Source organism: Kitasatospora sp. NPDC049285, from assembly GCF_040678815.1.
GTDB lineage: Bacteria > Actinomycetota > Actinomycetes > Streptomycetales > Streptomycetaceae > Kitasatospora.
This window is the reverse complement of record NZ_JBFAQR010000055.1, coordinates 1-51,243: the sequence shown is the minus strand read 5'-3', so window position 1 is coordinate 51,243 and position 51,243 is coordinate 1. Positions and strand designations below refer to the sequence as shown.

Annotated in this window: 43 protein-coding genes and 1 pseudogene; 20 read left to right on the top strand and 24 right to left on the bottom strand. The window is 72.9% G+C overall.

Features of this window, described 5'->3' with window-relative positions:
* Both AB0K51_RS27505 and AB0K51_RS27500 read left to right on the top strand, forming a co-directional pair.
* Window positions 1-308, top strand: a pseudogene (locus AB0K51_RS27505) (hypothetical protein); the annotation flags it as partial.
* A 123-nt stretch (window positions 309-431) separates the two neighbouring features.
* Window positions 432-1,646 carry an ROK family transcriptional regulator gene (locus tag AB0K51_RS27500; protein ID WP_363459845.1) on the top strand — a complete coding sequence of 405 codons (1,215 nt, stop codon included), beginning with the start codon at window positions 432-434 and terminating at the stop codon, window positions 1,644-1,646.
* A gap of 29 nt (window positions 1,647-1,675) precedes the next feature.
* Here the strand turns inward: AB0K51_RS27500 and AB0K51_RS27495 are convergent, their stop codons facing one another.
* Both AB0K51_RS27495 and AB0K51_RS27490 read right to left on the bottom strand, forming a co-directional pair.
* Window positions 1,676-3,673, bottom strand: coding sequence for an alpha-amylase family protein (locus tag AB0K51_RS27495; protein ID WP_363459844.1), 1,998 nt, complete (start codon window positions 3,671-3,673; stop codon window positions 1,676-1,678).
* 53 nt (window positions 3,674-3,726) lie between these two features.
* Window positions 3,727-4,386: an SDR family oxidoreductase gene (locus tag AB0K51_RS27490; protein WP_363459843.1), complete on the bottom strand. Its 660-nt coding sequence runs from the start codon at window positions 4,384-4,386 to the stop codon at window positions 3,727-3,729.
* Between the two features lie 198 nt (window positions 4,387-4,584).
* Between AB0K51_RS27490 and AB0K51_RS27485 the strand changes: the two genes are divergently transcribed.
* The 10 genes from AB0K51_RS27485 to AB0K51_RS27440 all read left to right on the top strand — a co-directional run bounded on the left by AB0K51_RS27485 (window position 4,585) and on the right by AB0K51_RS27440 (window position 17,057).
* Window positions 4,585-6,963, top strand: coding sequence for a glycoside hydrolase family 95 protein (locus AB0K51_RS27485; protein ID WP_363459842.1), 2,379 nt, complete (start codon window positions 4,585-4,587; stop codon window positions 6,961-6,963).
* A gap of 150 nt (window positions 6,964-7,113) precedes the next feature.
* Window positions 7,114-7,878, top strand: a complete 765-nt coding sequence (locus tag AB0K51_RS27480; protein WP_363459841.1) for a FadR/GntR family transcriptional regulator — start codon at window positions 7,114-7,116, stop codon at window positions 7,876-7,878.
* A gap of 42 nt (window positions 7,879-7,920) precedes the next feature.
* A complete protein-coding gene (locus AB0K51_RS27475; RefSeq protein WP_363459840.1) occupies window positions 7,921-8,799 on the top strand; it encodes an amidohydrolase family protein in 879 nt (292 codons plus the stop codon).
* Window positions 8,796-10,109, top strand: a complete 1,314-nt coding sequence (gene larA / locus AB0K51_RS27470) for a nickel-dependent lactate racemase (protein ID WP_363459839.1) — start codon at window positions 8,796-8,798, stop codon at window positions 10,107-10,109. The genes AB0K51_RS27475 and larA overlap by 4 nt, the downstream gene beginning before the upstream one ends.
* Complete coding sequence (locus AB0K51_RS27465) at window positions 10,106-11,242, top strand: glycerate kinase (protein WP_363459838.1); 1,137 nt, start codon at window positions 10,106-10,108, stop codon at window positions 11,240-11,242. The genes larA and AB0K51_RS27465 overlap by 4 nt, the downstream gene beginning before the upstream one ends.
* Before the next feature lie 71 nt (window positions 11,243-11,313).
* On the top strand, window positions 11,314-11,991 hold the full coding sequence (gene larB, locus AB0K51_RS27460; RefSeq protein ID WP_363459837.1) for a nickel pincer cofactor biosynthesis protein LarB: 678 nt from the start codon (window positions 11,314-11,316) through the stop codon (window positions 11,989-11,991).
* On the top strand, window positions 11,988-13,172 hold the full coding sequence (gene larC / locus AB0K51_RS27455; RefSeq protein WP_363459836.1) for a nickel pincer cofactor biosynthesis protein LarC: 1,185 nt from the start codon (window positions 11,988-11,990) through the stop codon (window positions 13,170-13,172). The genes larB and larC overlap by 4 nt, the downstream gene beginning before the upstream one ends.
* A complete protein-coding gene (gene larE, locus AB0K51_RS27450) occupies window positions 13,159-14,004 on the top strand; it encodes an ATP-dependent sacrificial sulfur transferase LarE (RefSeq protein WP_363459835.1) in 846 nt (281 codons plus the stop codon). Before larC ends, larE begins: the two co-directional genes overlap by 14 nt.
* Window positions 14,005-14,176: 172 nt before the next feature.
* On the top strand, window positions 14,177-15,220 hold the full coding sequence (locus AB0K51_RS27445) for a sugar ABC transporter substrate-binding protein (RefSeq protein ID WP_363459834.1): 1,044 nt from the start codon (window positions 14,177-14,179) through the stop codon (window positions 15,218-15,220).
* 43 nt (window positions 15,221-15,263) lie between these two features.
* A complete protein-coding gene (locus AB0K51_RS27440; protein WP_363459833.1) occupies window positions 15,264-17,057 on the top strand; it encodes an alpha-L-fucosidase in 1,794 nt (597 codons plus the stop codon).
* Between the two features lie 72 nt (window positions 17,058-17,129).
* Here the strand turns inward: AB0K51_RS27440 and AB0K51_RS27435 are convergent, their stop codons facing one another.
* From AB0K51_RS27435 to AB0K51_RS27410, 6 genes are read right to left on the bottom strand one after another with little or no spacing between them, the layout of a single operon-like run.
* Entirely contained in the window at window positions 17,130-17,825 is a 696-nt protein-coding gene (locus AB0K51_RS27435; RefSeq protein ID WP_363459832.1) for a FadR/GntR family transcriptional regulator, read from the bottom strand.
* Window positions 17,826-17,870: 45 nt separating this feature from the next.
* On the bottom strand, window positions 17,871-18,182 hold the full coding sequence (locus AB0K51_RS27430) for an L-rhamnose mutarotase (RefSeq protein WP_363459831.1): 312 nt from the start codon (window positions 18,180-18,182) through the stop codon (window positions 17,871-17,873).
* Between the two features lie 40 nt (window positions 18,183-18,222).
* Window positions 18,223-19,215, bottom strand: coding sequence for an aldo/keto reductase (locus AB0K51_RS27425; protein ID WP_363459830.1), 993 nt, complete (start codon window positions 19,213-19,215; stop codon window positions 18,223-18,225).
* Window positions 19,212-19,973, bottom strand: a complete 762-nt coding sequence (locus AB0K51_RS27420) for an SDR family oxidoreductase (RefSeq protein ID WP_363459829.1) — start codon at window positions 19,971-19,973, stop codon at window positions 19,212-19,214. Before AB0K51_RS27420 ends, AB0K51_RS27425 begins: the two co-directional genes overlap by 4 nt.
* Window positions 19,970-21,301 carry an L-fuconate dehydratase gene (locus tag AB0K51_RS27415; RefSeq protein ID WP_363459828.1) on the bottom strand — a complete coding sequence of 444 codons (1,332 nt, stop codon included), beginning with the start codon at window positions 21,299-21,301 and terminating at the stop codon, window positions 19,970-19,972. The genes AB0K51_RS27420 and AB0K51_RS27415 overlap by 4 nt, the downstream gene beginning before the upstream one ends.
* An 11-nt stretch (window positions 21,302-21,312) precedes the next feature.
* Window positions 21,313-22,164, bottom strand: a complete 852-nt coding sequence (locus AB0K51_RS27410) for a fumarylacetoacetate hydrolase family protein (RefSeq protein ID WP_363459827.1) — start codon at window positions 22,162-22,164, stop codon at window positions 21,313-21,315.
* Between the two features lie 297 nt (window positions 22,165-22,461).
* Between AB0K51_RS27410 and AB0K51_RS27405 the strand changes: the two genes are divergently transcribed.
* From AB0K51_RS27405 to AB0K51_RS27395, 3 genes are all read left to right on the top strand, one after another.
* Entirely contained in the window at window positions 22,462-23,508 is a 1,047-nt protein-coding gene (locus AB0K51_RS27405; protein WP_363459826.1) for a sugar ABC transporter substrate-binding protein, read from the top strand.
* Between the two features lie 77 nt (window positions 23,509-23,585).
* A complete protein-coding gene (locus AB0K51_RS27400) occupies window positions 23,586-25,130 on the top strand; it encodes a sugar ABC transporter ATP-binding protein (protein ID WP_363459825.1) in 1,545 nt (514 codons plus the stop codon).
* Window positions 25,127-26,152: an ABC transporter permease gene (locus AB0K51_RS27395; RefSeq protein WP_363459824.1), complete on the top strand. Its 1,026-nt coding sequence runs from the start codon at window positions 25,127-25,129 to the stop codon at window positions 26,150-26,152. Before AB0K51_RS27400 ends, AB0K51_RS27395 begins: the two co-directional genes overlap by 4 nt.
* Window positions 26,153-26,169: 17 nt before the next feature.
* Here the strand turns inward: AB0K51_RS27395 and AB0K51_RS27390 are convergent, their stop codons facing one another.
* Both AB0K51_RS27390 and AB0K51_RS27385 read right to left on the bottom strand, forming a co-directional pair.
* Window positions 26,170-26,637, bottom strand: a complete 468-nt coding sequence (locus AB0K51_RS27390; protein ID WP_363459823.1) for a universal stress protein — start codon at window positions 26,635-26,637, stop codon at window positions 26,170-26,172.
* A 5-nt stretch (window positions 26,638-26,642) separates the two neighbouring features.
* Window positions 26,643-27,899, bottom strand: coding sequence for an arsenic transporter (locus AB0K51_RS27385; protein WP_363459846.1), 1,257 nt, complete (start codon window positions 27,897-27,899; stop codon window positions 26,643-26,645).
* A 160-nt stretch (window positions 27,900-28,059) separates the two neighbouring features.
* Here AB0K51_RS27385 and AB0K51_RS27380 point away from each other — a divergent pair, with 160 nt between their 5' ends.
* The gene (locus tag AB0K51_RS27380; protein WP_363459822.1) at window positions 28,060-31,092 is read left to right on the top strand and encodes a glycoside hydrolase family 2 TIM barrel-domain containing protein; all 3,033 of its coding nucleotides are present in this window, start codon (window positions 28,060-28,062) and stop codon (window positions 31,090-31,092) included.
* 63 nt (window positions 31,093-31,155) lie between these two features.
* On the opposite strand, the gene AB0K51_RS27375 is transcribed toward AB0K51_RS27380, so the two are convergent.
* Together AB0K51_RS27375 and AB0K51_RS27370 are read right to left on the bottom strand one after the other, a co-directional pair.
* Window positions 31,156-33,495: an RICIN domain-containing protein gene (locus AB0K51_RS27375; protein ID WP_363459821.1), complete on the bottom strand. Its 2,340-nt coding sequence runs from the start codon at window positions 33,493-33,495 to the stop codon at window positions 31,156-31,158.
* Window positions 33,492-33,845, bottom strand: coding sequence for a hypothetical protein (locus AB0K51_RS27370; protein ID WP_363459820.1), 354 nt, complete (start codon window positions 33,843-33,845; stop codon window positions 33,492-33,494). The genes AB0K51_RS27375 and AB0K51_RS27370 overlap by 4 nt, the downstream gene beginning before the upstream one ends.
* 379 nt (window positions 33,846-34,224) lie before the next feature.
* Here AB0K51_RS27370 and AB0K51_RS27365 point away from each other — a divergent pair, with 379 nt between their 5' ends.
* Window positions 34,225-36,642: a SpoIIE family protein phosphatase gene (locus AB0K51_RS27365; RefSeq protein ID WP_363459819.1), complete on the top strand. Its 2,418-nt coding sequence runs from the start codon at window positions 34,225-34,227 to the stop codon at window positions 36,640-36,642.
* Window positions 36,643-36,651: 9 nt separating this feature from the next.
* On the opposite strand, the gene AB0K51_RS27360 is transcribed toward AB0K51_RS27365, so the two are convergent.
* The 9 genes from AB0K51_RS27360 to AB0K51_RS27320 all read right to left on the bottom strand — a co-directional run bounded on the left by AB0K51_RS27360 (window position 36,652) and on the right by AB0K51_RS27320 (window position 46,043).
* On the bottom strand, window positions 36,652-37,647 hold the full coding sequence (locus tag AB0K51_RS27360; RefSeq protein WP_363459818.1) for an aldo/keto reductase: 996 nt from the start codon (window positions 37,645-37,647) through the stop codon (window positions 36,652-36,654).
* Between the two features lie 56 nt (window positions 37,648-37,703).
* Window positions 37,704-38,465, bottom strand: a complete 762-nt coding sequence (locus AB0K51_RS27355) for an SDR family oxidoreductase (protein WP_363459817.1) — start codon at window positions 38,463-38,465, stop codon at window positions 37,704-37,706.
* On the bottom strand, window positions 38,462-39,505 hold the full coding sequence (locus AB0K51_RS27350) for an alcohol dehydrogenase catalytic domain-containing protein (RefSeq protein ID WP_363459816.1): 1,044 nt from the start codon (window positions 39,503-39,505) through the stop codon (window positions 38,462-38,464). Before AB0K51_RS27350 ends, AB0K51_RS27355 begins: the two co-directional genes overlap by 4 nt.
* Window positions 39,506-39,539: 34 nt before the next feature.
* Window positions 39,540-40,430: an amidohydrolase family protein gene (locus AB0K51_RS27345; protein WP_363459815.1), complete on the bottom strand. Its 891-nt coding sequence runs from the start codon at window positions 40,428-40,430 to the stop codon at window positions 39,540-39,542.
* On the bottom strand, window positions 40,427-40,771 hold the full coding sequence (locus tag AB0K51_RS27340; protein ID WP_363459814.1) for an L-rhamnose mutarotase: 345 nt from the start codon (window positions 40,769-40,771) through the stop codon (window positions 40,427-40,429). Before AB0K51_RS27340 ends, AB0K51_RS27345 begins: the two co-directional genes overlap by 4 nt.
* A complete protein-coding gene (locus tag AB0K51_RS27335; RefSeq protein WP_363459813.1) occupies window positions 40,768-42,756 on the bottom strand; it encodes a hypothetical protein in 1,989 nt (662 codons plus the stop codon). Before AB0K51_RS27335 ends, AB0K51_RS27340 begins: the two co-directional genes overlap by 4 nt.
* Window positions 42,757-42,824: 68 nt before the next feature.
* A complete protein-coding gene (locus AB0K51_RS27330; RefSeq protein WP_363459812.1) occupies window positions 42,825-43,712 on the bottom strand; it encodes a carbohydrate ABC transporter permease in 888 nt (295 codons plus the stop codon).
* Between the two features lie 55 nt (window positions 43,713-43,767).
* Window positions 43,768-44,682 carry a sugar ABC transporter permease gene (locus AB0K51_RS27325; protein WP_363459811.1) on the bottom strand — a complete coding sequence of 305 codons (915 nt, stop codon included), beginning with the start codon at window positions 44,680-44,682 and terminating at the stop codon, window positions 43,768-43,770.
* The gene (locus tag AB0K51_RS27320; protein WP_363459810.1) at window positions 44,679-46,043 is read right to left on the bottom strand and encodes an ABC transporter substrate-binding protein; all 1,365 of its coding nucleotides are present in this window, start codon (window positions 46,041-46,043) and stop codon (window positions 44,679-44,681) included. The genes AB0K51_RS27325 and AB0K51_RS27320 overlap by 4 nt, the downstream gene beginning before the upstream one ends.
* Window positions 46,044-46,410: 367 nt before the next feature.
* Between AB0K51_RS27320 and AB0K51_RS27315 the strand changes: the two genes are divergently transcribed.
* Window positions 46,411-47,208: an FCD domain-containing protein gene (locus AB0K51_RS27315; RefSeq protein ID WP_363459809.1), complete on the top strand. Its 798-nt coding sequence runs from the start codon at window positions 46,411-46,413 to the stop codon at window positions 47,206-47,208.
* Between the two features lie 98 nt (window positions 47,209-47,306).
* Here AB0K51_RS27315 and AB0K51_RS27310 read toward each other — a convergent pair whose 3' ends face one another.
* On the bottom strand, window positions 47,307-47,945 hold the full coding sequence (locus AB0K51_RS27310) for a helix-turn-helix domain-containing protein (RefSeq protein WP_363459808.1): 639 nt from the start codon (window positions 47,943-47,945) through the stop codon (window positions 47,307-47,309).
* Window positions 47,946-48,012: 67 nt separating this feature from the next.
* Between AB0K51_RS27310 and AB0K51_RS27305 the strand changes: the two genes are divergently transcribed.
* Window positions 48,013-48,903, top strand: coding sequence for an NAD(P)H-binding protein (locus tag AB0K51_RS27305; protein WP_363459807.1), 891 nt, complete (start codon window positions 48,013-48,015; stop codon window positions 48,901-48,903).
* A gap of 67 nt (window positions 48,904-48,970) precedes the next feature.
* Here the strand turns inward: AB0K51_RS27305 and AB0K51_RS27300 are convergent, their stop codons facing one another.
* Window positions 48,971-49,255: a hypothetical protein gene (locus tag AB0K51_RS27300; protein ID WP_363459805.1), complete on the bottom strand. Its 285-nt coding sequence runs from the start codon at window positions 49,253-49,255 to the stop codon at window positions 48,971-48,973.
* Between the two features lie 250 nt (window positions 49,256-49,505).
* The gene (locus AB0K51_RS27295; protein ID WP_363459804.1) at window positions 49,506-49,730 is read right to left on the bottom strand and encodes an e9imm peptide; all 225 of its coding nucleotides are present in this window, start codon (window positions 49,728-49,730) and stop codon (window positions 49,506-49,508) included.
* A gap of 1,043 nt (window positions 49,731-50,773) precedes the next feature.
* On the opposite strand from AB0K51_RS27295, the gene AB0K51_RS27290 reads away from it, so the two are divergent.
* Window positions 50,774-51,243: endo-1,4-beta-xylanase (locus AB0K51_RS27290; RefSeq protein WP_363459803.1), on the top strand; the 470-nt coding region annotated here is incomplete at its 3' end.

Here is a 51,243-nt window from a genome sequence, read left to right as displayed (position 1 = left end):
TCGCCGCCGACGACTCCCGCCCGGTCTCCGACTGGGCCGACGGCGTCACCCTGCTGGTGCACGCGTTCGCGGACGGCGCGGAGCGCACCGTCGTCATCCCGCGCAGCGACGGCCCCGGCGAGAGCGCCCGCTTCCGCCTGCGCCGCACCGGCGACCGCCTGCACGTCACCACCGACAGCCCCGCCGCGTGGACGCTGCGCCTCGGCGGACCGGACGGGCCGGTGCACGCCCACCCGGCGGGAACGGCGGAGGCCGAGCTGCCCTACCCGGGGGTCCAGACCGACACGCCCGGGAGCGACGGGGGGTGACGACAGGCGGGTAGCGGAGGCGCCGCTCACCGCCCGCGACGGGCCGCGGCCCCGGCCCGTCGCGGCGCAGCGATACGCTGCGGTGGGCGGCGATGCCCGGGATCGGCGGAACGGGGACGGCAGATGGCGGCGGACGGCGCGGCGGTGCGCAAGCGGAGCGGCGAGCCCGTCTCCCAGCAGGACGTCCGCCGGCGCAACCTCGCGCTGGTGCTCGGCTCGGTCGCCGCGCAGCGCCTGCCCTCCCGCTCGGACGTCGCCGGGCACACCGGCCTCACCAAGGCGGCCGTCTCCTCGCTGGTCGACGAGCTGATCGAACGCGGCGCCCTGACCGAGGTGGAGACCGCGCCCGACGGCCGGGTCGGCCGTCCCGGTCGGGCCCTGGCCGTCCGCGACCGGGGCCCGGCCGGCCTCGGCCTGGAGATCGGCGTGGCCCACCTCGCCGCGTGCGTCACCGACCTGCGCGGCGAGGCGCGGGTGTGGCGGCGGGTGGACGGCGCCAACGCGGGCCGCCCCGCCGCCGAAGTGCTCGCCGACGTCGCGGCGCTCGCCGCCGAGGCCGAGGCCGAGGCGGCCGACCTCGGCCTGCACGTCGCCGGCCGGGTGCTCGCGCTGCCCGGCGTGGTGCCGAACGAGCCGCGCGGGCTGGTCGAGAACGCCCCCAACCTCGGCTGGCACGCCGTCCGCCCCGCGGACCACTGGCCCGGGCCGACGCCCGCGCCCACGGTGGAGAACGAGGCCAACCTCGGCGCGCTCGCCGAGTACTGGCACGACGAACGGCAGACCGGCACGCTCGTGCACATCTCCGCCGAAGCGGGCATCGGCGCCGCCCTGGTGGTCGACGGCATCCTGTTCCGGGGCGCGCGCGGCTTCGCGGGCGAACTCGGCCACCTCCCCGTCGACCCGGCGGGCCCGCGCTGCGCCTGCGGGTCGCTCGGCTGCCTGGAGCAGTACGCCGGGCAGGCGGCCGTGCTGCGCGAGGCCGGACTTCCCGCATCGGCCGGGGACCACGTCGCCCTGCTGGCCGAGCGGGCCGCCGCCGGGGACGCCGCCGTGCTGCGGGCCCTGGACCGGGCGGGCCGGGCGCTGGGCCTGGCCCTGGTCTCGGCGGTCAACCTGATCGACCCCGACGGGATCGTGCTGGGCGGCACCTACGCGGAGCTCGCCGACTGGCTGCTGCCGTCCGTCCGGGCCGAGCTCACCGCCCGGATCACCGTCCGTCCCTGGGCCGCGGAGACCCTGCGGGCCTCGGCGCTCGGCCGGCGCGGACCGGTGCTCGGCGCCGCCCTGGTGACGGTCCGTCAGCTGCTGGCCGACCCCACGCTGCTGCCGTCCGGCTGAGGCCGGCAGCAGCGCGGCGGCGCCCGCCGTCAGTCGTGGTCGACGACCAGCATGGCGTGGCCGTCCAGCGAGGTCACCCGGACGTGCAGGTACCCGCCGTCGTGCTCCCAGGCGACGTCCTGCCCGGCGGGCTGCAGCCGCACGGCGCGGGGCGCGGCGGGCAGCCGGAGCGAGAGCGGGACGTCGACCAGCGGGAACGGGTCGTGGACGAGGTCGAGCCCGGGGGTCTCGCGGGAGGGGACGAAGCTGGTGAGGTGGACGACGGTGCCGGCCGGGGTGCGGACGACCGAGGTCTCCAGGTGGGTCGGGCCGCCGGCGCGCAGCAGCGGGTCGGGGAGCAGGCGGTCCAGGACGGCGCCGAGCAGCAGGCGGTAGGCCTCCAGGCCGTGCTCGTGGAAGGCCGACAGCAGCGGCACGGTGATCGCGGCGACGCGGTCGCCGACGGCGGCGGCGACCTCGTCGGTGAGGTCGGCGGGCGGGGTGTAGGAGTGGCCGCAGAAGCGGTCCCAGGTGCGCGGGAAGTAGGGGGCCACCAGCCGGGCGAGGACCTCGGAGCCGGGCCGGGGCCGGGCGGTGAGCCGGGAGCCGTGGCTGATCACGGGGAAGTCCTCGGGGACGCCGGGCACACCGGTGCAGGCGAGGAACACCTCGCCGTCCGGGGCGGGCGCCAGGTCCTCGACGGGCAGGTCCGGGAAGACCGGCGCCGCCTCGTCGGTCAGCAGCGACCGGCCGACCAGCAGCACGGCGCCGCCGGCCGCGCGGTACTCCCGCAGGCACGCGGCGAGTTCGGCGTCGACCGGGGCCGACTCGGGGACCACGACGACCCGGTAGCCGGAGAGGTCCGAGGTCGGGAAGACGATGTCGAACTGGACCCGCAGCTGCTGCAGCGCCCGCACCGCGCCCATGCAGTCGGCGCCGGGGTGGTCGCCGAGCGCGGGATCGGTGAGCAGCGCGACCTCGGTGGCGACCTGCCCGCCGTCCACGAACGGCTCGCACGCGGCGACGTGCCCGTAGACCGAGCCGATCAGGTCGTAGACGGCGGGGGCGAGCGCGCCGCGCGGGTGCAGGACGTCGCCGATGCCGCTGGTCAGGCCGTTGGAGAGCATCTGGCTGGTCTCGTAGAGCAGCGCGGCCCGGGGCTTGAGCGCGGCGTTGTCGCCCCAGCTCTCGTGGAACCGGCCGGTGTGGCTGAGGGTCGGCAGGCCCAGCGGGCGCACGAAACGGGCCACGTACGGGAGGAAGGAGTAGCCCCAGCCGCCGGTGGGCAGGCCCTCGATCTCGGTGTGGCGGACGTACGGGCGCTCCTCGGGCAGGCCCGCCTTCGGGCGGCTGTTGAACCAGGCGCCCTGGGCGGCGCCGTCGGGCAGCGCCTTCTCCACCATCGCGGAGTAGCGGGCCATGTAGCGGCGGGCCACCAGGGTGGCGTAGCGGGCCCGGTGGTCGGCGTCGGCCGGGTCCAGGCCCTCGCGGCGCATGCCGTCGACGGCCCAGCGGCTGACGCTGGGCTGGTCCCAGCACATGTCGATGAAGACGCCGTCGACCGGGGCGAAGCGCCGCAGCACCTCGTCCAACTGGTCGGCGAAGTAGTCGGCGTAGGGGCTGGACATGTCGAGGATGCTCCACGCCGCCTCGAACGCGGAGGCGCTCCAGCGGGCCAGTTTGAGGTCCTCGCCCACGGCGAGCCACTCGGGGTGCTCGCGGGCGGCGTACTCGTCGACCTGGAGGGACAGGTAGATCGGGGCGCGGATGCCGACGGCGTGCAGCGCCCGGACCTGTTCGGCCAGCAGGTCGAGGTCGGGGGACAGGCCGGGGTGGCGCTCGGGGCGGTCGGTGCCGTAGTAGAGGCGGCCGTGGTGGCACTTGGCGAAGACGGTGACGCTGTCGACGTGCGCCTCCTGGAACGTCCGGGCGAACGCCACCGGGTCGAAGTCCCGTCCGACGTCGGGGATCTCGGGGGAGGTGTGGAAGTCCAGGTGCACGGTGCGGCGCGGGAAGCGGCGCGGGTCCGGCGGAGTCTGGTGCGGCATCGTGGTCCCTTGGTGAGCGGGCGCGGGGCCCGGAGTGCGGGGGTGGCCGTCGGTCAGTCGCCGCGGACCCGCGGGCCGCCCGTCCCGCCCTCGGCGACCAGGTCCGTGCCGGTGGCGGCAGCCGCGAGCGGACTGGCCAGGTGGGCGATGGTGGCGGCCACCTGCTCGGCGTCGGCCGTGCCCGGGTTGACGCAGGTGACGCGGATGCCCTCGCCCGCCAGGTCGGCGGCCATCGCGCGGGTCATCGACAGGACGGCGCCCTTGGACGCGGAGTACAGGACGCGCTCGGACACGCCGGTGGTGGCCGCGATCGAGCAGGTGTTGACGACCGCGGGGGCGGCGGAGCGCCGCAGGTAGGGCAGGGCGGCGCGGGTGGAGCGGAGCACGCCGATCACGTTCACCTCGAACACCCGGCGCCAGTCCTCGTCGGGGTCGTCCCCGATACCGCCCTGCGCGTCGACCTCGGCGGCGTTGACCAGCACGTCGATGCCGCCGAGCAGTTCGGCGGCCCACGCCACACTGGCGCGCACCGACTCGTGGTCCGCGACGTCGACGTGCGCCTTGATCAACGGCTCGGGCACGCCGTCCGGCCGCAGGTCCAGGCAGGCGACCCGGGCCCCGCGGGCCGCGAGCAGCCGGGCGGTGGCGAGCCCGATCCCGGAGGCCCCGCCGGTGACGACGGCGGCCAGGCCGGCGAACTCTGGTTCGTTCACGGTCCCTCGCTCGGATCGGATGGATACATGGGATGGATTTATACGGGCGGGCGACAGCCCTCGTCCAGGGGTCGGACCAGAGAGGTTCCAAACAGGCAGGTCAGCTAGGCGAGTTGAGGATCGGTCGATCGACCGCAGTGCTCCCGTTTCCTTCTCAGACATAGGATCACCTGTTAGGTTGGCGGCGTGGAGGACCTCATGCTGACTGACGCTCACCGCAACCCCGACCACCTGCTCTGGTACCGCAGCCCCGCCGCCTCCTTCCTGGAGGCGCTGCCGCTCGGCAACGGCGCGCTCGGCGCCACGGTGTACGGCGGGGTGGACACCGAGCGGCTCGAACTCAACGCGGACACCCTGTGGTCCGGCGGCCCCGGGCCCCGCGACCGGGTCGGCGCCGCCGCCCACCTGCCCGAGCTGCGTGCCGCGGTGCTGGAGCGAAACGACGCCGCCGAGGCGGACCGGCTCGCCGCCGCGCACTTCCAGGGCCCGGACGTCGAGGCGTACCAGCCGCTCGCCGCCCTGGAGTTGGCGTTCGCGCCCGGCGCCGACCAGGGCGCCGACTACCGGCGGGAACTGGACCTCGGGACGGCCGTGCACACCGTGGAGTACGCCGCCGGGGGAGTCCGGTACCGGCGGGAGGGCTTCGTCTCCGCCCCGGCGGGCGTCCTGGCGGTGCGGCTCACCGCCGACACCCCCGGCGCGCTCACCTTCCGGGTCGGGCTCGGCACGCCGCACCACGGGACGCGCACCACCGTGGAAGCCGAGCCCGGCGGTCTGACGATCAGCGGCCGCGCCCCGGTGCGCGTCCCACACGAGCCCGACGTGAACGCCGCCTACACCGAGGGCGAGGGCACCGGCTTCGCCGCCGCGCTCCGGCTGCGGGCCACCGGCGGCCGGATCACCGCGGACGGCGACGGCCTGGCGGTGACCGGCGCCGACGAGGCGGTGCTGCTGCTCGCCGTCGGCACCGGCATCCGGGACTGGCGCGAGAAGCCCGACGGCCCCGAGGCGGCGCTGGCCGCGGCCCGCGGCCGACTGGAGGCCGCCGCCGGCCGGGACTACCACGCGCTGCGCGCCGAGCACCTGACGGACCACCAGCGACTCTTCGACGCCGCCACCCTGGCCCTGCCCGGACCCGCCGCGGCGGCGCACCTGCCCACCGACGAGCGGCTGGCCGCCGCCAACGCGGGCACCTCGGACCCGGGCCTGGCGGCCCTGCTGTTCGCCTACGGCCGCTACCTCCTGATCGCCTCCTCGCGGCCCGGCACCCAGCCCGCCAACCTGCAGGGCATCTGGAACCCGTTCCCGACCCCGCCGTGGAACTCCAACTGGACGTCCAACATCAACGTCCAGATGAACTACTGGCACGCCGAGACCACCGGCCTCGCCGCCTGCCACGAGCCGCTGTTCGACCTGGTCGCCGACCTCGCCGAGGCCGGCCGGAACACCGCCCGCGCCTACTACGACGCCCCCGGCTGGTGCCTGCACCACAACGTCGACGTGTGGCGCGCCACCAACCCCGTCGGCGGCCTCCCGGTCTGGTTCCACTGGCCGATGGGCGGCGCCTGGCTGTCCGCCCACCTGTGGGACCACCACCTGTTCCACGGCGACCGCGCCTTCCTCGCCGACCGCGCCTACCCCGTCATGCGGGAGGCCGCCCGGTTCGTCACCGCCATGCTGGTCGAGGACGGTGACGGCACCCTGGTGACCTGCCCGTCCACCTCCCCCGAGCACCACTTCCGGCTCCCCGACGGCACGCTCGCGGCGGTCGGCGCCGGCACCGCGATGGACCACTGGCTGGCCGCCGAACTGTTCGACACCACCGCGGCCGCGGCCCGCGAGCTGGACGTCGACCACGCCTTCGCGGCCGAACTCGCCGCCCTGCGCGCCCGGTTGAGGCCCCTGGCGATCGCCGCCGACGGACGACTGCTGGAGTGGTCGCAGGACCTCCCCGACGAGGACCCGGGCCACCGGCACCTCTCCCACCTGTACGGCCTCTACCCCGGCAGCGCCGTCGACCCGCTCACCGACCCGACGTACGTCGAGCCGGCCCGCCGCGCCCTGGACCGGCGGCTGGAACACGGCGGAGGCGGCACCGGCTGGAGCCTGGCCTGGGTGGCGGCGCTCGCCGCCCGCCTCGGCGACGGCCCGCTCGCCGGGCACGCCGTCGAGCGGCTGCTCGCCACCTCCATCGCGCCCAACCTGTTCGACCTGCACCCGCCGCAGCTGTTCCAGATCGACGGCAACTTCGGCATCGCCGCCGCAATCGCCGAGACGCTGCTGCAGAGCCACAACGGCATCCTGCGGCTGCTGCCCGCGCTGCCGCCGGGCTGGCCCGACGGCGAGGTGCGCGGCCTGCGTGCCCGCGGCGGGGTCGCCGTCGACCTGACGTGGCATCAAGGCGCTTTGGTGGAAGCCGAGTTGCGTGCCGATCGGGATGCCGACGTCGAGCTGCACCTGCCCGCGGGTGCAGGCCGGCCCGTGGCGTGCGGCGAGGGGGACCTCACCGGGGACGGCCGGCGCCTGCGGCTGCGCCTGACGGCCGGTCAGCACCTGCGGCTGGCCTTCCCCGCGTAGTGTCCTCGGCTGTCGGCCTCTTGAGACATCCGATGTATTGTCAGGTCTTGGGTTGCAGTGACCTGCCTGGAGCGGGAAATGTGCAGGTCGAGATGGCTTGAGCGGAAGCGAGGGCTTCTCAGACATGGGATCACCTGTTAGGTTGTCGCCGTGTCCCTGACTGACAAGGCCATCGCGCGCATCCGGGAGTCGATCCGGGACGGCAGCCTCCCGCCCGGATCGAAACTGCCGCCGGAGCCGGTGCTGGCCGCCGAGCTCGGTCTCTCGCGGAACCTGATGCGCGAGGCCGTCAAGGCACTGGTGGTGGCGCGCGTGCTGGAGATCCGGCGCGGCGACGGCACCTACGTGACCAGCCTGGAGCCGGACGTGCTGCTGGCCGGCCTCGGCGGCGCGGTGGAACTCCTGCAAGGGGACACCGTGCTGGAGCTGACCGAGGTCCGCCGGTTGTTCGAGCCGGCCGCGACGGCGCTGGCCGCCGCCCGGATCACCGACCAGGACCTGGCGCAGGTGGCCGGGCACCTCGCGGCCATGCGCGCCGCGCGCCACGACGTCGCGGAGTTCAACCGCCACGACGCGGCCTTCCACCGCGCGGTGGTGCGCGCCACCGGCAACGCCACGCTGGCGACCCTGCTGGAGCACATCTCGGGGCGCACCCTGCGGGCCAGGATCTGGCGCGGACAGTCGGACACGGACGCGGCCGGGCGGACCCTCGCCGAACACGAGGCGATCCTCGAGGCGCTCACCGCCCGCGACCCGCACCTCGCGCAGGCGGCCGCCCTCCTGCACGTCACCACCACCGAGCGCTGGCTGCGCGCGCACCTGGCCGCGGGGGACCGCGTCCCGGCCGGCACGGGCTCCGGCGGCACGGTCTCCGACGTCGCGCAGCCGCAGCCGCAGCCGCAGCCGGAGTCCTGAGCGCCGACCCGTCGTCACCCACCCACCAAGGAGCGACCGCTCGTGAGAATCGACGCACACCACCACGTGTGGCAGCTGGGCAGGCGCCCACACGCCTGGCTGGACGATCCCGGCCTCGCCGCCCTCCGGCGGGACTTCGGGATGGCCGAGCTCGCCGGGCAGGCGCGGGCGGCGGGCGTGGGGCGGACGGTGCTGGTCCAGGTGCTGCCCGACGTCGAGGAGACCCGGGAGTTCCTCGCCCTCGCCGCCACCGAGCCCATGGTCGCGGGCGTCGTCGGCTGGGTCGACCTGACCTCCCCGGCCGTCGCCGAGACCCTCGCCGAACTGCGGGAAGGGCCCGGCGGCGAGCTGCTCGTCGGCGTGCGCCACCTCGTCCAGGGCGAGGCCGACCCCGGGTGGCTGGCCCGGCCCGAGGTGCGGCGCGGGCTGCGGGCCGTCGCCGGGGCCGGGCTGCGCTACGACCTGCTGACCCTGCCGCGCCAACTCCCCTCCGCCATCGAGACGGTGCGCGCGCTACCGGAGCTGGGGTTCGTGCTCGACCACCTCTCCAAGCCCGGTATCGCCCGCGGCGCCCTGCAGCCCTGGGCCGGGCTGCTGCGGGAACTGGGCCGCGAGTCGAACGTCTCGTGCAAGCTGTCCGGACTGGTCACCGAGGCCGACCACGCCGAATGGACCGTCAACGACCTGCGCCCGTACGCCGGTACGGCACTGGAGGCGTTCGGGCCGGACCGCGTGATGTTCGGCTCCGACTGGCCGGTCTGCCTGCTGGCCGCCGACTACCGGCAAGTCATGGACACCGCCGACGAGTTGACCGAGGGCCTGGCGCCGAGTGAGCGCGCCGAGGTGTTCGGCGGCACCGCCGACCGGGTCTACCGGCTCGGCGTGGCGACCGAGCCCGGCGCCGGTGAGGACACCCCATGAGAATCAGACTCGCCTACGGGGAGACCGGGCTCGACCTCGACGTCGACCCGGCCGTCACCACCGTGGTCGAACCGCTGCACACCGCTGGCGCCGCCGACCCGATGGCCGTGCTCCGCGAGGCGCTGCGCCGCCCCGTCGCCGGGCCGTCGCTGCGCGAACGCGTCCGGCCGGGGCAGACCGTGGCGATCTCGGCGTGCGACGGCACCCGGCCGCAGCCGCGGCACCTGATGATCCCGGCCGTCCTCGCCGAGCTCGACGGGATCGTCCGGGACGAGGACGTGGTGATCCTGGTCGCCACCGGCACGCACCGCGGGAACGACCCCGAGGAGCTGCGCCGGATGTTCGGGGACGAGGTGGTCGACCGGATCAGGATCGTCAACCACGACGCCCGTGACACCGACCAGCTGGCCTGGATGGGGCGTTGGGGCGACGACGTGCCGGTGTGGCTCAACCGCACCTGGGTCGAGGCGGACGTCAGGATCACCACCGGCTTCGTCGAACCGCACTTCTTCGCCGGCTTCTCGGGCGGCCCGAAGCTGGTCGCCCCGGGACTGGCCGGACTGGAGACCGTGCTCGTCCTGCACGACGCGAAGCGGATCGGCGACCCCCGGGCCACCTGGGGCACCACGCACGGCAACCCCGTGCACGACGACGTCCGGGCCATCGCGGACGGCACCGGCGTCACCTTCTCCCTCGACGTGGTGCTCAACCGCGAGCAGCGGATCGTCGCGGCCTTCGGCGGCGACCTGCTGCCCATGCACGCGGCGGCGACCGCCGCCGCCCGGCGGATCGCGATGCGCCCGGTCGACCGGCTCTTCGACGTGGTGGTCACCACCAACGCCGGCCACCCGCTCGACCAGAACCTCTACCAGTCCGTCAAGGGCATGTCGGCCGCACTCACGGTGGTGAAGCCCGGCGGCCTGATCGTCTGCGCGGCGGAGTGCCGCGACGGCTTCCCCGACCACGGCTCCTACCGCGAGGTGCTGGCCTCCGCGCCGTCCCCGCAGGCGCTGCTGGAGTCGATCCGGGCCCGGCCGCGCACCGTGCCCGACCAGTGGCAGGTGCAGGTCCAGGCCCGGATCCAGTCCAGCTCCCGGGTGGTGATGCACACCTCGTACCTGAGCGACGCCGAGCTCGCCACCGCGCACCTGGAGCAGACCGCCGACATCTCCGCGACCGTGGCCGAGGCCCTCGCCGCCGCCGGGCCGGGCGCCCGGCTGTGCGTGCTGCCCGAGGGGCCGATGACCATCCCCTACCTGCGCCGGGACGGCGGGCCGGGCGGCGAGCGGGACGGGGCGGGGACGGCATGACGCGTCGACAGGTCCTGGTGTGCCTGGACAAGTTCCGCGGCTCGGCGACCGCCGTCGAGGCGTGCCGGTGGCTCGCCGAGGGCCTGCGGGCGGCCGATCCCGCGCTGGACGTGCGGGAGGCGCCGGTCGCGGACGGCGGCGAGGGCACCGCGGAGGCGTTCCTGGCGGCCGGGTTCCGGGCCGTGCCGGTCCGGGTGAGCGGGCCCACCGGCGCGCCGGTCGACGCGGTGCTGGCCGTCCGCGGCCGGCGGGCGGTGGTCGAGATGGCCCAGGCGTCCGGGCTGCACCTGCTGCCCGCGGGTCGGCCCGCACCGCTCACCGCCTCCACCCGCGGCACCGGTGAACTGCTGCGCGCCGCACTCGACCTGGGCTGCCGGGACGTGGTGCTCGCGGTCGGCGGAAGCGCCACCACCGACGCCGGGGCCGGTCTGCTGCAGGCGCTCGGGGCCCGGATCACCGACGCCACGGGCGCCGAACTCCCGCCCGGCGGCGCGGCGTTGGCCGATGCCGCGGCGGTCGACCTGACCGGCCTCGACGCGCGGCTGCGGGAGACCCGGCTGGTGCTGGCCTCCGACGTCGACAACCCGCTGCTCGGACCGGACGGTGCCGCCGCCGTCTTCGCCCCGCAGAAGGGCGCCGACGCCGGACAGGTGGCGCTGCTGGACGCCGCGCTCGCCCGGTTCGCGGGGCTCGTCGCCGCGCGGACCGGAGCCGACCTGTCCGGCCGCCCCGGCGCCGGGGCGGCCGGCGGGACGGGCTTCGCGGCCCTGCACCTGGGCGCCCGCCGGGAGCCCGGCGTCGACGTGCTGCTGGCCGAACTCGGCCTGGACACCGCCCTCGCCGCGGCCGACCTGGTCGTGGTGGGCGAAGGCTGCCTCGACGCGCAGAGCCTGCGCGGCAAGGCACCGATCGGCGTGGCCGAGCGGGCCCGCCAGGCCGGCGTCCCGGTCGTGGCGGTCGCCGGGCGGGTGGAGGCCGGGCCCGCCGAGCTGGCCGCCCACGGCATCGGCCGGGCCCACTCGCTCACCGAGCGGGCGGGCAGCGCGGCCACCGCGATGCGCGAGACCCGCCGGCTGCTGCACGAGACCGGCGCCGAGCTCGCCCACCTGACGGTCCGCCAGCCGCCGTCCTGACGGCCGTCAACAGCCCGCCCGACGGCCGCCACCCGTCCCGACCGTCGCAGCCCACCGAGGAGGAGAGCCGCATGCACCCCACCCGAGTCCACGACCTCGACTTCGCCCAGGTCGACATCGGCCGCGAGCAGCGCCAGGGGCTGCCCGAGGTCGTGTACGGCCCCGGCAAGACGTCCGAGCAGATCCGCGCGATCACCGCCGAGCTGCTGCGCCACAACTCCGGCCCGGTGCTGGTCACCCGGGTGGACGCCGAGACCGCCGCCGACGTGCTGCGGCACGTCCCCGGCGGGTCGTACGACGCGCAGGCCCGGCTGCTGGTCTGGCGTCCGGCCGACCGCAACGGCTTCACGCTGACGGTGATCTCCGCCGGGACGGCCGACCTGCCGGTCGCCGCGGAGGCCGCCGCCGTGGCCGCGGCCGTCGGGCTGGAGGTCGACACCGTGCAGGACGCCGGCGTCGCGGGCCTGCACCGCGTGCTCCGCGTCCGGGACCGGCTGCGGTCCTGCGACGCGGTCGTCGTGGTGGCCGGGATGGAGGGCGCGTTGGCCAGCGTGGTCGGCGGGCTGGTGGGCTGCCCGGTGATCGCCGTGCCGGTCTCGACGGGCTACGGCGCGTCGCTGGACGGCGTGACCGCGCTGCTGGCGATGCACGCCTCGTGCGCCGCCGGGATCACCGTGGTCAACATCGACTCCGGTTTCGGCGCGGCGATGGCCGCCCACCGGCTGGCCTGGGTGAGGAGTCGGGCGTGATCTGCTGGATCAACCCGTTCACCGGCCTGGCCGGCGACATGCTGCTCGGTGCGCTGCTCGACGCGGGCGCACCGCTGGACGAGGTCCGGGCGTCGATCGACGCCACCGGCCTCACCGGCTGGGAACTCGACGCCGAGCGCGTCGTCACGCACGGCCTCACCGCGACCAGCGCCCGGGTGCGGGTGACGGACCACGCCACCGAGCGGCGGGCGGCCGAGCTGATCCGGCTGGCCGCCGCTGCCCGGCCCGAGCCGGTGGCCGCCCTGAGCCTCGCCGCGCTGCACGCGATCGCCGACGCCGAGGGCCGCCTGCACGGCACCGACCCCGCCGACGTGCACCTGCACGAACTCGGCGGCCACGACGCCCTGGTGGACATCGTCGGGGTGGCCGCCGCGCTGCACGCGCTGGGCGTGAGCGAGGTGGTCTGCGCGCCGCTGCCGCTGGGCACCGGCGGCGTCGACACCGCGCACGGGCTGCTGCCCTGCCCCGCTCCCGCCACCGTCCGGCTGCTGTCCGGCGCGGTGGTGACCGGCACCGACCTGCGCGGGGAGACCGTCACCCCGACCGGCGCCGCGCTGCTGCGCGCGGCGGGCGCGGGCTACGGCCCGCTGCCGCCGATGACCGTGACGGCGACGGGGTACGGGGCGGGCACCCGGGTGCTGGCCGACCGCCCGAACGTGGTGGCGGTGACGCTGGGCCGGCCGGCGGCCGAGCAGTGGGTGGAGGACGTGGTGACCCTGGAGACCAACCTCGACGACGTCACCGGCGAGACCCTCGCGCACACCGTCGCCCGTGCACTCGCCGAGGGCGCGATCGACGCCTGGACGACTGCCGCGGTGATGAAGAAGGGCCGCCCGGCGCACGTGCTACACGTTCTGACGCTTCCTCAGGACACCGAGCGGCTACGGGAGTTGATTCTCGCCGAGACCCGCACTCTGGGCGTCCGGCAGACCCGGCACACCCGGGTCGTGGCCCCCCGCCGGAGCTGGACGGTCGACCTCGACGGCAGCCCGATCCGGGTCAAGCAGGGCCCGTACGGGATCAAGCCCGAGTACGAGGACACGGCGGCCGCCGCCGCCCGTACGGGTCGGTCGCTGGGCACGGTCGCCGAGCGCGCCCGGCTGCTGGCCGCGGAGAACGCCCCGGCCGGGTGGGAGGAGGACCGGGATGACGCGCGCTGACACGGTCGAGGAGAAGGCCGCCGCGCTGCTGGCCGTGGTGCGGGAGGCGGGGCCGGTCGCGGTGGCGTACTCCGGCGGGGCCGACTCCGCCCTGGTGGTGGCCGCGGGCGTAAGGGCCCACGGGCCGGCCGGGGTGCTGGCGGTGACCGGGGTGTCCGAGAGCCTGGCGGCGGGGGAGCTGGCCGCGGCGCGAGCCGTCGCACTGGACCTCGGCGTGACCCATGTGGCCGCCCGGACCGAGGAGTTGGGCAGCCCGGGCTACCGGGCCAACACCCAGGACCGGTGCTACTTCTGCAAGTCCGAGGTGCTCGACACGATCGCCGCGGTCGCCCGCGAGCACGGCTTCGCCCGGGTCGCCACCGGCACCAACGCCGACGACGCCGCGGACCCGTTCCGTCCCGGCATCCGGGCCGGCCGCGAACGCGCGATCCTGACACCTCTGCGCGACACCGGCCTCAGCAAGGCGGACGTCCGGGCCGTCAGCCGGCTGTGGGGCCTGTCCACCTGGGACAAGCCCGCCACCCCCTGCCTGGCCAGCCGGATCCGCTACGGCATCCCCGTCACCGGCCACCGGCTGGCCCGGATCGACCGGGCGGAGACGGCCGTGCGGGTCGCACTCGACGAAGCGGGGCTGCGCTCGGTCCAGCTGCGGGTGCGCGACCTCGGGGAGAGCGTCCGGGTCGAGCTGGACGCCGAGGCGGTGCCGGCGGCAGCCGAACTGGCGGCGCTGCGGGAGGCCGTGGCGCAGGCCGGGTTCGGTGCGGCGCGGGTCGAGGTCGACGGCTTCGCCTCCGGGCGGCTCAACCACGAGCGACCCCAAGACATGGGATGACTTTGCGTCATAGCTACTCTCGAGTCGCAACTATGGGTGGAAATAACCGAGTTACTTTTCAGATTCATCCGACCTCAACTCTTGTCGGGGAGGTTACAGGCTCATAAGGTCCTCGGTACCGCAGGCCCCCGGGATGTCAGGGCGGCCTTCTGGACCAAGGAGATCCAGCACGATGAGGCTTCGCTCCTCGGGAGTCGCCGCGACCGCAGGCGCCGCCGTCCTGCTCGTCGGCACCACCGGCTGCGGCAGCGGCCAGACCGGAAGACCGGAGACGGCCGGCCGGGGGGTGATCGGCATCGACCTGCCCCGCGACGACTCGGACTTCTGGACGTCGTACGAGCGCTACCTGCGGGCCGAGCTCGCCGACGGGTCCGTCCGCACCCTGCCGATCACCAACTCCCACAACAGCGAGGACGGGCTGCGCGACAGCCTGCACGGCTTCGAGAAGGCCGGCGCCAAGGTGGTGGTGATCGCCCCGCAGGCGACCCAGGACACCGACGGCATCCTCAACGGCCTCTACGGCCACGGGATCAGCACCATCACCGTCGACACCGAACCGGAACACGGCGAGGTGTACATGGTGGTCCGCGCCGACAACGTCGAGTACGGCGTCAAGGCCTGCCGGGTCCTCGGCAAGCAGCTCAAGGGCCGGGGCAAGGTCGCCGAGCTGCAGGGCGCGCTGAGCTCCATCAACGCCTACGACCGCAGCCGGGGGTTCGCCTCCTGCATGAAGAGCGAGTTCCCCGGCATCAAGGTGATCGAGCTGGCCACCGAGTGGAAGGGCGACGTGGCGGCCGCCAAGCTCGAGTCCACCCTGGCCGCCAACCCCGACCTCGGCGGCGTCTACCTGCAGGCCGGCGGCGTCTTCCTGGAACCCACCCTCGCCCTGCTGCGCCGCAAGGGGCTGCTCAGGCCCGCCGGGCAGAGCGGCCACATCGCGATCGTCTCCAACGACGGCATCCCGCAGGAGTTCGACGCGATCCGCCGGGGCGACATCGACGCCACCGTCTCGCAGCCCGCCGACCTGTACGCCAAGTACGCGCTGTTCTACGCGCAGGCCGCCGCCGACGGCAAGACCTTCCAACCCGGCCCGACCGACCACCAGTCCACCATCATCTCGCTGCCCAACGGCCTGGAGGACCAGTTGTCCGCCCCGCTGGTGACCAGGGAGAACGTCGACGACAAGTCCCTGTGGGGCAACACCGTCGGCAAGTAGACCGCAGACCGGTCCGCGCACCACCCCACGCGAGGAGTCACGCATGTCCCCCCACCTGAGCCGCCGTCAACTGATCCGGGCAGCCGCCCTCGCCGGCGGCGCCGTCGCATTCGGGCTGCCGCAGCTCGTGCTCGCGGAGAGCGCCCAGGCGTACACCGTGCCGTCCAAGATGGACTGGTGGTACCAGGCCCGCTTCGGCATGTTCATCCACTTCGGCTCGTACAGCCTCCACGGCACGGGCGAGTGGGTGTTCTCGACCGAGAACTGGACCAAGGCCAACTACCAGACCCAGGTCACGGCGCCGTTCAACCCGACCGCCTTCAACGCCGACACCATCGCCGACCTCGCGCAGAAGGCCGGCATGAAGTACCTGGTGATCACCGCCAAGCACCACGAGGGCTTCGCGATGTACGACTCCGCGGTGGCGAGCTTCACCGACACCACCGGCAACACGCCGTACACCCTGCCCAAGTACACCGCCTACAAGAACGACCTGCTGGCCGCGCTGAAGAGCGCCTGCGACGCCCGGGGCATCAAGTTCGGGCTGTACTACTCGATCATGGACTGGAACCACCGCTCGCAGAACAGCAACCACTCGACGAACTACACCGACATGACGTCGATGGCCGCCCGGTCCGCCTACATCACCGACATGAAGGCGCAGCTGCAGGAACTGCTCACCAGGTACGACCCGGCCATCCTGTGGTTCGACGGCGACTGGTGCGCCAACCCCGCCACGCCCACCCTGACCGACTGGTGGACCCAGGCGGACGGCGTCGACCTCTACAACTGGCTGATCGCCCGCAAGCCCGGCCTGATCGTCAACGAGCGGGTCAAGCGGGACGTCGGGCTCGGTGACTTCGCCTGCCCCGAGCAGACCGTGCCGGCCGAGCCGCTCGGGCGGCCGTGGGAGACCTGCGCCACCATGAACGGGGCCTGGGGCTACACCTCGTGGGCGGAGAACTCGTACCGGTCGGTGGCGACCATCCTGCAGGAGTTCGTCACGGTCGCCTCCCGGGACGGCAACTACCTGCTCAACATCGGGCCCAAGGGGGACGGCACGCCCACCCCGGGTTCCGTCACCGTCCTGCAGGGGCTGGGGAACTGGATGGCCGTCAACGGCGACAGCATCTACGGCACCCAGGGCAGCCCGTTCACCGCCGAGCCGTCCTGGGGCAGGTTCACCCGCAAGCCGGGCAAGCTGTTCGCGCACGTGTTCACCTGGCCGGGCAACGGCGTGCTGCCGATCCCGCTGGTGCAGAACACCATCAGCCGCGTCTACCTGATGAGCAACCCGGGGGCCTCGCTCAACTACAGCGTCAGCGGGGGCACCATCAACGTGTCGGTGCCGAGCACCGCGCCGGACGCCGCCGACTCGGTCGTGGTGGTCGAGGTCTCCGGGACGCCGGCCGTGGTCGCCGACGGCGTCTACCAGCTGGTCTGCGCGCGCAGCGGCAAGGCGCTGGACAACGGCAACACCGCCACCGCCGGGAGCCAGGTCATGCAGTGGACCGTCAACGGCGGCTCGCCGCAGCAGTGGCGGCTCACCGCCCTGGAGGCGGGCCGCTACAAGCTGGTGTCCCAGCGCAGCGGGCTGGCGCTCGACAACGGCGGCAGCTCCGGTGCGGGCAGCGCGCTGACCCAGCAGCCGGACAACGGGAGCAACCAGCAGCAGTGGAGCATCGTCGCGCTCGGCGGCGGCGTGTACCAGCTGACCGACCGGGCCGGCGGGATGGCGCTGGACAACGGGAACGGCACCGCGGACGGCCAGACGGCCATCCAATGGACCGTCAACTGGGGTTCTCAGCAGCAGTGGAGTCTGGTCAAGGTCGGCTGATCCACCGGCGGGAACGCCGGTGCCGCCCGTCCCGAGGGACGGGCGGCACCGGGCGTTCGGACCGAAGCGGGATCAGGCCAGCGCGGAGCCCGCCTCGCCGAGCGTCTCGCGCAGCCACTGCTCGAGGCCGGCGACGTGCACGGTCGCCCAGGCGTGGGCGACCTCAGGGCGGCGGCCCGCGATGGCCTCGAAGATCGCACGGTGCTGCTGGCGGGTGTGCGGGACCGCGCCCTCCTCGGTGAGGCCGCGCCAGATCCGGGCCCGCACGGTCGGGCCGGACAGGCCCTCGATCAGCGAGCAGAGCACGGCGTTGCCCGAGCCGGCCGCGATCCGGCGGTGGAACTCCAGGTCGTTGGCGATCAGGTCGTCCAGCGTGGCGTCCTCGCCCAGGCTGTCCAGCACCGCGCCGAGCGCGGTCACGTCCTCGTCGGACATCACCCGGGCGGCCATCGCGGTCGCGGCGGGCTCCAGGATGCGCCGCATCTCCAGGAACTCCAGCACCGTGCTGTCCTGGTGGAAGTCGACGAGGAAGCCCAGCGTGTCCAGCAGCACCTCGGGCGACAGGCTGGTCACGTACGTGCCGTCGCCCTGGCGCACGTCCAGCACCCGGATCAGGGACAGCGCCTTCACCGCCTCGCGCAGCGAGTTGCGGGAGAGTCCCAGCCGCTCGGCGAGGTCGGCCTCCTTCGGGAGCCGCGCGCCGGGCTGCAGCTCGCCGCTCACGATCATGGCCTTGATCTTCTCGATCGCCTCGTCGGTCACTGGCACGGCTTCGTCCTCCTGGTCATCCGGTGGCATGCAGCATAAGTGGGGTCAGAGCTTCCAGACCACGGGCAGCCCCGCGGCCGCGCCGTCCGCCGAGTAGTCGTGGACCACGTCGAGCAGCTCGCCCATGCGGGCCTGCCAGGCGATGTTCACCGGCAGGTGTTCCAACTCCGCGAGCAGCCGGCCGTAGTCCTCGCACTCGAGCAGGTGGAACAGCTCGCAGCCACTGCGCCAGATCGTCCACTCGGCGACGCCCGCCGCGCTGATGGCGGCGGTCAGCTCGGCGGGCACCGAGCGGTGCGCGTCCTCGTACTCCTCGATCCGGTCCGCTCGGACCCGGGTGTGCAGGGCGATCCTCATGACTGCTCCAATGACGGGGAGGTCGGGGTGGGGCCGCGGCTCAGGCGGCGGGGACGGGGACGTGCGCGGGGAGCAGCCCGCGTTCGCGGAGCTCGGCCCACAGCGCGGCGGGCACCGGGCGGTCGAGCGCGGCCGCGGCGTCGCGGACCTCGGCGGCGCTGCGGGTGCCGACCAGGACGGACGCGACGGCCGGGTGCCCGAACGGGAAGTGCAGCGCGGCGGCGCGCAGCGGGACGCCGTGGCGTTCGCAGACGGCCTTGAGGGCGAGGGCGCGCTCGAGTACCTCGGTGGGGGCGGAGGCGTAGTCGAAGGTGGCGCCGGGGCGCGGATCGGCCAGCAGGCCGGAGTTGAACACGCCGCCGACGACGACGCCGACGCCCCGCTCGTGGGCGAGCGGCAGCAGTTCGGCGAGCCCGCCCTGGTCGAGCAGGGTGTAGCGGCCGGCCAGCAGGACGGTGTCGACGTCGGTCTCGCGGACGAAGCGGGCGAGCAGTCCGGACTGGTTCATCCCGGCGCCGATCGCCCCGATCACGCCCTCGGCGCGCAGCCGCTCCAGCTCCGGGTAGGCCTCGTCGATCGCCTGGTCGGCGTGGTCGTCGGGGTCGTGCAGGAAGACCACGTCGATCCGGTCCAGGTCGAGCCGGTTCAGGCTCTCCTCGATCGACTGCCGGACGCCCTCGGCGCTGAAGTCCCAGCGGCGGCGGTGCGTCGCCGGGACGGCGAAGCCGTCGGCGAGGTCGTCGCCGGCGGCGGCCGGCAGCGGGTCGAGCAGCCGGCCGACCTTGGTGGACAGCACGTACGCGTCCCGGGGCAGGCCGCGCAGCGCCGCGCCGAGGCGGCGCTCGGACAGCCCGAGGCCGTAGTGCGGGGCGGTGTCGAAGTACCGGACCCCGGCCTCCCAGGCGGCGGTGACGGCCCGCTCGGCCTCGGCGTCGCTCACCGCGGTGAACAGGTTGCCGATCGCCGCCGCGCCGAAGGCCAGTTCACTGACCGTCACCGCGCTGCGCCCGAGCGGTAGCTGACGCGGCGTCATGAGGTCGGCACCGGCCGCAGGCGCAGGCCGGCCATGCCGCCGTCCACCGCGAGGGAGGTGCCGGTGGTGGAGCCGGCCGCGGGTGAGGCGAGGTAGGCGACGGCGGCAGCCACCTCCTCGGCGCGGACCAGCCGGCCGGTGGGCTGACGGGCGTTCAGGGCGGCGCGTTCGCCCGCCGGGTCGGCGGCGGAGTCGAGCAGCCGGCCGACCCACGGGGTGTCGACGGTGCCGGGGTTGACGCAGTTGACCCGGATGCCCTCGCGGACGTGGTCGGCGGCCATGGCCAGGGTCAGCGACAGGACGGCGCCCTTGCTGGCCGAGTACAGGGCCCGCTGCGGCAGCCCGGCGGTGGCGGCGATCGAGCAGGTGTTGACCACCGCCGCGTGGGCGGAGTCGCGCAGGTACGGCAGGGCGGCGCGGGTGGTGCGGACCAGGCCGAGCACGTTGACGTCCAGCACGCGGTGCCACTGCTCGTCGGGGTTGTCCGCCACGGTGCCGACCGCGCCGATCCCGGCGTTGTTGACCAGGATGTCGATCCCGCCGAGTGCCTCGGCGGCCGCCTCGACGGCGGCGCGGACCGAGGCGTCGTCGGACACGTCGGCGGTGAAGCCGAGCAGCGGTGCCTGCACCGGGGACGGGTCGAGGTCGAGGACGGCCACCTCGGCGCCCCGCTCGGCGAGCAGCCGCGCGGTGGCGAGGCCGATGCCGGAGGCGCCGCCGGTGACCAGGGCCTTGAGCCCGGCGAGGTCACCGCTCATGCCCGGGTCTCCTGCTCCAGCTCGGCCCGCCAGAAGCCGCCGGTCGGGTAGCGGTAGGTGTCCAGCGACGCCTGGTGCATGGCCGCCGAGAAGCCCGGCGTGGTCGGGGCCCGGTAGTGGCCCGCCTCGATGACCACCGGGTCGAGGAAGTGCTCGTGCAGGTGGTCGACGAACTCGATGACGCGGTCCTCGGTGGTGCCGGTCAGCGCCACGTAGTCGAACATCGACAGGTGCTGGACCAGTTCGCACAGGCCCACGCCGCCGGCGTGCGGGCAGACGGGGACGCCGAACTTCGCGGCGAGCAGCAGGATGGCCAGGTTCTCGTTGACGCCGCCGACCCGGGCGGAGTCCAGCTGGAGGACGTCGATCGCGCCGGCCTGGAGCAGCTGCTTGAAGATGATGCGGTTCTGCACGTGCTCGCCGGTGGCGACCTTGACCGGGTGGACGCCGCGGCGCACGGACGCGTGGCCGAGGACGTCGTCGGGGCTGGTGGGCTCCTCGATCCAGTACGGGTCGAACTCGGCGAGCGCGTTGGTCCACTCGATGGCCTCGCCGACGTTCCAGCGCTGGTTGGCGTCGATGGCCATCCGGATGTCCGGGCCGACGGCGGCGCGGGCGGCGCGGCAGCGGCGGATGTCGTCGTCGAGGTCGGCGCCGACCTTCAGCTTGATCTGGGTGAAGCCGTCGGCGACGGCCTGCTGGGCGAGGCGGGTGAGCTTCTCGTCGGAGTAGCCGAGCCAGCCCGGGGAGGTGGTGTAGGCGGGGTAGCCGGTGCGCAGCAGGTGGGCGGTGCGCTCGGCGTGGCCCTGCTTGCCCTTGGTGAGGAGTTCGAGGGCCTCGTCGGGGGTGAGCGCGTCGGCGATGTAGCGGAAGTCGACCTGGGAGACCAGCCACGCCGGGTCGGCGTCGGCGAGCAGCTGCCACAGCGGCTTGCCCTCGCGCTTGGCGGCGAGGTCCCAGACGGCGTTGACCACGGCGCCGATGGCCATGTGCATCACGCCCTTCTCGGGGCCGAGCCAGCGCAGCTGGCTGTCGCCGATCAGGTCGCGGTAGAGCGAGCCGGGGTCGGCGCACAGCTCGGCGACGGGGCGCCCGAGGACGTGCGGGGCGAGCGCGTCGATCGCGGCGACCTGGACGTCGTTGCCGCGGCCGATGGTGAAGGTGAAGCCGTGGCCCTCGTGGCCGTTGTCCGAGGAGCGCAGCACGACGTAGGCGGCCGAGTAGTCGGGGTCCGGGTTCATCGCGTCGGACCCGTCCAGCTCCCGCGAGGTGGGGAACCGGACGTCGTAGGTGTCGACGGCGGTGATTCGCGCGACGGTGGTGGACAAGTGAGTGCCTTTCACGCGTTCCGGAAGGTCTGGCGCTGGGTGCCGAGTCCGTCGATGGACAGCTCGACGGTGTCGCCCTCGCGCAGGTAGGGCGTGCCGGGCAGGCCGAGGGCCACGCCGGCCGGGGTGCCGGTGTTGACGACGTCGCCGGGGCGCAGCACCAGGTACTGGCTCAGGTACCAGACCAGGTACGCGACGTCGAAGATCATGTTCTTGGTGGTGCCGTCCTGCCGGACCTCGCCGTTGACGGCCAGGTGCAGGCCGAGTGCCTGCGGGTCGCCGGCCTCGTCCGGGGTGACCAGCCAGGGGCCGAGCGGGTTGAAGGTCTCGCAGGACTTGCCGAGGTCCCACTGGCTGGAGTACTCGATCTGGAACTCGCGCTCGGAGACGTCGTTGCTGATCGTGTAGCCGGCGATGCACGCGGCGGCCTCGGCCGGGCTCTCCAGGTAGCGGGCCTCGCGCCCGATGACGACGGCGAGTTCGACCTCCCAGTCGGTCTTCACCGAGTTCCGGGGGATCAGCACCTGGTCGTACGGGCCGACCACGGTGGAGGGGTCCTTCATGAAGACCACCGGCCGCTCGGGGACGGCCGCCCCGGTCTCCGCCGCGTGGTCGCGGTAGTTGAGGCCGATGCAGACCACCTTGCCGGGCCGGGCCACCGGCGCACCGACGCGCAGGCCCGCCACGTCCACGCTCGGCAGCGAGCCCTCCGCCAGCGCCGCCCGGACCCGGTCGATCCCGCCGGAGGCGAGGAACGCCCCGTCCAGGTCGTCGGTCAGGCCGCTGAGGGCGTACGCGCTTCCGTCCTGGTCACGGACGACGGGCGCCTCCGCGCCCGGTTCGCCAACTCGAAGCAGCTTCATGACGGGCTCCCAAACTCATCGGATGAATCAGCGGTGTGCTGACCATACGGCGAAGGGCGGCCCGGTGCAAGAAGTCCTCCGATGTTTGCGGCTGGTCGGAGCCGTGACCCGTCGATGTGTGCAGGTCGGGGCGGGCCTTGGCGGGGCCGGGCCGGGCGGACGGACACGCGGGAGTAACGACCCGGAATTCATCCGAGCTCTTCTCTTGTCAGGGGGATTGCGGACTCGTAAAGTCCTCCGCACCGCAAGCCATCCGATGACTTCCCCGAAGTTGGCCCAGCCAAGGAGACCAGCACCATGAAGCCTCGCTCCTCCAGAATCGCGGCGACCGCCGCTGCCGTGGTCCTCATGGCCGGGTTCGCCACGGCCTGCAACCGCGGCAGCGACTCCGGCGGGTCCGCGTCCGGCAAGCCGGCCATCGGCATCGACCTGCCCCGGGCGGACTCCGACTTCTGGAACTCCTACGCGCAGTACATCAAGCAGGACACCGCCGCCGCGGGCACGAACACGCTGCCGATCAGCAACTCGCAGAACGACGTGACCAAGCTGGTCGCCAACGTCCAGGTGTTCCAGAACACCGGCGCCAAGGCCGTGGTGATGGCCCCGCAGGACACCGGCGCGATCGCCTCCACGCTGGACGCGCTGTCCGCGAAGAAGATCCCGGTGGTCAGCGTCGACACCCGCCCCGACAAGGGCAACGTCTACATGGTGGTCCGCGCCGACAACCGTGCGTACGGCACCAAGGCCTGCGAGTTCCTCGGCAAGCAGCTCGGCGGCAAGGGCAAGGTCGCCGAACTCCAGGGCGCGCTGAGCTCCATCAACGGCCGCGACCGCTCCGAGGCCTTCGCCGCCTGCATGAAGGAGCAGTTCCCCGGCATCCAGGTGATCGAGCTGGCCACCGACTGGAAGGGCGACGTCGCCTCCGCCAAGCTCCAGACCACGCTGGCCGCCAACCCCGACCTCGGCGGCATCTACATGCAGGCCGGCGGCGTCTTCCTGCAGCCGACCCTCGCGCTGCTCCAGCAGAAGGGCCTGCTCAAGCCCGCCGGGCAGCCCGGCCACATCGCCATCATCTCCAACGACGGCATCCCGCAGGAGTTCGACGCCATCCGCAAGGGCGACATCGACGCCACCGTCTCCCAGCCCGCCGACCTGTACGCCAAGTACGCGCTGTTCTACGCGCAGGCCGCCGCCGACGGCAAGACCTTCCAGCCCGGCGCCACCGACCACCAGTCCACCATCATCCAGCTGCCCAACGGCCTGGAGGACCAGCTGTCCGCCCCGCTGGTGACCAAGGACAACGTCGACGACAAGGCCCTGTGGGGCAACAACATCAGCAAGTGACGACCCGTCAGCACCCGGTGCCGCGGCCGGCCGGCGCCGGCCGCGGCACCGGGCCGGTTCCGAAAGGACTCCCCGCCATGGCGGACCCCAGCCCCGTCCGGGGCCCCGTCGTCGAGGCCGACGGGATCTCCAAGCGCTTCGGCGCCACCGTCGCCCTCAGCGACGCCCGCATCTCGGTCGCCCCCGGCGAATCGCACGCCCTGGTCGGGCGCAACGGCGCGGGCAAGTCCACGCTCGTCTCGATCCTGACGGGCCTTCAGCCGGCCGACACCGGCACCCTGCGGTTCGACGGCGAACCCGCCCCCGCCCCGGGGGACACCGACGCCTGGCGGTCCAAGGTCGCCTGCGTCTACCAGCGCTCCACCATCATCCCGGCGCTCACCGTCGCCGAGAACCTGTTCCTGAACCGGCAGTCCCAGGGCCCGCTGCGCCCGATCAGCTGGAAGCAGCTGCGCACCAGGGCGAGCGAGCTGCTCGGCGAGTACGGCGTGGACGTCGACCCCACCGCCCGCGCCGAGGACCTCGGCGTCGAGCAGCGCCAGTTCGTGGAGATCGCCCGGGCGCTGTCCTTCGGCGCCCGCTTCATCATCCTCGACGAGCCGACCGCCAAACTCGACGCCCGCGGCATCGAGCGGCTCTTCGACAAGCTGCGCGAACTCCAGGCGCAGGGCGTCGCCTTCCTGTTCATCTCGCACCACCTGCAGGAGGTCTACGACCTCTGCCGCACCGTCACCGTCTACCGCGACGCGCGGCACATCGTCACCGCTCCGGTCGCCGAACTCGACCAGCAGGCGCTGGTCGAGGCGATGACCGGCGAGCGCTCCAAGGGCACCGAGCCCTCCTGGTCGGTCACCGGCCGGACCGTCGGCGACGGTGCGCCGCTGCTGGAGGTCGCCGGGCTGAGCCTCAAGGGCAGCTACCAGGACGTGTCGCTGAGCGCCCGCCCCGGCGAGGTGGTCGGCCTGGCCGGCTCCGCCGCCAGCGGCAACGTGCAGCTCGGCGAGACCCTGGCCGGTCTGCTCAAGCCCGCCGACGGCACCGTCACCGTCGCCGGCCAGCCCGTCCGCACGGGCAGGGTGCCCGCCGCGCTCGCCGCCGGCATCGGCTTCGTCCCCGAGGACCGCCACCTGCAGGGCCTCGTCCCGCAGCGCAGCGTCGCCGAGAACGCCACCCTGACCGTCACCGACCAGCTCGGCCCGTTCGGCACCGTCCTGCCCTCGCGCACCCGGGAGTTCGCCGAGCGCATGATCGGCGAACTCGACATCAAGACCCCCGGCCCCGGCACCGCGGTCTCCGCACTGTCCGGCGGCAACCAGCAGAAGGTCGTCATCGCCCGCGCGCTCGCCGCGGAGCCGCACGTCCTGGTCGCCATCCGGCCCACCAACGGCGTGGACATCAAGTCCAAGGAATCCCTGCTCGGCACGATCCGCCAGGTCGCCGACCGCGGCCGCAGCGCCCTGATCGTGTCCGACGAACTCGACGACCTGCGGGTCTGCGACCGCGTCCTGGCCATGTTCCACGGCCGGGTGGTCGCCGAATTCGCACCCGGCTGGAGCGACGAACAACTGGTCGCCGCCATGGAGGGCATGGCCGGCCCGAACGACCCGGAGGAAACCCGATGAGCCCCACCACTGAGGCCCGCCCGCGCCCGGCCACCGCCGCCCCCGCAGGCCGCCGCCTCGAACTGGCCCGCTACCGCGACCTGTCCCTGGTCCCGGTCCTGCTGGTCCTCTGCGTCATCGGCTTCGCCGTCTCGCCGGCGTTCCTGACCTCCGCCAACCTGCTCGGCGTCGGCCAGTCGGCCACCGAGCTCAGCGTGCTCGTGCTCGCCGAGGCGCTGATCCTGATCGCCGGCCGGATGGACCTCTCGCTGGAGTCCACCATCGGCGTCGCCCCCGTCATCGCGGTGTGGCTGGTGCTCCCCGACCACGGCGCCCGCTTCAACGGCCTCGGCCTGTTCCCCGCCTGGACGGTCATCCCGCTGTGCCTGGCCGTCGGCGCGGCGATCGGCGCCGTCAACGGCTTCCTGATCCTCAAGCTGCGGCTCAACGGCTTCATCGTCACGCTCGGCGCGCTCACCCTGCTGCGCGGCCTCCAGATCGGCATCTCGCAGGGCCAGTCGATCATCAACCTGCCGTCGTCCTTCACCTACCTGGGCAGCGCGAGCTGGTTCGGCGTGCCCGCCGCGATCTGGATCTGCGCCCTGCTGTTCGCGGCCGGCGGCTGCGCGCTCGCCTGGCTGCGCCACGGCCGCGCGCTGTACGCCATCGGCGGCAACGCCGAGGCCGCCCGCGCCGCCGGCATCCGGGTCGACCGGATCACCTGGACCGTGCTGATCCTCGGCAGCCTGCTGGCCGCCTTCGCCGGCATCCTCTACACCGGCCACTACGGCTCGATCTCCGCCGACCAGGGCAACGGCTGGATCTTCCAGGTCTTCGCCGCCACCGTCATCGGCGGCGTCAGCCTCAACGGCGGCCGCGGCACCCTGTTCGGCGCCCTCACCGGCGTCCTGACGCTCCAACTGGTGCTCAACGTGATGACCCTGGCCGGGGTGCCGCCGCTGTGGAACCAGTGCCTCAACGGCGCGATCATCATCGTCGCGCTGATCATCTCCCGCTTCGCCTCCGGCGAGAAGCAGGAGTAGTCACGACGGGTCCGCGGTCAGGGCCAGACCAGCAGGACGGGACACGGGGCGTGGTCCACCACGTAGCGGCCGGCCGGGCCGAGGCTGTGCGGGCCGCGGTGGGAGCGGGAGCCGTCGCGGGCGAGCAGCAGCAGCTCGGCGCCCTCGGCCGCGGCGACCACCTCGCGCTCCACCCTGCCCTCGCGCAGTACCTGCGTGCAGGCCCGGCCCAGGCGTTCGGCGGCGGCCCGGAGCAGCTCCTCGCCGCCGGCGCTCGCGAGCTGCTCCACCCGGGTCCCCGGATCGGCGCCCCAGCCCTCGGCGGGGCCCCGCGGGTCGGGGTGGCCGCGGCCGAGCAGTCCGGCGAACGCACCGTGGGCGGCGGCGGGGACCGCGGCGGCCGCGACGTACAGCAGGACGACCTCCGCGTCGGCCGGGGCGTGGGCCCGCGCGGCGTCCACGCAGGCCGGCCAGGTCCCCTCGGCGATCCACACGATCACGGCCATGGCGGTCACCCTCCGAACACGTGCAGCGACCCCCAGAGTGCCACCACCGCCGCGGCCAGGGAAGCAGGCACGGTCAGCAGCCCGAGCCGGGTGAACTCCCCGAGGCCGACCTCGGCGTCGTGGGCGTGCACGATGCGCCGCCACAGCAGGGTGGCGAGCGACCCGGCGTACGTCAGGTTCGGGCCGATGTTCACCCCCAGCAGCACCGCGAGGACCGCGCCCGGACCGGTCGGCGCCGCCAGCGGGAGCAGGACCAGGGTGGCCGGCAGGTTGTTGATCACGTTCGCCAGCACCGCCGCCAGCGCGGCCACCCCGAGCAGCGCCGCCAGGCCGCTGCCGGTCGGCACCAGGTGGCCGAGCGCACCGGCGAGGCCGTTGTCCACCACCGCGCGCACCACGATCCCCAACGCCAGGACGAAGGCCAGGAACGGCACGCTCGACGCCTTCACGATCGCCACCGGCGTGGTGCGCCGCCGGGCCAGCGCGCGCACCGCGAGCACCAGGGCACCCGCCAGCGCCGCCCACGCCGGGTCGATCCCGACGGCCGAGGCGACCACGAAGCCGGCCAGCGTGCCCGCGATGGTCAGCAGCGCGAACAGCGGCATCCGCGGCGCCTCCGCGCCGTGCCCGGCGCCCGGGCCCGCGTCCAGGTCGGCCGCGAAGTAACGGCGGAACACCACGTACTCGACGCCGATCGCCACCGCCCACGGCAGCGCCATCAGCGCGGCGAAGCGGACGAAGCCCAGGCCGCTGGCCGCGAACGCCAGCAGGTTGGTCAGGTTGGAGACCGGAAGCAGCAGCGACGCGGTGTTCGACAGGTGCGTGCAGGCGTAGACGTGCGGCTTCGGCCGGGCGCCCAGCCGCGCGGCGGTGGCGAACACCACCGGCGTCAGCAGCACCACCGTGGCGTCCAGGCTGAGCACCGCGGTGACCACCGAGGCGACCGCGAACACCTGCACCAGCAGCCGCCGCGGCCGACCCGCCGAACTGCGGGCCATCCACGCCCCGCAGGCGTGGAACAGGCCCTCCTCGTCGCACAGCTGCGCCAGCACCAGCACCGCGGCGAGGAAGCCGATCACCGGGCCGAGCCGGGCGGCCTCCTGCGCCGCGTCCGCCCACGGGATGGCGCCCGTCACCACGACCAGGCCCGCGGCCGGTACCGCGACCACCGCCTCCGGCCAGCCGAACGGTCGCACCACCGCGCAGACCAGCACCACGGCCAGCAGGACGACGGACAACACCTCGGCGAACGACGAGCTCAGCACCCGATTCCTTCCGGAACATGACGGACAAAACCATCATCGAACCAGACCGGGCGGTCGACGCGGTAACCGCTGACGGAAGATCAGATCGCTTCTTCCCGCAACGGGCCTTCGATAGTACGGTCGCGCGCATCACCCCATCGCGCACGGAGGACTCCGCATGTCCGCACGCTACTTCGAGGACTTCGCCGGCGGCCGCGGCGGGCTGGCGCCGCGCGCGGTCCTGGACTCCGACGCCCCCCGGATCGACCTCAACGGCCCGTGGGCGTTCCGGTTCTCACCCACCCTGCGCACCGAGCCGGACGGCTTCCAGGACCCGCACTTCGACGACGCGTCCTGGGACACCCTCGCCGTCCCCTCGCACTGGCAGCTGCGCGGCCACGGCCGACCGATCTACGTCAACGTCGCCTACCCGATCCCGCTCGACCCGCCGTTCGTCCCGGACGAGAACGAGACCGGCGACTACCGCCGCACGTTCGACCTGCCGGAGTCCTGGACGGGCCTGCCCGCCGTGCTGCGCTTCGAGGGCGTGGACTCCTGCGCCCGGATCTGGCTCAACGGCACCGAGCTCGGCGTGACCTACGGCAGCCGGCTGCCCGCCGAGTTCGACGCGACCGCGGCGCTGCGCCCCGGCCGCAACGTGCTGGCCGTCCGGGTGCACCAGTTCTCGGCCGGCACCTACCTGGAGGACCAGGACACCTGGCGCCTGTCCGGCATCTTCCGCGACGTGTCCCTGCTGGCCCGCCCGGCGGGCGGGATCCGCGACGTGTTCGTCCACGCCGACTACGACGCGGCCACCGGAGCGGGCCGGCTGCGGGTGGAGACCGACGCGGACGCGCCCGTGCGGATCAGCGTCCCCGACCTCGGGATCGACGGCCGGCCGGCCGAGGAGACCTTCGAGTTCCCCGCCGTGCGGCCGTGGAGCGCGGAGCAGCCGCACCTGTATGAGGCCTGGCTGAGCACCGCGAGCGAACGCGTCCGGGTCAGGGTCGGGTTCCGCACGGTGGCCGTCGGCGAGGACGGGGTGCTCCGGGTCAACGGGCGCCGCGTGGTGCTGCGCGGGGTCAACCGGCACGAGTTCGACCCCGACCACGGCCGCACCCTCTCCGCGGAGACCATGCGCCGCGACGTGGAACTGATGAAGCGTCACCACGTCAACGCCGTCCGCACCGCCCACTACCCGCCGCACCCCGCCTTCCTCGACCTGTGCGACGAGCTGGGCCTGTGGGTCGTCCTCGAATGCGACCTGGAGACCCACGGCTTCGAGTACGCCGACGCCGAGCGCTGGCAGCGCAACCCGTCCGACGATCCGCGCTGGCACGACGCCTACCTGGACCGCGCCCGGCGCACCGTGGAGCGCGACAAGAACCGCCCCAGCGTCATCCTCTGGTCGCTGGGCAACGAGGCCGGTGACGGCCGCAACCTGCGCGCCATGGCCGACCTGGTGCGCCGGCGCGACCCCGCCCGGCCGATCCACTACGAGGGCGACCGGCTCAGCGAGTACACCGACGTGCACGGCGAGATGTACCGCCCGCCCGCCGCGGTCGCCCGGATCGGCCGCGGACAGCTGCTCCCCGGCGAGATCTCCTACCCGGCGCAGGCCGGCGCCGGCGACCCCGCGGACGACCCGCGCAACCGCAAGCCCTACCTGCTGACCGAGTTCGCCCACGCGATGGGCAACGGACCGGGCGCCCTGGCCGAGTACGTGCGGCTCTGGGACGAACACCCGCGGCTGCAGGGCGGCTTCGTGTGGGAGTGGACGGACCAGGGCCTGCGCACCCACGACGCCCAGGGACGCGAGTTCTTCGGCTACGGCGGCGACTTCGGCGAGGACCTGCACGACGGCAACTTCATCTGCGACGGCCTGGTCTTCCCCGACCGCACCCCCTCGCCCGGGCTGCTGGAGTACGCCAGGGCCATCGCGCCCGTCCGGATCGGCCCCGGGTCGACGCCGGACACGCTGACCGTCGAGAACCGCTACGAGGTGCTGGACCTCACCCACCTGCGGTTCAGCTGGTCGCTGGCCCGCGAGGGCGTCGAGCTGGCCGCGGGCGAGCTGCCGACGCCGAAGCTGGCCGCGGGGGAGCGGGGCGAACTCCCGCTGCCCGCGCCGGAGCCCGCCGACGGCGCAGGCGAACTCTGGCTCACCGTCCAGGCGGAGCTGGCCGAGGCCACCGACTGGGCGCCCGCCGGCCACCCGGTCGGCTGGGGCCAACTCCCGCTCACCGCAACGGACACGCTTGTGGCACCTGAGCGCGGCCGCCCCGCGGGCACGCCGGTGGCGCCGCGCACCGCGGACGGGCACCTCCTGCTCGGTCCGGGCCGCTTCGACCCTGCCACCGGAACCCTGCTCGGCCTCGGCGAACTGCCGCTCCAGGGACCACGGTTGAACCTGTGGCGGGCTCCCACCGACAACGACCGCGGCTGGTCGAGCAACGACGCCGCCTACTGGCAGGCCCGCGGCCTGGACCGCCTGCGGCACCGCACGGTGTCCGTCACCGCCGACGACCGGGGGCTCATCGTCGTGGTCCGCAGCGCCGCCGCCGCGGTCGGCTGCGGCTACCTGACCACCTATCAGTGGTCCAGCGGCGGCGACGACCTGCGCCTGCGCGTGCACACCGAGCCGGTCGGGCACTGGCCCGAGCGGGCCGAGGACCCCACCGAGCCGATGGCCGACGCCGAGCTGCCGCCCGAGGAGTACCGGGAGCTGCTCCGCCGGAACGCCGCGCGCTCCGTCGCCCGGATCGGCCTCGACTGGCAGCTGCCCGCCGACTGCGCGCAGGTCGAGTGGTTCGGCGCCGGCCCGGGGGAGGCCTACCCGGACTCCCGCCACGCCGTCCGGATCGGCCGCTTCCGTGCCACGGTCGACCAGTTGCAGACCCCGTACGTGCGCCCGCAGGAGAACGGCAACCGGGCCGACGTGCGGTGGTTCGAGATCGGCGACGGCGCCGCCCGCGGCCTGCGGGTGACCGGCGAGCAGCCGTTCCAGCTCGCCGCCCGCCGCTGGACCGACCGTGAACTCGCCGCGGCCGCCCACCCCACCGTGCTGACCCCCGGCCCGGTGGTCCACCTGCACACCGACCACGCCGTCCAGGGCCTGGGCAGCGCCTCCTGCGGCCCCGGCATCCTGCCCCAGCACCGGCTGGAACTCGGCCCCGCGGACTTCGCCCTGGTCCTCACCCCGCTGTACTGACGCACCGAAACGGTGGGGCCGGAGAGCAGATGCTCTCCGGCCCCACCGCGTCGGGTCACGCCACTACTGGATGGTCCACGCCTGGTGGGACTGGTTGACGGCGTTCGACTGGTCGGTGGTGGCACCGTTGGCGGTCGACGCGCCGGTCACCTCCAGGACCTGCCGGCTCTCGTAGTTGCGAAGCAGGTAGCCGCCGCTGGTCGGCTCGAAGTACCACAGCTGGTTGTTGCCGCCGCTGTAGGTGGACTGGTCCGCGGCGGTCGTCCGCCAGTGGCTGTTCCACGGGATCTCGAGGGCCTTGCCGCTGTACCGGTTCACGATCTTGACGAGCTGGCCGCTCACCGGGGTGATGCTCCACTGCTGGTTGTTGCCGCCGGTGCTCGGCCACTGGTTGACGCTCGCGCCGTCGGCGGTGTTGAAGTTGTAGTCGTCCAGCACCTGACCGCTGTTGACGTTCTTGATGGTGTAGAAGGACGACGGGTTGGTGCTCGGGGCGCCGGTTGCGGCAGCCTGCGCTCCGCCGGCCTGCTGGACGCTGAAGTCCGTGATGAAGAAGTACTGGCCGTCGGTCTTGGCGACCCGCACGTAGCGGAAGGCCTGGCGGACGTCGATGTCACCGGTGAGCGTCGAGGCGAACGGCAGGGTGCCGGTCTGGCGTCCCAGGACGGTGTAGCTGCCGAAGTTCGGGTCGTTGGAGCCCCGGACCTCGAAGTTGCCGCGGGTCGAGGACTGGTCCAGGTCCTGACGGGTGGTCAGCGAGAACTGGCCGAGCTGGTAGGACTGGCCGAGGTCGACCTGCCACCAGGCCGAGGTGTCGGTGCCGGTCGGCGACCAACCGGTCGAGCTGTTGTTGTCGACGGCCTTGGAGGCCTCGGTGCCCGTGCCGAAGACCGACGAGGAGGTCGCGGTCCTGTTCCAGGCGAGGTTCGGCCACAGTGTCATCCACTGGTAGCCGGACTCCAGGCCGGAGGCCTTGATCACCGTGTCGCCGGACGAGGCGTTGTTGGTGAGCGTGACGTTGGTGCCGTTGCGGTTCTGGTTGATGGACACGTCGGGGTTCGACAGCACGTTGTTCGAGACGGTCATGTTGTCCGACCCCTCGTCCAGGTAGATGCCGGCGACGGCCGAGGCGCAGGTGGCCGCGGTCCGAATCACGTCGTGGACGTAGTTGTTGTTGATGACCGTGCCGGGGTCGTTCGACAGGTGGTAGATGCCGGCCGAGTCGCACAGCCGGTTCATCACGTTGCCGATCCGGTTGTAGCTGACGCTGTTGCCGCCCTCGGCGTTGGCCGCCGCCTGCCAGCCCCAGCCGAGCGAGATGCCCGCCCACGGGGTGTCGGAGATGTCGTTGTGGTCGATGGTGGTGCTGTTGACGAAGCCCGCGTTGATGCCCGCGGTGCCGAGGTAGTCCTCGCCGACCCGGGTGATCAGGTTGTCCTTCACGGAGACGTTCTTGACCACCTCCCGGGCGTCCTCACCGGCCGGTGTGGTGGGCGGGTTGTAGACCGAGTGGTACTCCACCGTCGGGTCGGAGAACTTGCCGACCATGATGCCGTTGCCGGCGATGTCGTAGATGTAGTTGCCGATGGCGCTGCTGTTGTGGACACCGTGCCAGAGGTCGAGCGCGGTGGAGCCGAGCTGCGTGAAGACGTTGCCCGTGAAGGAGATGTTGTCTGCGTCCTGGACCTGGACGGCGGCCGGCGGTCGACCGACGGTCTGCTGGTTGGAGGTGTTGGCCGTGAGGTTGTAGTTGCCGCCCTGGGCGTTCAGGTAGCCGTTGTTGCCGGCCTCCATCCAGGTGGTCCGGGTGAAGGTGAGCCCGGAGAACCGCAGGTCGTGGGCGGGGCTGTTGAGGCTGGTGCCCTGGACGTTGAAGAGGGTCTGGACCGTCGGCGCCTTCACGGAGGCGTTGGACATGTCCTCGCCGGGGCGGGGCTTGTAGTAGACGGTCTGCGCGGCCGTGTCGACGTAGAACTCGCCCGGCTCGTTGAGGAACTCGTGGGCGTTCTCGAAGTGGAACGGCGAGTTGTCGGAGAGCTGCGGCCACGGGCGCTGGAACAGGATGCCCGCCTCGTGGTCCTGGATCGAGATGTTGGCGGTGCTGCCCGCGGTGCTGATCGACTTCAGTCGCAGGTAGCTCTCGCCCCACTGCGTCTCCAGCATCATCTCGACCTGGTTCAGGTTTCCCCAGTTCGAGGTCTGCGAGGCGAGCACCTTGAGCTGCTTGTTGGTGGTGTCGCTGCCCTGCAGGTTGAAGTCGGTGCCGGCGTCGGGGTAGCGGGCGCGGGTGGCGCGGACCCCGTTGACGTACAGCTGCCGGAAGTTGAGGGACCCGATCGACGCCTTGTACTCGCCGTTGCTCGCCGCGGTCCAGCCGGTGATCGCCTGGCCGCCGCTGATCACCGGGTCTCGCCGTTGTACGCCTGGTAAACGACCGTGTGGCCGTTGGTGCCGGAGTCGCCGGTGCCGAAGGTGATCGGGGCGCTCAGCGGGTAGGTGCCGCCGCGCAGGTTCACCACGATGTCGTCGGACATGTTCGAGTCGATTGCGCGGACCGCGTTCTGGGCCGCCTGGACGGTCCGGAACGCCGAGGCGGTGCTGGTTCCCGAGTTGCTGTCGCTGCCGTTGACCGGGTCGACGTAGAAGTTCGTCGTGGCCGCGTAAGCGGGTTGAACGGGCAGCGCCGCCGCACACACGGCCACTGCCGCCACGAGCGCCTTGACGGTGCCGGCGCCTATCCGTAGGGGTCTCATCTGTGGTGTCCTCCTCCAAGCCCCCGGCCTCTTATGAGTTGCATTTATCAAGCCAACTGACCATCCCTGTCAAGGAGATTGGCATCCCTATTTTTCGCCGGTGCAACACGGACGACATCGACCCGTGCCTGATGCGGGGTCAGCTTCGGGGCTGTACGGAGCAGAGAACTACCAGCTCATAGCCGTCGCGGCGTCGTCCGTCGGCGCGCAGGTCTGGCGCGTTCGACGGCCGCGGTGGCGAAATGAGTACGACTCATGTGGACCAAAATGTGTCGCCATCCGAGCCCACCGGATGGCTGGTGCCGTCGGACGCGACCTAGGCTGGGAGCCGAGCCGGAATCGCGTTCCGGTGTGCCCGGCCCCGGGACGGAGGCAAGGCGTGGAGACGGCTGACAGGCGGGACGCCCCCACGGCTGTCGTCGTGGTGGACCCGGACGGCGTGGTGAGGGGCTGGAGCGACGGCGGGCGGCTGCTGTTGGGCTGGACGGCGCAGGAGACCGTCGGGCGCCCCGCGGCGGACCTGCTGGTCGATCCTCCGCCCGGATTCCCCGCGAGTCGCGACACCGGCCCGGGCCGCGTGCTCACCCTGCGCCACCGGGACGGCTCCACGGTGGACGCCGTGATGACGGTACACGCCCTGCGCGACGCCGACGGCGGGGCGCCGAGCCGCGTGGTGACCTTCCAGCGCTGGGGGCGCCGCCCGGTGATCGCCGACCGGGCCTTCGAGCAGTGCCCCTTCGCCCTGGGGGTCTACGACCCCGAACTGCGGTTCCTGTGGATCAACGCCGTCGCGGGCCGGGTGATCGCGCACACGGAGCAGCAGGTGCTCGGTGAGAGGTACCGCGAGCTGTTTCCCGAGCTCGACGGCCTGGCGTACACCAACAAGCTCGCCGAGGTCGCCAGGACGGGCCGACCCGCGCGGCTGATCACGGTCTTCCGCCCGCTCGGCAGCAACTACGCCAACGCCTGGGCCACCAGCATGTGGCCCGTCCGGGACGACGAGGGCAACGTCCGCGCGGTCGCCAACTGGGGCTTCGACATGAGCGCCGAGTACTGGGCCCGGCAGCGGCTGCTCGTCCTGGGCGAGGCCAGCAGCGGCATCGGCCAGACCCTCGACGTGGTCAGCACCGCCGAGGAACTGGCCAGGACCTCGGTGCCGGGCTTCGCCGACCTGGTCACCGTCGACCTGTTCGAGGAGGTGCTGCGCGGGGACGAACCGCCGCTGTCCGCGGCGTTCACGGTCGACGGGACCGTCGCGCTCAGACGGGTCGGCCGGCACGGCGGGAACGGGGACGCGGACGGGCGTCCCGAGTCCGCGCCGACGGTCCACTACTCCCCGCACTCCCTCGCGGTCCGCTGCATGGCCGCCGGCCGGTCGACGGTGCAGCTCGCCTCCGAACCCGGCCCGGGCGGCGAATGGGGCTTCGGCCCCGGGCTCGCCGCCGACCCGGCCCACTGGCCGCCGGGCAACCCGGTGATCGACGGGACCATCGCCGCGAAGGGGCTGACCGGCCGGATCACCGTGCCGCTCAGGGCGCGCGGCGCGCTGCTCGGCGTCGTCGCCTTCGCCCGCAACGACCGGCCGGAGAGCTTCACCGCCGACGACCTGATCCTCGCCGAGGAGCTGACCGCCAAGGCGGCCGTGGCCATCGACAACGCCCGCCGGTACACCCGCGAGCACACCACCGCGCTGACCCTCCAGCGCAGCCTGCTGCCGCAGGGGCTGCCCAGCCAGGAGGCGATCGAGGTGGCCTGCGGCTACCTGCCCGCCGGAGCCGGCGCGGGAGTCGGCGGCGACTGGTTCGACGTCATTCCGCTGTCCGGCGCCCGGGTCGCCCTGGTCGTCGGCGACGTCGTCGGGCACGGCCTGCACGCCTCGGCCAGCATGGGCCGGCTGCGCACGGCGGTCCGCACGCTGGCCGACGTGGACCTGCCGCCGGACGAGCTGCTGACCCACCTGGACGACCTGGTCATGCACCTCCGCAGCGGCTTCCAGTCCGACGCCGTCTTCGACTCGACCGGCGAGTCCGGCGCGACCTGCCTGTACGCCGTCTACGACCTGGTCTCCCGCCGCTGCTCGCTGGCGAGCGCCGGCCACCCGCTGCCGCTGGTCATCGCACCGGACGGCACCAGGACCCCGGTGGCCGCCCGGCCGGGACCGCCGCTCGGCATCGGCGGACTGCCGTTCGAGGCGGCCGAGTTCGAACTGCCCGAAGGCAGCCTGATCGCCCTGTACACCGACGGGCTGGTGGAGAGCCGCGCGCGCGACTCCGACGAGGGGACCGCCGAACTGCTGCGCGTCCTGAACGAGCCGGCCGGCTCGCTGCAGGCCCTCTGCGACGCGGCGATGACCGCCGTGCTCCCCGACCAGCGCACGGACGACGCCGCCCTGCTGCTCGCGCGGACCCACGCGCTCCCGCCCGACCACGTCGCCGTCCTGGACGTCGAGCCGGACTTCGCGCAGGTGCCGCACGCAAGGCAGTTCGCCGTCGACCGGCTGGAGGCCTGGGGCATGGCGGAGGCGGCGTTCGTCACCGAACTGGTCGTCAGCGAGCTGGTCACCAACGCCATCAAGTACGGCGAGCCGCCGATCAGGCTGCGGCTGATCCGCGACTCCTCGCTGGTCTGCGAGGTCGCCGACGCCAGCGAGACCACCCCGCACCTGCGCCGCGCGCGCACCTTCGACGAGGGCGGCCGGGGACTGATGCTCGTCGCCCAGCTCACCCAGGGCTGGGGCACCCGGCACACCACCCACGGCAAGACCATCTGGTGCGCCCAGACGATCAGCCTGCCGTGACGCCCGGGCTCACCCGGCGGCCGGCCCGCGCGGCACGTCCGGCCTGATCAGCCCCGCGGCGCGCAGGTCGTCCCAGAGGGATTCGGGCACGGCGCTCCGGTACAGCTCCGCGTTGCGTGCCACCTGCTCGGGGCTGCGCATGCCGAGGGTGACGTTGACGACCGCGGGGTGGGTGTACGGGAAGGCGATGGCGGCGGCGGGCAGGGTGGTGCCGTGCGCCTCGCAGACCTCGGCGATCGCCAGGGCCCGCGCGACCAGCTCCGGCGGGGCGTCCCGGTAGTCGTACTTCATCCCGGCGGCGGGCCGGTCGCGGGAGAGCAGGCCCGAGTTGAAGACGCCGACCGCGACGACGCCCTTGCCGTGCTCCTGCGCGGCGGGCAGCACGTCGTCCAGCGCCGACTGGTCCAGCAGCGTGTAGCGGCCGGCCAGCATCACCACGTCGGCGGCGGTCTCGCGCAGGAAGCGGGCGAGCATCGCCGACTGGTTCATGCCGGCGCCGATCGCGCCGATCACGCCTTGGTCGCGCAGCTCCGCGAGCGCGGGCACCGCCTCCTCGGCGGCCGGCTGCCAGTGGTCGTCGGGGTCGTGGACGTAGACGACGTCGAGGCGGTCCAGGCCGGTGCGGGCGAGCGAGTCCTCGATCGACCGCAGGACGCCGTCGCGGCTGAAGTCCCAGCGGCGGCACAGGTCGTCGGGGACGGCGAAGCCCTCGTCGTCGGTGCCGGTGGGCCGGGGGTTGGGCACCAGCAGGCGGCCGACCTTCGAGGACAGGACGTAGGAGTCCCGGGGCCGGTCGCGCAGGGCCTGTCCGAGGCGCTCCTCGGACAGGCCGAGGCCGTAGTGGGGCGCGGTGTCGAAGTAACGGACACCGGCGTCCCAGGCCGCGTCGACGGCGGCGATCGCCTCCTCGGCCGGGGTGGCCTTGTACAGGTTGCCGATGACGGCGGCGCCGAAGCCGAGCCCGGTGAGGGCGACGGGCGTGCCGGGGATCTCGCGTTGCTGCAAGGGGTGCTCCTGGGTCAGCGTTGGCGGGGAGGCGTCGCGGCCGGGTGCGGGGCCGCTCAGCGGCCGAGCCACCCGCCGTCGACGGGCAGGACGACGCCGTGGACGTAGGCGGCGGCGTCCGAGGCGAGGAACACCGTGGCACCCGCCAGGTCGTCGGCGCCGCCCCAGCGGCCGGCCGGGATGCGCTCCAGGATCGCCCTGCTGCGCGCGGGGTCGTCCTGCAGGGCCTGGGTGTTGTCGGTGGCGATGTAGCCGGGAGCGATGGCGTTGACGTTCACCCCGTGCGGCGCCCACTCGTTGGCCAGCGCCTTGGTCAGGCCGGCGACGCCGTGCTTGGCGGCGGTGTAGCCGGGGACGGTGATCCCGCCCTGGAAGCTGAGCAGCGAGGCGGTGAAGACGATCTTCCCCTGCCCGCGGGCGACCATCGCCGCGCCCACCGCACGGGTCAGCGCGAACTGCGCGGTGAGGTTGACCTGGAGGACCAGGTCCCAGTCGGCGTCGGTGTGTTCGGCGGCCGGGGCGCGGCGGATGGTGCCCGCGTTGTTGACCAGGATGTCCACCGGGCGCGCGCGTCCGGCGAGGTCGGCGCCCAGCGCCCGGACGGCCTCGGGGTCGGCGAAGTCGGTCCGGATCGCCTCGAAGGTGCGGCCCGCGGCGAGCACGTCCTTCTCGACGTCGCTGCCGGTCTCCTCCAGGTTGGCGCTGACGCCGATGACGTCCGCGCCGGCCTCGGCGAGGGCGCGGGCCATGGCCCGGCCGATGCCGCGCCGGGCCCCGGTGACGACGGCCAGCCGGCCGGTGAGGTCGAACGCGCTCATGCGGAGGCTCCCTGGGTGTCGTCGGTGCAGTCCACGAGGATCTTCATCACGTCGCCGCCGCCCTCCAGGGCCTCGAACGCGGCGGGCGCCTGCCGCAGCGGGACGACCTTGCTGATCAGCCGCTCGGCCGGAACGGTGCCGTCCGCCACCAGCTCCACCGCCCGCTCGAAGTCGCCGCGGTCGTACAACCGGGCGCCCACCAGGGTCAGTTCGCGCCAGAAGAAGCGGTGCAGGTTCACCTCGCGGGGGCGCGGGTGGATGGCGACCAGGCACAGCCGCCCGCGGACGCCCAGCACCTCCACGGCGGTGTCCACGCCGCCGGCCGCGCCGGAGACCTCGAAGGCGACATCCGCGCCGGCCTCCGCCGTCCACTCCTGCACCAGGGCCGGGACGTCGTCGTCGGCCGGGTTCCACGCCGCCAGCCCCAACTCCTCGGCGAGCAGCCGCCGGTGGGCGCTCAGCTCGACCACCCGCACGTCCGCGCCCGCGGCCCGGGCGACCAGCGCGATCAGGACGCCGACCGGGCCGCCGCCGACCACCACGACCTTCTCGCCGGGCTGCACGGCGGCGCGGCCCACGTCGTGCACGGCGACGGCGGTCGGCTCGACGAGCGCGGCCCGGTCCAGCGGGAGCGACTGCGGCAGGGCGATCAGCGTCGAGGCGGGCACCGTCCAGCGCTGCTGCATCGCGCCGGGGGAGTCGATGCCGATGAAGTCCAGGTGCTGGCAGACGTGTCGGTGGCCGGCCCGGCAGGCCGGGCAGGTGTCGTCCCAGCGCAGCGGCATCACGGTGACCGCGTCGCCGGGCTGCCAGCCCTCGACGCCGGGGCCGACCCGGACGATCCGGCCGGACATCTCGTGTCCGAGGACGGCCGGCGCGGCGACCCGGGCGTCCATGTCGCCGTGGAAGATGTGCAGGTCGGTGCCGCAGATGCCGACGAAGGCGGGGGCCAGCTCCACCTCGCCCGGACCGGGCTCGGGAGCGTCGACCGCCGCGGTGTCCAGCGTGCGGGCGGCCGTGTAACGGACGGCGAGAGTCATCGGGTTCAGGGTCCTTCGGTGGTGGGTGGGACGGTCAGATACCGGGTGCGGCGGGCTGGAGCCGGTAGAAGGCGGTCGCGGTGCCGGCGAGCACCGCGTGGACCTCGGTGGCGGAGAGCCCGTCGAGCAGCTCGTCCACGGCGGCGGCCCAGCGGTTCCAGCCGCCCGCGAGGACGGCGACCGGCCAGTCGGAGCCGAACATCAGGCGGTCGGGACCGAAGGCGGACAGCAGGACGTCCCACACCGGCCGGAGGTCGGCGACGGTCCACCGCTGGTGGTCCGCCTCGGTGATCAGCCCCGACACCTTGCAGACCACCTGCGGGTGCCGGGCCAGCAGGTGCAACTGGCGCTCCCACTCGGCGAGTTCACCGGTGGCGACGGCCGGCTTGCCGGCGTGGTCGAGCACCTGGGGCAGGTCCGGGAACCGCGCGGCCAGGCGGATCGCCTGGCCGAGCTGGTGGTCGCGGACCAGCACGTCGTAGCCGAGCCCGCGGGCCTGGAGCGCCGTCAGGCCGCGTTCGACCTCGGGCCGTTGCAGCCACGCCGGGTCCTCCTCGCCCTGCACCAGGTGGCGCAGGGAGCGCAGGTACCCGCCGCCCGGCCCGGCGAGCAGCGCGTCGAGCTGCTCGCCGACGGCCGGGGAGGTGAGGTCCGCCCAGCCGACCACTGCGGCGATCAGCGGCTCCCGCTCCGCCAGGGCGAGCAGGTCCGCCGTCTCGGGCACGTCCGGGATGCACTGCACGGCGACCGTGCGGTGCAGCCGCCGGCCCGCGATCGGCCGGGTGGCGGCCGTGCGCAGGTCGTCGGGCGTGAAGGTCCGGCGGATCGATGCCAGGGCGGGCTCGTCGAGCCAGGACTGCGGACGCTGTTCGAGGTCCCACAGGTGGTGGTGGGCGTCGACGAGCGGGGCGGTGTCGGGGGTCACGGGCGGTCCGGTTCCGGCGGGGTGAGGTGCCAGATCTCCGGGAGCTCCGTCCACTGGCGGGAGTCGCCGCGGTCGGGCCACGGCTCCTGGCAGGGATCGGTGAGCTTCCACCACTCCTGGGTCACCGGGTCGGCCTCCAGGACGGCCATGTCCGCCTCGAAGTCGTCGCCGTGGTACTCGAAGTAGGAGAACAGCGCCTCGCCGTGCAGGAAGATGCTGAAGTTGCGGATGTTGGCCCGGTGCAGGGCGGCCTCGACGCCGGGCCAGACCGCGGAGTGGAGTTCGAGGTACTCCTCGCGGTGCTCGGGCCGGAGCCTGATGGTCTGGGCGATGCGCTTCACGCGGTCACTCCCTCGGTCGCGTCGAACGGCGAGCGGTAGCTGGGCCGGTCGGCGCGCAGGCGCAGACGCAGCGTCAGCTCGACCCGGCTGGAGGCGGGCAGACGGACCGTCAGGAAGGCGCCGTCGAAGGCGAGCTCCGCCTCGGTGACCACGGGCTGGGTGTGGCCGTAGTCGTACATGTCCCCGATCCAGCCGTCGTCCGTGCAGGTCGTGTACGTCACGCCGGTGATGCGGTGCTCGGCGAAGGCGCCGGCCTGGACGATCACCGTGCGCGCGGATTCGGGGGAGAGGTTGACCAGCTCGACGGTGGTCGCCTCCGGGTCGATCGAGGTGACCAGCGCGGCGACCTCCGGCGGCAGGCCCGCCCGGCGCGCCTCGGCGTCGTGGTACCGCAGTCGGGCCTGCTGCAGGCCGCCGTTGTACAGCACCTGCGGGCCGCCCCAGGTCAGTTGGACGAGGGCCTCGGTGGCGACCGGGTTGCACTGCTGCCAGACGTGGATGTCGGCCTCGGGCACGTCCAGGTCCTTGTAACGCTCGACGCGCCGCAGGCGGTGGCGGATCTGGGCCTGCGCGGTGGCGAGGATCCGCTCCGGGTAGCCGGGGTCGTCGCCGGTCAGGAAGGCGAACCAGGCCTTCTCGTGCGCGGACTCCTCCTTGGCGCGGAACGGCCGCAGGGTGCGCCAGTCGATCCCGTCGGCCTCGCGCAGCCGCTCCAGGCGGGCGCGGTCCGCGTCGGCCGCCGTGTGGTGCCACAGCGCCACCGGGACGGGCGGGGTGGCCGGGTTGTAGTCGAACCAGCCCGAGTCCTTGTACCGGAAGGGCAGGTGGATGGTGGGGGTGGACTCGTCCCCGGCGAGTTCGACCGCCCACTTGCAGGGCAGGCTGGAGTCTGCCTCGGTGTGCGGCATCACCTTGGCCTGGTCGATCATGGCGTCCAGCGTGGTGGCGACCATCGACAGGTAGTCGTCCTCGCCGGTGACGGTGGCCGCCGCGAGCGCCGCGACGGTCGCCGCGTGGCCCACGCTGTGCCAGCCGTGCGGCCAGGACCAGCCGTAGTGCCCGCCGTACCAGCGGCCCTCGTGCAGACCGCCGACCACCCCGTCCGGGCTGACGTTGTCCGGGAGCACACCGCCGTTCGCCTCGGTGCGCTCCCGCCAGGCGCCGACGTAGTCCACGATCCAGTCGCGGTAGCGCTCCTCGTGGGTCAGGATCCAGGCGTTCAGGACCAGCCCGGCCGCGGCCAGGTTGACCGCGGTGTCGCCGACGCCCATCCGCTCGCGCATCTGCGCGCCCAGCCGCGGGTCCGCGTCGAGCGGGAACGAGCCGCCCTGGGCCTCCGGTATCCACTCCAGCGGATAGCCGTAGGTGTCGGCCTCCTTCTGCAGCCACGGGTAGACGTCACCGTCGGACACGCCCGTGCGGTCCGGGTCGCTGCCGTTGTGCGGCCGGGTGATGATCCGGTGCTCCGGGTCGTAGTTGCCGTGGGCCGGGTCGACGTACAGCTCGGCGAAGCGCAGGGCGCGCTCGGACCAGCGGTCGGGGGCGGCCATGCACAGGAAGTACAGCAGCAGCAGGCTCTCGCCCTGGTGGAACCAGTCGTAGCCGCGCTCGTACTCGTCCTTCAGCATGTCGAGCTCGGTGAGCTGCCGGGTCACGCCCTCCCAGTGCTGCTCACTGGCGGCCAGCAGTTCCTCGGAGCCGCCCAGCAGGTACAGCTGCGGCCAGTTGAAGAACACCTCGTAGAAGTCGTCCACGCCGTCACGGGTGGTCAGCTCGCCGGTGTAGTTCAGCCGTCCGTCCGGGCCGGTGAACGCCTCGGCGAAGCGCCGCCACGCGTGGTCGAGCAGGTCGAACAGGGACCGCTGCGCCACGGCCCAGCCGGGCGGTTCGAGCAGCGGCACGCCGGCCTCGAGGTCGACTGGCGGGAGCGGGTCGCCGGGGTGGGCGTCCTCGTCCGCGGGGCGGGCGGCAGGGCTGGAGGGCATGGTTGATCTCCGTTCGGGTGGGCGGCGGGACGGCGCACGCCGGGTACGGCGGCCGGGCGGTGGGGCCGCTACTCCTTGGTGGCGCCGGCGAGCATCCCGCTGACCAGGAAGCGCTGGGCGAAGAGGAAGACGATCAGGACCGGCGTGATGGCCAGCAGCGTCGCCAGGGCGAGCTGCGGGCGCTCGATCGCGAGCGAGCCGACGGCCGGGTTGAAGGACGGCACGTTGCTGAGCAGGGTGCCGACGCCGACCTGGATGGGCATCTGGTCGCTCTCGGGGAGCATGACGTACGGCAGGAAGTAGTTGGTCCAGTTGGCGACGAAGCTGAAGAAGCCCACCAGCGCGATGACCGGCGTCGCCAGCGGCAGCGCGATGTGCCAGAAGACGCGGAACTCCGAGCAGCCGTCGATCCGGGCCGCCGCCAGCAGGTCCTTCGGCACGGCGGTGGTGAAGTAGATGTACGTCAGGTACACGCCGAAGGGGTAGAACGCGTACGGCAGGATGATCGACCACATGGTGCCGATCAGGCGCACCGCGTTGAGCTCCAGGAACAGCGGCACCACCAGGGTGGCGTTCGGCATGAGCATCACGACCAGGGTGGCGATCAGCAGGGTGCGCCGGCCGCGGAACTCGGTCATGGCCAGGGCGTAGCCCGCGGGAATGGCGACCACGAGGGTGATGGCCAGTGAGATCACCGAGTAGAGCGCGGAGTTGCGCAGCCACAGCATGACGGCGTCGTCCTGGAACGACGTGAGCGCGTGCCAGTTGTCCCCGAGCGCCCGGAACGAGCCGAACGACAGCGGGTTGCCGTGCACCAGCTGCTGGTCGGTCTTGGTCGCGGCGAGCAGGAGCCACAGCACCGGCAGCACGAAGAAGACCAGGAACGCGGCCAGGGCGACTCCGACCAGCAGCCGGGAGGTCAGGCGTCGTACGGGACGGCGGGCGGATCGGTTCATGGTGGGGGCTTCCCGTTCCGGGTCCGCCGTGGTGGCGACCCGACGTTCAGGTGTCCTAGTCGGCATCGAAGAACCCCGACCGTGCGACGAAGACGGCGGCGGCCGACACGCTGACGACCAGGAGCTCGACCGAGACCGCGGCGGCGCCGTTGATGTTGTTCATCTGGAAGGCGAAGTCGTACGTCAACTGGTTGAGCGAGTAGTCGCGTCCGGCCACGCCGACGCTGGCCTGGGAGAGCAGCTGCGGCTCGACGAACAGCTGGGCGCCGCCCGCGAAGGCCAGGATCACCATGTAGACGATCCACTTGCGGAGCATCGGGATCTGCACGTGCCAGGCGGTCTGCCAGGGGCCCGCTCCGTCGATGCGCGCGGCCTCCACCACGTCCATGGGGATGTTGTTGAGGGCGCCGTACATGACGACGATCCACCCGCCCGCACCGGTCCAGAACGCGATGATCGTGAACAGGACGGGCAGGTTGCCCGGTGCGATCACCTCGCCGAAGGTGTGGAAGCCCAGCATGCTCAGCAGCGAGTTGACCGGGCTGACCGTCGGGTCGAGCATGAACAGCCACACCAGCACGCTCGCGGCGCCGGCCAGCGCTCCCGGGATGTAGAAGAGGAAGCGCAGCGCCTTGCTGACGGTGCCCGAGGCCAGGCGGTGCAGCAGCAGCGCCAGGGCCACCACGAACACCACCAGGGACAGCAGCCAGCAGGCGAGGTAGAGGGCGACGTGGCCCACGCCGTCCAGGAACCGGAAGTCCTTGGCCGTGGTCACGAAGTTGGCGAAGCCGGTGAACGCGCCCCCGGCGTCGGTGAAGGCGAAGTAGACCGCGTACGCGGTCGGCAGGACGCCGAAGGCCACCAGCAGGATCACGTAGGCGGCGACGAAGGCCGTGCCGGCCCAGCCCTGCGGGGCGGCGCCGCGGGGGCGCCGACCGGCAGAGGTGGCCCTTGAGGGGGTGAGCGTCACGAGGAGACCTTGTATCCGTCCGACTCGGCGTACTTGACGATGGCTTCCTGCCAGGCCGGAAGCATCGAGACGATGGTCTTGCCCTGGGTCATGCCGGGCTTGACGGTGGCGGCCCAGATCGCCTCCTGGCTGTACTGTCCCGAGCCCCAGCCGTTCCAGACCTGGGAGGAGGCGGTCTTCAGGGCGCTCAGGTCGCTGGCGAAGTAGCCGGAGGCGTCCTGCCCCTTCAGCCACGCCTCGGCCGACGGCGCGTGCGCGGGGAAGCCGGGGGCCTTCTCGCCCTGGTAGGCGGTGTCGGTGGTGACCCAGGTCAGGAAGTCGGTGGCGGCCTTGAGGTGCTCGGAGTGCTGCGACAGCAGCCAGGTGCCGCCGCCGACGTTGCCGGTGGACGGCGAGGAGTCGCCCTTCCACTGCGGGAGCGGTGCCGCGCCGATCGTCTTGGCCGGGGTCTTGAGGGTGTCCTTGAACACCGCGCCGCCGTACCACGCCGGGCCGGGCATCAGCAGGACCTTGTCGGCCTGGTTCTTGGCGAAGTCGGTGCTGAAGACGCCGCTGATCGACATCGACTTGTCGGTGATCAGGGTGTCCATGAGCTTGGCCATCTTGGTGCAGGCCTCGCCGGAGGTGTTCACCGAGACGGCCTTGGGGCCGGTGATGTGGTTGGCGCCGCACTTGCTCGCCCACAGGTAGATCTCGGGGGTGTAGGAGTCGCCCGCGTCGCCCACCAGGTAGCCCGGGTGCTCCGCGGCCACCTTCTCGCCGAGCGCCTGGTACTCCTCCCAGGTGGTCGGCAGCTGGTAGCCGAACTGCTTCATCAGCGGCGCGTTGTACCAGAGCACCGCCTGGGACAGGTCGTTGCGCAGGCAGTACACCGTGCCGTCGACCGTGCAGGGGTTGTTGGCGCCCTCGGCGAACTTGCCCAGCGTGTCGGCCGGGACCAGGCCCTTGTTGAGCGGAGCGGCGAAGCCCGCGTCGACGGCCCAGGACGCCTCGTTGTTCTGCGAGCTGAAGACGACGTCCGGCCAGCCCTTGCCGGTCCGGTTGAACAGCTGGACCTTGGTCTGCAGGTAGTTCGAGCCGTTGGCGTCGCCGTCGTAGCTGACGATGTCCAGCTTCACCTCCGGGTGCAGCTGCTGGTACAGCTTCGCGGCGTCCATCCGGGTGGCGTCCACCCAGACGGTCAGCGCACCGTCCTTCTGCGGCGCCTGGGCGAAGCCGTCCTTCGCCGTCGTGCCGGTGCCACCGCCGCTGCTACAGGCGGTGAGGGTCAGCGCCGCGGCGGCCGCGCAGCAGGCGAGCAGCGCGGCGCGCCGCTTGCCGGACGTTCTCTCCCGGCCGGACGAAGGGTTCTTGACGGTCATTGCGACCTCCACTTTCACAGGGCGCCCCGAGCAGGCGGGCAGGTGGCGCGAATTAGGGGCGACTCAGGGTCGTAACCGGTCGGATGCCTGAAGCATGTACGGCCGTCCCGTTCCGTTGCGAAGAAATTAGCCGCCCTATCGAGGGGTGCGTCAAGGGTTTGGACAGGCCTCTTACTAACGACTTGTGCTCGACGACATGGCGGAGCTGGCCCATATGCCGCGGTTGACATAGTTTGACCGCGCGGAGGGCTCGCCTCCCTGGGGAACTGTGACCGCAGGATGAGTACTACTCATCGATGATTGAGATACGATGTGCGTCGTTCCGCAGCGATCAGCCGCCAGCCGCGTCAGCCAGGAGGCAGGACACATGAACGACACGCCCGCGACCCAGGCAGCCCTGCCGACGCAGGCTGCTCCCACCGCTGCGGCGGCGGCGACCGACGTGGGCGCGCAGCGTGACTATCGGCCAGGGTACGAGATCGTCGCGGAGCGGATCCTGGAGTTCATCGCCGAGGCCAGGCTGGTGGCGGGCGATCGGCTGCCCACCGAGAACGACCTGGCCCAGCAGCTGAACACCAGCAGGGCGGTGGTGCGGGAGGCCGTGAAGATCCTCTCGGCGCTCGGCCGGGTCCGGGCGCACAAGGGGCGCGGTCTGTTCGTCGCGGACGACGAGGGCATGCTCATCACCAGCCGCTGGGGCGGGTTCTTCCGTCCCGTCGACCTCGACCACGTGCTGATGCTGTTCGAGTTCCGCAGGGTCCAGGAGGTGGCCGCGAGCAAGCTGGCCGCCACCCGCGCCACCCCCGCCGAGCTGCGGACCATCGAACTCGCCGCGCAGCAGTGCCGGCACGGCTTCACCCAGGGCCAGGTCGACGTCTTCAACACCGCCGACGAGGACTTCCACGCCGCCGTGGCCGCCGCCTCGCACAACACCTTCCTGGTCAGCGCCGTGCGGGACGCGCGCCGACTGCAGCGCCAGTCAAGCTCGATCGGGATCCACGACTCGCTCGGCGAAGGCACCAAGTTCGCGGTCGAGGAGCACGAGGCGATCTACCGCGCCATCCGCGACGGCCGCCCCGACGAGGCGGCCGAGGCCACGGGCATCCACCTCGACCGGACACTCGAGGACTACCGCCGGGAGATCCAGCGCCGGCTCTTCGGCTAGGCGGACGTCCCCGCCGTCGAGGCCTGTGGTGGGTGCTCGCGGTGGGGATGCCGGCGCCGGACGTGTCGCCCTGGGGGCAACCGGCAGAGCCGCTGCGGCTAGGACGCCGGTGCGCCCGGGACGAGTCCTCGGATGCTCGCGGCGATCCGGTCGAGCTCGACGTCGGAGGCGAGGGTGGCCTCGTCGGGGCGCTCGGCGATCGGCTCCCGCACGCCGAGCAGGGCCTGCACCAGTTCGGGGTAGACCGTCCGACCGACGAGGATCTCGGCCACCTCCCGCGCCTCCTCCTGCGTCAGGCCCCAGGTCCGGCGGACGTACGCGCCGATCCGCGCCATCGGGGCCTCGAAAACCGCCTCGTAGTAGCCGGACGCGATCTCGGGCACCCACTCGGCCTCCGCGATCCCCATCCGCAGCGTGCGCAGGGACGAGGACCACAGCAGCAGTTGCAGGAGCCGCCCGCAGTAGCGCACGAGGGCGTCGGCCGGATCGGCCCGCTCCGCGGTGACGTAGTCCTCCGGCGAGCCCAGGCGCTCGAGGTAGAGCTCGCGCACCAGGGAGACCACCCCGGAGAAGAGGGCGGCCTTGCTGGGGAAGTGGGCGTAGAGCGAGCGCTTGGAGGTCTCGGCCCGCTGGGCGACGACGTCCATCGAGGTGCGCTCGAAGCCGGCCTCGAGGAACACGTCCTTCGCGGTCCACAGGATGTGTTCGCGGAGCTTCTCGCCTCGTCGCGCTGGCATGCTGGCCTCTTCCACAAGTAAACGGTACGGTCGAGTCTACATATTGGGTTCGCCCCGGAGGACACTCATGATTGTCGTCACCGCACCCACCGCCAAGATCGGCCGCCACGTCGTCGAGCAGCTCCTCGACGCCGGAGAGCCGGTCCGGGTCATCGTCCGCGACCCTCGGCGACTGTCTCCCACCGTCCGCGACCGTGTCGAGATCGTGCAGGGCTCCCACCGCGACGCCGCGGTGGTCGACAAGGCCTTCGCCCGTGCCGACGCGGTGTTCTGGCTGATGCCCAGCGACCACCGTGCCCCCGACGTGATGACCTCCTACGTCGAGTACAGCAGGCCGGGCGTCGAGGCCGTCGCCGCGCACGGCGTCCGCCACGTCGTCGGGGTCTCGGCGCTCGGCCGCGGAACCGCCGTCGCCGACCGGGCGGGCCACGTCACCGCCTCGCTGGCCATGGACGACCTGTTCGCCACCGTCACGAACTACCGCTCACTCGCCAATCCGACCTTCATGGACAACACGCTGCGCGACCTCCGCACCATCCTGGACGACGGCGTGATCTCCGGGCCCCTCGCCCCCGACCACAAGCTGCCCCTGGTGGCCACCCGCGACATCGGCGGCACCGCCGCCCGCCTGCTGCTCGACCGCACCTGGGCCGGGTTCGCCGAGATCCCGGTGCTCGGCCCGAAGGACCTGTCGGGCAACGACATGGCCGCCGTCATCACCGACGTGCTCGGCATACCGGTGCGCTACGTCCAGGTCGAGGCCGCGTCGCTGGAGGCGGCCATGCTCTCCTTCGGCGCGTCACCCGGCATGGCCCGGGCGATCGCCGACATGGCAACCGCCAAGACCGACGGCCTCGACGAGGGCGTACTCCGCACCACCGAGAACAGCACGCCGACCACCTTCCGCCAGTGGTGCGAGGAGGTCCTGCGACCCGCCGCCGACGCCGCCCGCCACTGACCGCACCGCAGGAGGCCTTTCACGGCTCTGACCGCAGTTCCGTGAAGGGCCCGCTGCGGAGAGGTCGCTACCCGGCAGCCACGACCTGGCCGGCCGTGACCTGGGGAGGATGGGGGAGCAGTGACGCGAGGTTGTCCCGCACGAACTCCGCAGCCTTCTGGACCGATTCTTCCGCCCCGGCTTGGTCTTCGAAGACGCTGGTGGAGATCATCACTCCGTCCCCGGCGTCAATCCAGTAGTAGGCCACGAATCCGGGAACCTCGCGAAGGAGGGGCACGAATCCCTCGGCCACGCGGCGTCCTGCCTCCGCGGGATCGGTCACCCCTTGGTACCGCCGCACTGCTGCGTACACGCTGGTCTCCTCATCGGTCCCGGGTCATCTCGTGCGGGACGACATTCCCCGCACCGGTTGTCTCTCGCTCACGAGCCACCCGGAAGGCACCCGGATAGCTGCACGGGAGCCACGGCCGGCTCCGGGCCCGGGACGAAGCGAGGCTTCACGGAGTTGCGGTCAGAGCCGCTCTCACCGACCGAAGACCAATGACCTGGTCACGTGTCCGAGGCGCGTCGCCAGCTGAAGAACGCCCGAGCAGTTGTCGTTCTCACGGCGCGAACGGTCGGTGGGCGAGGGCCAGTTCGACCACCTCGGCCGCTGTCGGCTCCGGCTGGTCGGGCGGGTAGATCGAGAAGATCAAGTCGCTGACATAGCCACTCGGGCAGCCGAGGCCCCTGTCCAGCGCCTCCAGCGTGCGGTCGATCTCGGCGTCGTTGTAGCAGTCCCCGTCCATGATCTTCTGCACCATCGCAACGGCGGACTCACGTGTCATCACTGCTTCAGCCACCCCCTCCAGGAGGAGAGCCTAGCGAGTGTGGTGATCGACCGGACGGACCCCGGGGTCGGTAACGGGGGTTGGGCGAGCCACGCGTGCGCGCGCCGGCAGAACGCGGCCGGGGCGCGGTGCGTGGTGGCGCACCCACGTGGGCCGCATCTGCGGAGTCGCCGCCAACCGGCCCGAGGGGCCTGGCGGCACCCGGACAGCAGGGTCCGGTGGATGCAGTACGCCGCAACCTCCGCCTGGGCGCAGCCGGTCCGTCGCCGAGCGCGTGATGGACCCCGCCCCGCAGCCGCCGCCGGCACCGTTTCGTCGACGGGCTCGAGGTGCCGGTGCGGGTGCGGCGCGGCCCCCTCAGCCGGCCCGGCGTCGCTGCGGCTGCCACCGCCTCGGTCTCCGTCGCGGCTCGACTGTAAGTTTCGCGGCCGCCGAGCACTCCGCGAGGAGCCTCCGGACCCTAGGTGCCACCGCGCAGTCGGCCGCGACGGGGCACCCACCGACCGACGGCCGGAAGCGCGACCGTGCAGGTCGGAGGCATCTCGTGACGATCCGTCAGGATACCGGCGGCAGTGGCGGGTACGGCGCCGGCGTTCGCAGGTCTGCGTTCGCCGCCACCAGTCGCGCCCCCGCTTCCGCCACCTGACCGAAGGTCATCGCCACGGGCCTGCGGATCGCTGCTACAACGGGTATCGGCCGCCTCGAGCCCCCGGCCGAGCGGGTTCCCGTGCTCGTGCACCCCCGTGGGTACCTGATGCAGGGTCGAAATCGGTTCCCCGGGTCCGCCGCTGCACCAGGTATTGACAGCGCGCATCGCCTGATGGAGATTTCACATGGACATGTCAGGTCGCGTCCATCGAAAACTGTTAGCGCTCACATGTGGCACGGATGCCAGGCCGATTCCCCCATCGGCCGGACCCGCGGGGGCGTGAGCGGCGCGAAGGAACGTCCTGCCCGAGCGCGCTCGGGCAACCCCCAGGACGAGGCGCCGGTCCCGTCCGGTGTGCACGCATTCCCCCACCCAAGGAGAACGATCCGTCATGTCAAGGAACAGGAAGCCCCGACTCCGCAAGGTCCTGGCGGCGGCCGCGTGCCTGGTCGTCAGTTCGGTGACGGCCGTCGCCGCGAGCCCCGCGGTGCATGCCGCCGGAGCGACCACGCTGGGTGCGGCAGCGGCCGGCAGCGGCCGCTACTTCGGTACGGCGGTGGCCGCCGGCCGGCTCGGCGACGCGACGTACGCCGGGATCGCGGACCGGGAGTTCAACATGATCACCCCGGAGAACGAGATGAAGTGGGACACCGTCGAGCCGTCCCGCGGCAACTTCAACTTCGGGCCCGGCGACCAGATCGTCAACCACGCCGCCGCGCACGGCCAGAAGATGCGCGGCCACACCCTGGTGTGGCACTCGCAGCTCCCGTCCTGGGTCAGCTCCATCGGCGACGCGAACACGCTGCGCAGTGTGATGAACAATCACATCACCCAGGAGATGACCCACTACAAGGGCAAGAT

What these genes read in the sequence shown, in the direction of transcription:
- AB0K51_RS27485 (WP_363459842.1), top strand. Translation starts at nt 4,585, where the DNA reads ATGCTGACTGACGCTCACCGCAACCCCGACCACCTGCTCTGGTACCGC.
- AB0K51_RS27400 (WP_363459825.1), top strand. Translation starts at nt 23,586, where the DNA reads ATGGCGGACCCCAGCCCCGTCCGGGGCCCCGTCGTCGAGGCCGACGGG.
- AB0K51_RS27395 (WP_363459824.1), top strand. Translation starts at nt 25,127, where the DNA reads ATGAGCCCCACCACTGAGGCCCGCCCGCGCCCGGCCACCGCCGCCCCC.
- AB0K51_RS27350 (WP_363459816.1), bottom strand. Translation starts at nt 39,505, where the DNA reads ATGACTCTCGCCGTCCGTTACACGGCCGCCCGCACGCTGGACACCGCG.
- AB0K51_RS27410 (WP_363459827.1), bottom strand. Translation starts at nt 22,164, where the DNA reads ATGAAGCTGCTTCGAGTTGGCGAACCGGGCGCGGAGGCGCCCGTCGTC.
- AB0K51_RS27305 (WP_363459807.1), top strand. Translation starts at nt 48,013, where the DNA reads ATGATTGTCGTCACCGCACCCACCGCCAAGATCGGCCGCCACGTCGTC.
- AB0K51_RS27445 (WP_363459834.1), top strand. Translation starts at nt 14,177, where the DNA reads ATGAGGCTTCGCTCCTCGGGAGTCGCCGCGACCGCAGGCGCCGCCGTC.
- AB0K51_RS27465 (WP_363459838.1), top strand. Translation starts at nt 10,106, where the DNA reads ATGACGCGTCGACAGGTCCTGGTGTGCCTGGACAAGTTCCGCGGCTCG.
- AB0K51_RS27320 (WP_363459810.1), bottom strand. Translation starts at nt 46,043, where the DNA reads ATGACCGTCAAGAACCCTTCGTCCGGCCGGGAGAGAACGTCCGGCAAG.
- larE (WP_363459835.1), top strand. Translation starts at nt 13,159, where the DNA reads ATGACGCGCGCTGACACGGTCGAGGAGAAGGCCGCCGCGCTGCTGGCC.
- AB0K51_RS27355 (WP_363459817.1), bottom strand. Translation starts at nt 38,465, where the DNA reads ATGAGCGCGTTCGACCTCACCGGCCGGCTGGCCGTCGTCACCGGGGCC.
- AB0K51_RS27420 (WP_363459829.1), bottom strand. Translation starts at nt 19,973, where the DNA reads ATGAGCGGTGACCTCGCCGGGCTCAAGGCCCTGGTCACCGGCGGCGCC.
- AB0K51_RS27495 (WP_363459844.1), bottom strand. Translation starts at nt 3,673, where the DNA reads ATGCCGCACCAGACTCCGCCGGACCCGCGCCGCTTCCCGCGCCGCACC.
- larB (WP_363459837.1), top strand. Translation starts at nt 11,314, where the DNA reads ATGCACCCCACCCGAGTCCACGACCTCGACTTCGCCCAGGTCGACATC.
- AB0K51_RS27425 (WP_363459830.1), bottom strand. Translation starts at nt 19,215, where the DNA reads ATGACGCCGCGTCAGCTACCGCTCGGGCGCAGCGCGGTGACGGTCAGT.
- AB0K51_RS27380 (WP_363459822.1), top strand. Translation starts at nt 28,060, where the DNA reads ATGTCCGCACGCTACTTCGAGGACTTCGCCGGCGGCCGCGGCGGGCTG.
- larA (WP_363459839.1), top strand. Translation starts at nt 8,796, where the DNA reads ATGAGAATCAGACTCGCCTACGGGGAGACCGGGCTCGACCTCGACGTC.
- AB0K51_RS27315 (WP_363459809.1), top strand. Translation starts at nt 46,411, where the DNA reads ATGAACGACACGCCCGCGACCCAGGCAGCCCTGCCGACGCAGGCTGCT.
- AB0K51_RS27330 (WP_363459812.1), bottom strand. Translation starts at nt 43,712, where the DNA reads ATGAACCGATCCGCCCGCCGTCCCGTACGACGCCTGACCTCCCGGCTG.
- AB0K51_RS27370 (WP_363459820.1), bottom strand. Translation starts at nt 33,845, where the DNA reads ATGAGACCCCTACGGATAGGCGCCGGCACCGTCAAGGCGCTCGTGGCG.
- AB0K51_RS27335 (WP_363459813.1), bottom strand. Translation starts at nt 42,756, where the DNA reads ATGCCCTCCAGCCCTGCCGCCCGCCCCGCGGACGAGGACGCCCACCCC.
- AB0K51_RS27295 (WP_363459804.1), bottom strand. Translation starts at nt 49,730, where the DNA reads ATGACACGTGAGTCCGCCGTTGCGATGGTGCAGAAGATCATGGACGGG.
- AB0K51_RS27430 (WP_363459831.1), bottom strand. Translation starts at nt 18,182, where the DNA reads ATGAGGATCGCCCTGCACACCCGGGTCCGAGCGGACCGGATCGAGGAG.
- AB0K51_RS27390 (WP_363459823.1), bottom strand. Translation starts at nt 26,637, where the DNA reads ATGGCCGTGATCGTGTGGATCGCCGAGGGGACCTGGCCGGCCTGCGTG.
- AB0K51_RS27405 (WP_363459826.1), top strand. Translation starts at nt 22,462, where the DNA reads ATGAAGCCTCGCTCCTCCAGAATCGCGGCGACCGCCGCTGCCGTGGTC.
- AB0K51_RS27440 (WP_363459833.1), top strand. Translation starts at nt 15,264, where the DNA reads ATGTCCCCCCACCTGAGCCGCCGTCAACTGATCCGGGCAGCCGCCCTC.
- AB0K51_RS27500 (WP_363459845.1), top strand. Translation starts at nt 432, where the DNA reads ATGGCGGCGGACGGCGCGGCGGTGCGCAAGCGGAGCGGCGAGCCCGTC.
- AB0K51_RS27310 (WP_363459808.1), bottom strand. Translation starts at nt 47,945, where the DNA reads ATGCCAGCGCGACGAGGCGAGAAGCTCCGCGAACACATCCTGTGGACC.